Here is a 55,621-nt window from a genome sequence, read left to right on the forward strand (position 1 = left end):
AACAGCCGGAACAGGAACAGGCGGAGCAGGCGGAGCAGGAACAGGAGGAGCGGCCGGAGCTTCCCAGGGATACTCGGGAGCAGGAGGCGCCCCAGAACTCGAAACCGCACCGCCAGCCGGAGGCAGTGGGTTCGCATTCGGTGGGATTGCTCCCGAAATTCACCTGCCATATGCTGCAGGAATAGGTGGAGAGATCGTGGGTTTCGTCGATTGGAACAACGAGGGCGAGTTCACAGGATGGGGAGCACTGGGGGCAATTACCGTGCAAGCGGGCCCCGTCCACTGGGGCTGGGGTGCTGAGTGGACACCCGCACACGGCTTCAAGAAGATCGGGGTATCTGAGGTTATGACACCTGGAGAGGGGCTGACATTCAGTCGAGGGACAATTTCTGACGAGGAAGGACACTCTGCCGATTATTGGTCGGTAAACCCCGGCCTATTCACCTTCGGCCTCGGCCAGTGAACGGGTGATACCGAGCTGGTGCACGAAAGATCGAGGTCTCTAACTCGATCTTGCATAAGGGTCCGTCAGCTTACTGACGGACCCTTTCTGCTCGTTCAGGGGCGAGATTTCTGCTTTTGGGCAGGTTGGTGGCCCGGCTGTCGCGGCGGGTGGGCGCCGGATTCCACGGCTCCGGTTGTGATGGGTGCTGGTCGGGACAGGGCGTTGTCGCTGGTCAGCCGGAGTTCGGTAGGGCTGCAGCCGTTCGAACGCGCTGGTGATCACGTCGGTCCATGGCCAGTGGCGGGCCAGGCGGAGGATGCGGCGGCGGCCGGTCGTCACGAGCTGGGCGGCGGTGGAGAACAGCCGTAGCCGCAGGCGTTTGGGCTCCCACCGGCGGGCCTGGCCGGTCAGGGCGAGCATGGGCATCCAAGCAGCGGCACCACCAGCGACCCCAGCGGGACGGTCCGGCCAGGGCGACACCCCAGCCTGCCGCCACGCGAAGCGGCTGTTCGAGGCGGTGCACGCGGTGACCGACACCGGTCTCTCGCTCAGCGCCGCAGCCCGCGAGCTGGGCCTGAACCGGCGCACCGTGGGCAAGTAGGGTACCTTCGGCAGCGATGGGAGGAAGGCGAGCACACCGCGACGGTGCTGCACCAGGAGATCGCCGCCAAGGGCTACCGCGGCCCCTACCAACGGGTCAAGATGGCCATCGCACCGCTACGCCGCGGCCTGCCGATCGACACGCCGTGCGAGCGGCCACCCTCGCCCCGCGAAGTCGCCCGGTGGATCACCACCGCGCCATCCCGCCGCAGCCTGCACGCATCCGAGGCACTCCGGCGGTTGTTCGAGCACTGCCCGGAGCTGAACCGAACCCACGACCTTGTGCGTCAGATCGCCGCCATGCTAGAAACCCGCGACGCCACGCCGCTACCGGACTGGCTCGACCAACTCGCCACCTCCCGTCTTCCCGCACTGGCCAGCCTGGCCAAGGCCATCTCGAAGAGGATGGTCTTCCATCTCACGTCTGGCTCCGGGCAGTTGAGTGAATAGTTGGGGAAATGCCGCAGGAGGGAGCTGAAGGCGATCTCAGATTCGTCGGGCGAGGGGGCGCCCAGGCAGTTGCGTGCGCCCCGGCCGAAGGCCGCATGCTGCTGGTTGTCTGAGCGCGCGATGTCGAAGTTGTCTGGGGCCTCAAGGTGGCCCGCATCGCGCTGGGCGGATCCGATGGCCACAATGATGGCCTCTCCATGCCTGATGTGTGCGCCGTTGATCTCAATGTCCTCGCTCGCAATCGCCAGAAGGAGATCCGGACGGGCGAGTCATAGCTGAGCATCTCCTCCCCTGCCTGTCCGATGAGTGATGGATCGGCGTTGAGGATGGCTCGCTGCTCGCGTGGCGGATGAGGGCCAGTGCTCCGTTGCCAATGAGCTTCATGGGCTCCGTGCGGGCCTCGCACAGCGAGCGCCCAATGAGCCATCAGGTCCAAGCAGTTCGGACCGTGAGTGTGCTCGCCAAGCCCTTCGCTGGAGTGAGCGATCACAGCTGACATTGTGCTCGTACAGCAGCCCACCTCAGGATATGCGGCGCCGCCTCGGGCGGACGAAACAAGGCCAACGGTTGCCGCCGCCATGAGCCGATGCTGACGCGTCGTGCTTGACCTGTCGTGCCGAGAGTCGTGGTGGCGTTCCTCGCCTGGCGGGGCAGCTGCAGGCGCCGCGGTTTCCGGACGGGCTAGCCTCCGCCTTCCACTTGCGGCGGCGTAAGGAAACGGCCTAGTGCTGGGTTCCTCAAACTGTGTACACATATCGGCGCCGCAGTAGGCGAGTTGGTGGTGCAGGTCTGCCCCAGATCCAGGGGTTGGCATGGGCGTTGAGCTGGTCGGTCGCCAGGGTGGTGGCGTATGCGATGTCGTCGCGGTTGGCGAATGACCGGCCGGCGAGGGCGGCCTTGCGGAAGATGCGCCACCAGCCTTCCTGCAGGTTGAGCCAACATGCGCCCACCGGGATGAAGGCATGGTGGATGCGGGGATGGTCCTCGAGCCAAGTACGGGTGGACACGCTGTTGTGACTGGACAGGTTGTCGGTGACGATCCAGATCTCCCCGTCCGGGTTGGCGTCCTCGAGCAGTTGCAGGAACTGCTGATAGAACTCGCTGTTGCGGGAGGACGCGGTCATCGTGACTGCCTGGCCGTCGGCTGGTCGCAGGCCGCCGTAGACCCAGGTCTTCTCCGGCCCGCGGCTGTAGTCGAGTTCCGCTTTGATCCGGTGCCCGTCGGGTGACCAGGCAGGTGCGGGCGGGAAGGTCCGCGGGATCACTGGCCCCAGCTCGTCGGCGCAGATCACCGTCGCGTCGTCGGGCGGGTGGGTGTAGAGGCCGATGATCCTCGTCCTTTTGGGACGAAGTCCGGGTCCTTCGAGCGCGTCCAGGACCGGGTACGGCGCCAGCGCACGCCTTCGGCGAGCAGGATGCGGCGGACCTGTGAGCGAGCCACCTCAATCCCCTCGGCCCGCGCCGCCGCGGCCAGAGAATCCAGGGTCCACTCGGCTGGTCCGGACTCGTCGAAGGCCCACAGCTCCCCAACGGGCTCCCACCTCAGCCGCCCCGGTGGCACGGTCTTGACCATGGCGATGATCCGAGATCGTTCCTCCTCGGTGATCCGTCGCTTGCGGCCCTGTCCGCCCAGATCCTCCAGCCCCTGCAGGCCGAAGCGGTTGAAGCGGTGCAGCCAGCACCGGACCGTCTTCTGGCTGCAGTCCAGCTCCACGGCGATCGCCGGCACCCGCAGCCCCGACCAGCTCAGCTCGATCATCCGAGCCCGCATCACCGCATCCCGCGGTGCCTTCCGTGCCCGCGACGAGCGGCGAACGACGGTCCGCTCATCCTCGTCACACCCCGGCCGTGCCCGTAAAACCATCGTCCAGCACCCGCCCCCCGAGCACCATCAACTACCCCGCCACCAGGACATATACCCAGCGAAAGAGGAATCCAGCACTAGGACGGAGTCACCGCAGCATCCATGAATCCAGTGCAGCCCCATGGCGGGCCATCGTCAAACGCAGAACGTTCATGAGTCCTCGTTGCTGTACTGACGGGGACTCTGTGATTGCGAGTGCGGTCTTTCGGGGCTGGGGCAGGTTGACGGCCCGGTGGTCGCGTCGGGTCGGCGCCGGATTCCACTTTCCCGGTGTGGTGGTGCGGATCGTGGGGGCGGTCGGTGGGGCTGGTCAGCCGGGGCTCGGCAAGGCGTTGATCCGGTCGGTTGCCCGGGTGATCTCGTCGGTCCAGGGCCGTCGTGTGGTGGAGCGGAGCCGGTGGCGGCGGCCGGTGGTGACGAGCTGGGCGGCGGCGGAGAAGCCGCAGGCGGAGCTTCCTGGGTTCCCAGCGGCGGTCTGCCGGTCAGGGCCGCCATGGGCATCCAGGCGAGGAGCTCGAGTGCGAGTGAGACGATCTCCAGCCGGATCCGGTTCTGTGCGGTGTCGTGCAGGGGCAGGTTGCGCAGGCCGGTGTCGCTGGAGCCTCGGATGCGGTCCTCGCAGCGGGGCCCGCCTGCGGTAACGCAGTTCGAGATCGGCGAGCTGGCCACCCTTGGTGTTGGTGGCGAAGCAAGTCAGCCGCAGCCCGTCAGCGTCGGTGAAGCGCAACTGGGCGCCAGGATGCGGCCGTTCCTTGCGGACGATCAGCCTCATGCCCTTCGGCCACGTGCTCAGGTCGGGGCTCTCGGTGATCTACGCGACCCAGGCTCCGGGCCGCTCCGTGCCGTCGGCGTCGTAGGCCGGTGTCCACGCCTTCTTCGAGATCTGCAGGACGGCCTGGTGGATAATGTCGGTGATGGTCATTGCGACGGAATACGACAGCCACCGGCCCCGGCGGGAGAGCCAGTCGAGGCAGGCGCGGGTGCCGCGCCGGCGGAGTCAGTGCGGATCAGTGTCTGCCGTCCCCGCCGCAGGTGTCTGGGGAGTTGGCCCAGGGCAAGTTGGGTGGTGGCGATGTGATCGCTCGCGGTGGTGGAGCCTGCGTTGCCGGGCCGCAGCAGGGCGGCCACCGGTTCCCCGGACCCTGTCTGGCCGTGGTCGACGAACGCGACGAGCGGATGGTGGCCGATGGTCTTCTTCCAGGTCGCGGTGGCGTCCTGCTTCTCAGAGTGTGCGAGGACGAGCACACCGTCGATATCCACGATCACGCTGCCACCGGCGGCCGGGCTGTCTTCACCGGCCAACTCCCAGACCCGCATGCGTACTTCGGCTCGCGCCGTGCGGATCCCGGTGAGCGCCTTCGGCCCGGCTGCAGTGAGGACATCGATGAGACGGGAGACCGTGGGGTCTGATGCCACCGGGCCGAACACGTCGGCCTCGGCCCGCAGCATGGCGACATCGGCGAGACAGTCCCCGCCCAGAGCCGTCGCGAGAGCGACACCCAGCAGGAACTTGCCCGGGTCGCTCACCGCCCGTGGATTGCGCCACGGCACCATTGCCGCCGATACCGCGGTGTCCGGCCGGACTTGCGGACCGACTCGACCCACAGCACTGCCCCGGCCTGCGAAACCGCCCCTCTGCCACCGCCCTCGACGCGGAAACGCGGGTACAACCCCACACTCTTGCTCACCTGGAGAGTGCTTCTTCCCGTGCAGCTAATGGGACCCTAGACAAGTCCCATCGTTGCAGGTCAGAAGCACTCTCCGCTTTTTGATCAAGGTATGGGCGAGAGCGATGAATGCGCGGGGCTAGTAGGACCGGGCAGTTGCTTCAGGCCCTCGCCCGCGCAAGGCTGTCCTCGCCCTGCGGCTCGTCCCGTCAGTCCTGAGGCTGGAAGCCTCGCGCGCCGGTCGCCATTCAGCGAAGGCGAGTTACGTTTGAATTTTCGACACAATCGCCTTGGCGAATCGACTGACTGTTCCTTGGGGTGCATGCTCGAAGTAGAAATACGGTTCGATTAGTTCAAGTTCCATGAGATTGAATTCCCCATTTCGAACAAATCCGTCCACCCGGCCATAGGTTGGCATCATGGGAGCAGCTTCAATCGCACCCTTCGCCACCTCCGCAATCCATCTCGGAATCTCGTGCCTCTCTGTGCGCGCCCCCCATACTTCCTGACATCTAAAGTCTCCACTCTTCGGCACCTTGAGGACCGAATGTGTAATTTCTCCATCAATAAAGAAGATCGACCATTCCCCCACATCCGGAATCTCGTCAAAGAACGGCTGCAGGATAAGTCCACAATCCTTCAGGATCTCACTTGAAAGTGCTTCGATCTCTCTTGGCTGATCGAGAGTGGCCGTCGAGGTTTTCTGTGCAGCTCCAGAAATAGAAGGCTTGATCACGATATTTTTGCATCCAACGCCCGAGAGGGTCTCAAGGATTTCTCCGGGGTCGGTTCCGGCAACGAACAGATGGAATGGCGCGACGCGAACACCTGCATCTCGCAGGTCTGCGAGATAGGCTTTGTCGTGGTTCCATCTGATGAGCTCGACTGGATTTATTGACTGAATTTTATTCTCGGCGAGATGGTCAAGCCATTCCGTGAATCGCAGAGGTTCATTGAAATAGTTCCAGGCCGTTTTGGGGAGAACGGCATCGAATGACGACCACTTAACTGCGGGATCATTAAAACAATGGATTGAAAGTTCCGCTCCAAGCTGACCAAACGCTCTTTTCAGTACTCTCGCTTCGTCGACAGCGGCCGCACCCCGAATCAACTCCTCGTAGTTCGGCGGAGCGATGAGAGCGACCTGTTTTTGTGAAATCATTTCCTCACCGAAATCTATTGATTAAACGCAGACGTGTGGCCCCGCATGCTCGACGTGCGAACGCTCAAGGCAGTCCATCCGGGCTTGCGCCCCGTCCACCGGCGCTGCCGCGGGGTACGGTCTTTCCTGCAATGCGGTACCGTTCCCGGCTGCCCGCAGTGGGGGGTCATGGGAAGGCTTTCACACGCCGGCCAGGTAGCCCCAGGCACTTCCAGTCATGGCACTGAGGTCGACACGGCACCGTATGCCGCGAGTTTGCCAATCAGGGCAGTCGTGCGCCTGTCTCCGAGAAGGGCCTGCACCTGCGAGAGCGGAAACGAATCCTGTTCAGCGATGACGGCAAGGGCAGGCTGATACTTGGCAGGCATTCTCAGCACCGCGTCCGGAATCCTGAGCACGCACGTGCCGTCCGGCTGCTCCGAGAGTTCGACAGGTTGACACCGATAGACAGTGACCTCGCCACCCTGGTGACGCGCAAGGTTCTCCATCGTGGCCAGCGCAGAGGAAAGCCCCCACGCTGACGTATGACGGCCCTTTCGCATTCCGCCTGAACCCTCATCAAGCCTTCTGCTCAGGTTAGCTGCAACCTTCTTGATCTCGGCAGCGAAATCGGAATCGTTGAGAGTGAAGAGATTCGGGGTCTCCTGAAACTCCTGGGACTCCAGGGCCTGCTCCACAAGATGGCGGAGATGGTCTGCCCACGTCTCGCTCACGCAGGCGAGGGAAACGTGTACGGACATGACCTCCGGGGCCGCAGCCACATGGGGTGCCCCCTTGGGCAGGTACAGCACATCGCCGGGCTGCAACCGCGTCTCTATGACAGGGGTGCCCAAGTCGCCGTCGGTATACAGCCACGAGGCCCCCGACGTGCCCTGTATCCGGTCGTAGACCTTCCAGTTCTTCGAACCGTGCACCTGGACCACGAAAACATCCACAGGATCGTGGTGGGGGCGAAGACCGATTTCTCCGGGCGGCGTCACAAATCCGTGGGCATGTACCGGAACGCCCATGGAATGACGTAGAGCGTCACAGGCTTGGCGGACCGAAAGCACGTAGTCTTCAAGGCCATCGAGCACAATCGTGGCGCCTGCGCCGAATTCCCGGAGGATGCGGTCGGGATCCGCTGCGTCGGAGATGTACTCTGTTGCCACTTTGATCCGCCGGGTGAAGTGCCGCTGGGCAACCGGTTCACCGGCCTTGATCAGTCTTAGATGCGGCGGTCGGAGAGCAGCACTTGTTAGTGTATTCACCAACTCCGGCAGTGATAGCAGTTCTCCTGCGGCCTCCGGAAGTGCCCCGCGTCTGAGGTACGGCTGTTGCAACCAGTACTCCGATGTGAAACGACGGGCATCTCCGACCAGACGCTCCAAAAAGGTGCGCTCCGTCGCCAAGCTTCCCCCACGTTGTGCGGTCACCGGCCACCCCCGAGGGTCCGAACGACGCTTCCGCGAGCTCTGAGGCGGCCAGAGTCCTTGGCCACCCCAGAGCCGGTCGGCACCGGCCAGATCACCAGTTACCGATGACGCGGATGATCGACTCGTATTCGTCTGGGGCCCGCAGATCCTCCACCTGGATGTCGAAGACGTCGTCGCCGTCATCCATGAGAACGAAGTCGTCGTTCATAGATCACCTCCGTCACGCGATGATGCACCCGGCCGGGAGGGCTTCGCTTGAGGGAAACCCCTCAACTCTGGAGGGGAGCGCCGGCCAAGGAGGCGGACTGTCGATCGCACCCCCTGGCACGCCTCTGGCAGGGGATGCCCCGGGGGCCCTGCGGGAGCATGGAGCGGTCTTTGCGCCGGGGGCCCTCCACCGGGATTTCCATGCCGCTGCCGGTGAGCGGGACGGAACCCACACTTTCCACCTCGCGCCGTCCGCCATCACAACCCGTCAAGTCGCTAGCGGGCGACCCCACATGCCAACATGCCAGTGGATGAGTCACTGACCCACCTCTTTACTGACTGGTAGACGTGCCTCACTCTGTTCTCCATGGGTGGCCCGTGGCCCGACACGGGGCACCGCCCCGCCTGGTCACGTGCGGCCCTGTCCTGCGCGTCTGCACTCCGTTTCGAAGCCCTCATCCGCCCTAGAGCGAACGCGACTTGCAGTTGAGCCGGTAGCTCGCCCAGAAGAGCAGGAGTCACCTTTGCCTCGTGTGCACCGCATCTACGGCAATGTCATGCCCCTGGCAATCGCGCTTGGTGTGTGCGCAGCAGTCCTCGCCCCCGGAGAAGCTTCGGCGGCCGCGATCACCGCCGCCAGGTCCACCGCGCTTCCGATCAGCGCCCCCACCACGACGTCCAGCGTGGGCCCGTTCACCGAGCCCGCCTTCGCCAGTACCTGCGCCTGGCACGTTTTCGGCGAGGGCGAGATCCCGCCCTGGTGGCTGATGTTCGACGATCCGCTGTGCGTTGAGTACAGCAAGCGCGACATCACAGTCGACAACGGCGGCGCCTTGCGCTTCCTCATCGCCGAGCCCTCACGCTTCGCGCTGGCGATGGTCACCTGCCGCTACTACCAGAAGGACCGATGGAGTGTGCAGGCCACTACCGGCTCAACGCCCTGGGTGACCTGGGACGGTCAGTACTGGTGGGACAAGACCAGGCAGCAGTTTGGTGCACGGCTATCCAACTTCCGCATCCACGGCACGAGCGTCGGCATCGGCGACGCCGTCGCGGCACTCCGCCCCACCTTTCCCGATCTCGCCGACGTGCTGGATGACTACGGCCACACCGCCGGAGAAACGGGCCTCACCACCACCTCTGTCCCCTTCGACCTACGCTGTTTTCTGGACGGGTGAACGCAATGTCTTCGCTCGACCGGAGGACGGCCCTGAAGGCTCTTGCCGGAGCCGTCGCCGCCCTGTCCGTCAGCCGGTTCCCGTCCGTTACCTCGCCCGCAGGAATGACCGAAGGGCTCGGGAGCTGGACGGTGCTGACACTGGAGGCCTTCGCGGACACCCAGATCCCCGGCGAACGCCGATTTGCCGGGGACGCCGCCGTCGCCGGTGCAGTCAGCGGCCCGGGCGCCGTACAGGCCGGCGTGATCAAGACGCTCGCTTCTGACGAACTTCGCCTGGCTCCGCTCCTGCCGGAAATCGCGGCCCTGCTGAACGCCCGGGCCCTCGCCTACGCCACCGCACACCTGATCCTGCTGCCGATCACGTTCCCCCCGTTCGTCGGCCTGCCGTTCCAGCACCGCACCGCCCTCGTAGGGGACCTACTTGGCCACGAGAACCCCGACCGCTCCATCTGGCAGATGATCAGCCTGCTGACCAGCCTCGCCTTCGACACAGCCGCCCATATCGACACCCGCCAAGCCGTGACAACCCATCACCCCGGCCTGACCTGGTTGGGCTTCCCCCCGCCCGGCCCCGACGGACTGTGGCGGTTTACCGACTACTCCTACGGCAAGGCCCTTGCTGCCCTCCACCCCGCCACCACCGCCTCGGGAAGCCCCGCTTGACATCCTTCCCCCTCCCAACGGGGCCAGAGACGAGTTAACAGTCACGGCCGGTGCGAGCGCCTTCCCTTCCAGCAGTCCCAGGAACCTGACCCACGCCGCGTCGCCGACGGGCTTACCCCTCTGAGGGAAAGGAGACCGGCCACTGGCACGCTTTCACGGCAGATCGCCTGGCTCTCACGGAAACCGCCTGCTTGGCGGCTGCACCGGTCCGCGCATCGACGACCTCCGCATGCGCCCTTGCCCAGGCAGCAGGCCCTTGACCCGGTTCATCGATGCCTTGCTCCTGCTGTCCTCCCTCATCCGGCGCACAGCGCGGCACGCGGAAGCGGCATGGCCGATCAACGCGCCGTCAGAGGGCGCCGCAGCAGGTTCAGCAAAGGGGCAGGGAGTACCCACGAAAGGACTCAGATGAGCGTGGAGACCACCGACATCCTCGTCGTTGGCAGCGGCTTCGGCGGAGCGATCCCTGCCTACTACCTCGCCGCCGGGGGCGCCCGCGTCACCATTCTCGAGCGCGGCCCACGCCTGGCCGCAAACGACTTCACCCACTCACTGCGGCTCGGTACGTACAACCGGATCGTCGACGTCATCCGCGGTGACGGCGTCACCGTGGTCGCGGGCAACTGCGTCGGCGGCGGCAGCGTCGTCTACTTCGCCGCGTCCCTCCGGGCCCCGGCCTTCGTCTTCGAACGCCGCGGCAGCCTCGGCCGACGCATCTGGCCCGCCTCCCTCACCCGCGCCGCCCTCGACCCCTGGTACGACCGCGTCGAGGGGACACTCCCCGTCACCCGCACCGACTGGCCTGATGTGTCATACGCAGGCGGCGTCCTGGCTGCCGCCTGCGCACGGACCGGCCACACCTGCAACCCCGTCCCCGTCGCCGTAGACATCAATCGGTGCACCAACTGCAACTGGATGCTGTCCGGCTGCCGCTTCGACGCCAAACGCTCGCTGCTGCTCAACTACCTGCCCGCCGCCGAGGCACACGGCGCAACGATCCGGCCCCTGCACGAGGCACAGACCGTAGGCCCCTCCCCCATCCCGGACTACCGCTACACCGTCACGTACACGATCCTCGACCCTGATGACTACACGTGCACCCTGCAGACCGGCACCATCCACGCAAAGTTGGTCGTTCTCGCAGCCGGCGCCATCGGCACCCCAGTCATCCTTCAGCGCTCGGCCATCCTGCTCGGCGGCGTCCACGCTGCGGTAGGACGGTACTTCTCCGGAAACGGCGACCGGGTCAGCGTCGCTGAAATCGACGAAAGCAAGCTGCACTTGCTCCTAGGTCTTTCCCGCTCGGACGGTATCCCCTACGAGGGCCTGCCGATCGGCCGCCCCATCACCGCGGCAACCTACGACTACCTGGACGCGGCCGCCCCCGAGTACAGCCGGTTCATGCTCCAGCAGATCTACTTCCCACCCGCCACCAACATCCTCTCCCAGAGCGTCGATCCGCCTCACTGGTTCGGCATCCCCGGCCGCCGACTCCGGGCCCGCTGGAAGTCCTGGCTCACCATGCTCGCAATGACCGAAGACGACAACGAAGGCTTCTTCCACGCCGTCCCGCCCATCACCGGCAGTTTCACCCGCCTGGCCCCCGGTCTCGGGCTAGGCACCATGACCTATCGCCCGACCGCCCGCACCCGCGACGGCTGGCAACAAGCGGACACAGCACTGCGCGCCATTCTCGAAAGGGACGGGCTGGCCCGGGTGAACCCCTGGCACGAAGACGTCGCCGCGACGGTGACCGCCCACCCCATCAGCTCCGCCCGTATGGGCGACAGCCCCGAGACAAGCGCCCTCACCGACACCAACGAACTGCGCGGCCACCCCGGCCTGTTCGTCACCGACGGCTCCGCCATCCCCACCTCCCTGACTGTGAACCCCTCCCTCACCATCGCCGCCCTCGCCGAACGCGCCGCCCCCGCCATCACCAACCGCGCGGCACAAGCAGACATCCCCATCCGGCACGGGGCACCGCCGCCCACGCCCTGAGCGGCTGGTGTCTCTTGAGTCTTATCGAAAAGGCCCACGCCTGTGCGCAGCCACCGCGACCGGATGGTCTCTTCGGTTGTCAGATCGTCACCCCGGTAGCCGGCGCACACATTGGGAGCCACTGAGCGTTTTCAGCTCGGCCACTGTTCGGGTGACGCTGATGGTGTGCGCAACGCACGAGGCTCCCGTGCCGTTGGGGGAGGTGTTCGACGTCTCAACCCACAGGCACAGGAGCCGCGTTGGTTCCGCATTCTGCCGCACTCGACCTGCCTCACGCCCTGGTCGAGTGGGTCACCATGCTCATCGTCACCCGCGAGGGTGACCGGCGCTGCAAACTTCCGCCGCACCAGCGTGCCCTGGCCGGTCTGGTGTACCTGCGCCCGCACGACACCCTGGCGCAGATTGCGGCCAGGTTCGGCATATCCGTCGGCACCGCTCACGCCTACACGGCCGCTGTCATCGATCTGCTCGCCGACCGCGCGCCCGGCCTCCTCCGTGCCCTGCGTGAAGCGGACCCGGAGTACGTCCTGCGGGACGGCACCCTCGCGGAGTGCGACCGGGTCGGCGACAGCCGTGCCGACTACTCCCACAAGCACCGCCGACACGGGGTGAACGTGCAGCTCATCACCGATCCAGACGGCCGGCTGCTGTGGATCTCACCCGCACTCCCCGGCCGCGCCCACGACCTGACGGCGGCGCGCAACCACCGGATCATCCGGATCTGCGAACGCCAAGGCGTCGCAGTCCTCGCCGACCGGGCTTACATGGGAGCGGGCTCATGGGTGACGACACCCCTCAGGCGCCCGCCGGGCCGCTAGCTCACACCGACCCAGCAATCCGTCAACCGCGCGTTGCCCGCAGCCAGGGCTCCGGTCGAGCGCGGCGTCGCACGGCTGAAATCCTGGCGCATCTTCCGCCGGTCCCGGTGCAGCCCGAATCGAATGACGTCAATCGCCGCTGCCATCCTCACGCTGGAGCGGCAACGCTGAAAGAGCTCACTCACTTCGATTTCGTTGTCATCAAAGAGCCGGGCACCGCTACGCCTGTCACTGCTCGTGCCTGGGTGCCCGGGCGTGCGGCTTCCGACCGGGATGGCGGCGAGGGCCCGCAGCGGGCAAGACTCCCGGACGGCTGAGCGAGAGATCTCACGTCTCAACTCGTGTGTCAGGGAACCTGTTGGTCACCTACCCTGTCAATGATCAAGGCCGTTCTCCCCCTGGAGAAGATCGGGGAAGCAGCTCAGTCATTCGCAGTGCTGGAACTTGTCGTTCTTCACACACTTCAGGTCAGGCACCGTGATCACGTCAGCATCCGACGGTTGCGCACCTCCGACATGACCAGATGCCGGCTGGGCGGCTCCTCCCACGCCGGTGCCCAGAGCCAGCACGGCAACGGCTACGAGGCCGATGGTCGTAACCCTCATGTGATCTCCCCAAAATTCAAGACCTCCGGCCAGTCTGGCTGGCGTCAGCAGATGATGGCGGGAGCAAAGCCTGAAGCGCATGGGGGAATCCCCCTAACTTGCCCTGCTACTACCGTCCGTAAACCGGGCACCGCACCCCGGAGCTTGTCGGCTTCTGGCCGGGGCCTTCTCGGCGGTGTCAGCGCTCGCACCCTGCTGGCTTGCGTCAAAGACACTGCGGTGCCGCCCAGGTCCACCAGCGAACCGGCTCTCGCCGGGGCCGAACCATGGCCATGATCTCCTCCACATCGGAGGAGTCGCGCCCTGATCCGAGCGGGTCTGTGTTCGCGTAGTGATTGTCGCCCACTCTCCGCTTGCGTCCCGCGACATCGGAGGCGACCGCCGTACCCCTGCCCACCCAGAGATACCCAACCTGTTCGGCAGGTGGAGAGCAGGCCTCGCTGCGAGAAATCAACGTTCGCGCATGCGTGTTCCGTCTCAACCCAGCACACCCGAGGAGTACCGGATGCCACTCAAGCTCGGTATGGCGCTTCCTCAGATGAAGCAATTCAATCTCGGGCCCGACACCGTAACTGTGGCCAGGGAAGCCGAGGAGATGGGATACGAGAGCCTCTGGGTCTTCGAACGCACTCTCTTTCCGACACCGATGACGCAGGGTCTTTATAACGTGCCTGGTCTCGAGTGGCCCGATGCCTACCGCAGCGTCGCCGACCCATTGGTGACCCTGGCGATGGCCGCAGCAGTCACGCGACGGGCGCGACTGGGCACGAGTGTGCTGGTCGCCTCCTACCACATGCCGTTTCACCTGGCGCGCTGGTTCGCGTCGCTGGACAACGCCGCAGGCGGGCGGGTGATTGCGGGTCTCGGCACCGGCTGGTCGCTCGACGAGTACGCGGCGGGCTCCGTCGCACCGTTCGAGCAACGTGGTGCGGTGCTCGACGAGACGCTGGACGTGTTCGCGGCAGTATGGGGGGGCTGACCCGGTCTCCTACGACGGCACCATAACCAAGATCGCGCCGTCCGAGATCGGTCCGAAGCCGACCCGCCCCCTGCCGATCTACCTGCCCGCGAGCAGTGACAAGGCTATGCGTCGTCTCGTTGATCGTGCCGACGGTTGGATGCCGGTAGGTATGCATGCACATCAACTGGCACGTACCTGGCAATCCGTGCAGGGCCTGGCAGCCGAGCGCCACCGCAGCAACCCGCTAGGTCGTGTCCGCAAAGTGGTTGGTGCGTTGGTCTGTTCGTGGTGCGTCGTCATGAGCTGACTGATGAGTCGTGGGCGGTGATCGAGCCGTTGCTGGCTCCGCCGCGGATGGGCCGTCCGGTGCGGGATCGCCGTCAGGTGGTCAACGGGATCTTGTGGAAGCTGTCGACGGGCGCGGCCTGGCGGGACCTGCCCGAACGCTACGGCCCGTGGAAGACGGTCTATGAACGCTTCCGCCGCTGGTCGGCCGACGGCACCTGGGACCGGCTGCTGGCCCATGTCCAGCAGCATTGCGACGCCGTGGGCAGTGTCGACTGGACGGTGGTGTGTGTGGACTCCACGACTGTGCGGGCTCACCAGCACGCGGCCGGGGCCCGAAAAGGGGGCTCTGGCCGGGTGAGGCGATCGGCCGGTCCCGCGGCGGGCTGACCACGAAGATCCACCTCGCCTGCGACGGGCAGGGCCGCCCGCTTGCCTTCACGATTACCGCCGGGAACGTCAACGACTGCACCCAGTTCGAGCAGGTCATGGCCCGCATCCGTGTCGGCCGGTCCGGGCCCGGGCGGCCCAGGACCCGGCCCGAGCAGGTTGCTGCCGACAAGGGCTACTCGTCCACGAAGATCCGCTCCTACCTGCGCAGACGAGGCATCAAAGCCGCGATCCCCGAGCGGATCGACCAGATCAACGGCCGCATCCGGCGCGGCGAGGGCCGCTGCCGGCTCGACCGGGCCGCCTACCGGCGCCGCAACCTCGTCGAGCGCTGCTTCAACAAGCTCAAGCACAACAAGGCCCTGGCCACCCGGTACGACAAACTCGCCCGCCACTACCAGGCCCTGGTCACCATCGCCTGCCTACGACTCTGGCTGCCCTGACATTGCGGACACGACCTAGGGGTCATAGTGCGGGCCAACGTGCTCCTCAGCGACAAGCCGTTCACCGGAGAGGGACGGCTCCCGTTCCAGGGCAATATGGAGCAAGTCGTTAGTGACCTGGTGGAGCACTCACAGATTGCAGGGATCGATGAGGTCCTGCTCGATCTCTGCATCACGACGCGGGACGTGCATCACCTCCTCGACGTGTCCCGCGAGCTCTACACAACTGCCCGCGAGGCAGGTGTATGAAAACGCCGTACGAAGGCAAGTGATAGCCGCCCAGGCGCCTGACGCCAGCGCCCCCCGACATGCCCAGCGCCCTGCCCAGATCCCTGACGTGTTGCCGAGGTGGCCACGGAATTCGGTTGAGGGGCCACTGGTGTGGTCATCGACCAAGACGCGGCAATAACCGCTCCTCAACCCAGTACCCGTGTTCTGACAGGCGGCCCAGACCAAGGGCTGGGCCCCGAACTTATGTTCCAACTTGGCGAGCAGTGCGCTGACCGAGGCCGACGCCGACGAGCGGGCCGACCTGACCAGAGCCGAGCGCGAGGCGCGGGCCCATCTGTGGCAGGAGAACCACAGCCTGCGGGGGCGTGGGGCCCTCCGGCGGGCCACAGCCTTCTTCGCGAACGAGACCGGTAGCGGCGTACCCGTTCATCGATACGGACAAGCAGCAAGGCCAAACATAATGATGCCGTGGCATCGAGCGGACGCACCGGGCGCGTCATCGTCCATCGCAAGGAGGCAGTGTGGCCCTCGGCAACGTCGCCCCGTCATACGCCCTCAAGGAGCGGCGTACGAGGCACCGGAACCAGGCGCCAAGTAGTACGGGCGAGCACGCCCACCGGATCGCCTTGTGGGACGGACAAGATCTGCCGGCCTGCCAGCCCGATCGCAAGCTCCGATACGACCGCTGACCAAGAAGGCCTGTAGCCGGCCTTCGGCGAGCGATACGTGCGCCTGCAGACACGCGGCTTGGGAGTCTGTCGAGATTGGCTGCGCCCTCATGTAACCGGGGGCACGACCGGCACAGGTCACCGAGCGGAGATCACCAACCAGGGCACACGCCACGGTAACGACATTGAGCTCAATTACGCGATGCCCACTCGGCCACGCCGCTGTCTCCCGCCTACCCGCCGCTGGGTCTGGTTTCTCAGCGGGCCGGGAGATGTGGGGCTGGCAGCAAGGCGAACCGACAGGCAGATTCACCCGTACTGCCTGGCATCCCAAAAGGGGATGCCACCGCCCACCGCCCAGTGAGCCGAAGGACGAATCATGCACAAGTCGACAGTCCAGCCTCGCCCGCTCGCATACGTCTTCGCCCCTTTGAGCATCGCTGTAGCAACGACACTCATGATCATTGCCCCGAGTCATCACAAGGAGACCTCGTCTCCCGCGGAGCACCAGCTGCTGGTTCTCCGCGCTGATCCAGCTGGTACCACCAGCACCAACCACAACGAAGTTCTCCTGTGAGTGCTGAAGCCCTTCGGCAGCCCGCGCGGCCTGGACACACGCCCTTACCGGCCGGCGCCGCGGCCCGACGAAGAGCAGCGGTGTGTCCAAGCCAGCCACGAAGCGCTGCAGGCCGGCACCACAGCACGACCTGCGCGAGATGCACTCGACCGCGGAGACGCCGCCTCCCCCACTACCGCTTCGAAGCCCTATGGACACGGCTATGGCCACACGGCATTGAACCCGACGGCCCCCCACCCTCCCCGATCACCAGGACCACTCCTGGTCAGGACCGTGCGAAGCGGGCAGGCAGCCCACGTATCAACCGCCATGGGGCGCTGTGTAGACGCGCTCACGACCTGAGGCGATCTCATCAACAGGACCTCCGTCAGTGCCGATCACGAGGTCAGGAAGCCCGATCCACTGACACTCAGGGTGACGATGTCCAACTGACACTCCCCTGCAGCCCCGCACATGCCGAGAGCCTAGGAGCCGGAGCCGGGAGGGCCGCAGCCCGCTTCCCGGGAAGCGGCGATCGACGGAAACAGCTCATGTGTCTTCGGGCTTCTCTGCGCGCCGGATCTCGCACTGATCGAGCAGACGGGCGAAGTAGCTGTAGGCGGCGAGCCGTTCCATGCCTTCCTGTTCGGTCAGTTCATCGCGGGTGTGCGTCGAGACGTTCCTGACCGTGAGATTCAGTCCGGTCGCGAGGTTGTTGAGCGCGCCGGCCAACGGTGCCAGACCTCCGCGCATGCTCTTGACTGTCTGGTCTTCCGCCGGGCCCGGCCAGGCGAGTTTGGGCTTGCCGGGCTCCGGCTCCCCCTCGGAGAGGGTCTGCTGCCAGAACGAGGTGTCGGACACGTCGTTGCGGCCCAGGCAGGCCTTCCAGTGCACGGTCAGCGCCTCCGACGCCTCCCGCACCGCGACCCGGTATTGGTGGGTCGTCCAGTGCGCGGCCGCTGCTGTCCATATGACCTCGTGGAGTTCTGAGGGGGCAAACCCCGGCGTCGCCGACTCCGAGGCCGCTTCGGCTTCGTCGATCATCGTGCTCAGACGGCCCCGGACTCTGGCCGCCGTGGTGCGGACCTCCTGGGGTGTGAAGAGCGCCTTCGGGGACGACATCAGCGACCAGTTCTCGATCGGATCGAGGACGCCGATCCCAGCGACGGCGATCTGCGCCCCGGTGACGGTGACCGCCCGCGCAGCGGCACCCGCGGCCTCCGCTACGTCCAGCTCAAGCCCGCGTATCGTCGCCCGATCCTGCCCGTCCCTGGCCCGGACAGTAGGGAACACCCCGCGAGACTGGATGTGGTCCGACTCGACCTGGGTCTCCGTCCAACGCCCGAAGAGCCCCTCGAACCGCTCCACAGCGGCCAGCAGCCGCTTCAAGTAGCCAGCGCTGTACGTCGCCACGCCCTACCTCCTCCTCTGGCTCGTGTCTGCCTGACACCGAGAGCCTAGAAGGGCGCAGCGCGGCAGCTGCTTACGGTAGGTGCCTTGACGCCCCGATCCGACGACGCAACCGACCCCGTGCTGGGACACCCTGAACAGGAGGTCGGGGCACGGTTGTGAAGGCGGCGGCAGACCGAGACGGGCTGGGTGTGCCTCGTAGGGCTGCCGCCGTACCAGGGCCGCGAGGACGACGGCGTGGAAGCAGCGGAGTACCGGGGGGTGGTTGCGCGCGCCCGACCATGTGCGGCCGGTCGAAGGCGTCGACTACGACCAGGTTGCCACCGAGCGGCTGGAGGCGTCGTCCACATCGGCGGTCCGCGAGGTCCCCTCGGGGAGCGCCGGTCTCCGGGCTGGGTGCTGGGGAAGGTGCGTGAGGGCAGGGGCCCGGCCCGGCGTGTACTCACGCGCCGGACTGCGAAGAGGCACCGCAGGGCGCGCCGCTGCTCGATGTGGAGCACGCGCTGAGCGTCGCGGAGAATTGAGGGCGCGGCTGTGCACGCTGTGCGGGTGCGCTCAGGAGCTGACACCGATGCTGAGCCTGGTCGACCACATCACCGACTCCTGGCCTGCCGTGGTCGGGCCTGTGGTCGGGCGCCGGACCAGGACGCGGCTGCTACAGCGGGGGGGGCAGGCAGCCAGAAGGTGCCCTCGATGGAGACGGGGCATTCCAGCGGTCGGTGCCTCTCCACCAGACGGGTGACCGGGAGGAACGGCGTACGCGCGCCGCAGGCCAGCCGGCCCGTCCAGTGCCATGGTGCATGGGCCCTCCCCGGCGCACCGAGGGCCTGGATCCACGCCGACGTGCCAGGCCCTCGTAGTGCGCTCCGCGGTGCACGGACATGCGGCGAATGCGTGATGTGTCGATCCCCCAGCCGGGCTTCCGGCCCGGGCGCCGGTGCAGAACGAATCCCACCCTCGGTTACAAGCCACACCACCCGTCCCTCACCTGTCGGACGGGAACCTGGCGGTTACTGAGATTGAACTCGTAGTGTCGTAGGGGCTGACGTCTTGTCTCCGCTGCGGTATCACCGGGGCATGCGGTATCCACAAGGGGGCGGGCTGACTGCCGAACGGCAGCATTTCCGCGAGGAGTTACGGCTCCAGGCGGCCGAGAGGTTCGCTCGGGGTGAGGCGAGCTCGGTGATCGCCAAGGACCTGCGGGTCAGTGTCCGGTCGGTGCAGCGATGGCGGCAGGCGTGGGAGGAGGCCGGTCCGCGGGCTCTGAGGTCCCAGGGGCCGGCGTCGCTGCCGAGGCTGAGCCAGAAGCAGTTCACGCAGCTGGAGGCGGAACTGGCCAAGGGGCCGGCCGCGCACGGCTGGGAGGATCAACGCTGGACCCTGAGCCGTGTGAAAACGGTGATCGGGCGGCGCTTCCACCTGACCTACACCATCCAGGGCGTGCGCAAGCTGCTGGTACGCAATGGCTGGTCCTGCCAGGTTCCGGCCCGCCGGGCAATCGAGCGGGACGATGACGCGGTCGCCGGGTGGGTCAAGGAGGTGTGGCCCTGCGCGGAAGACTCGCGGCGGCCCGTGGAGCCCCCAGCCCCGACGGGCACCGGCCTCCTCGACTCCCGCCTGGCCGCCGCCCGAACCCTGTTCGACACGGGCGCCCACCGGAAGCTGCTCGCCGACCTGCCCGGTCTCCTCGCGGATGCCCACGCCCTGGAAGTCGGGATGCCCCGACACGTCCTCGTGACATCGCTCCGGTGGACTGGAAGGCCAAGCCGTGGACGATGACTTTTGGGCTGGCTGGCCGGAACGATGGACCGGCACGGACTGCGACGTGCGGACGGTCGTAGGCGCGATCCCGCGGGAGGTCAAGGACGGGTTCAGGTATGACGAGGTCCCTTGGCAGCGGTTCCGGCACTTCTACGGCCCGGGCGAGGAGATCCCCGGCCTGCTCGCCACGCTCGTGTCCGGGGACGCCGAAGCTGCAGACAGGGCCTTGCAGCAGCTTTGGACGAACCTTCATCATCAGGGCGGCACGATCGCGGTGGGAGCACTGGCGGTGCCGTTTCTGCTCCGGATCGCGGCGGCCGGGCGCCCCGAACTCCGTGCCCAGACCCTTCGCTTGATCGCCGAGATCGGCCGGTGTCAGCACATGGGGGACGGATCACGGGAAGGCATGCTCCAAGTCGCCGAGGAGCCGTTGATGATCGAGGGCAGCACGATGTGCCCGGTGGACTGGACGATCCAGGCCGCCCGTCAAGCCGTCACGGACGACCTGCACCTTCTGCTCCCGCTTCTCTCCGACCCCGAACCCGAGGTCCGCCCCGTGACCGCCTACGTCCTGGCGGCGGCGACCGGCGAGCTTTCACACGCCTCCTCTGCTCTGCAATCCAGGCTGGCGAAGGAAGACGATGCGGTAGTCCGGGTGAGCCTGATCCTGGCGATCGCCCAACTCGCCCGCGAACACCAAGATGGACACGCTCCCAAATGGGCCCAGGATCTGTGGTCGGATCCCGGACGACCGCCCGAGGTCCGCATCGGCGCCGGCCTGGCCCGGCTGTGCCTGGCCACCGACCCCGCCCCCGACGAGCTCCGCGCCCTCCTCACCGACCCCGGCACCCGTCAATACGACGACCTGCTCCAGCCGGTGCCATGGCTCACCTGGGTCGTCGACCACCATGGCTCCGGGCTGCGCAGCTGCATCGACGAAATGCTCACGGCGAACATCCCCGAACCAGTGCTTGACGATCCTTGGGGCGGAGAACTATCAAGCTGAACCATGCAACGGTCAGCCGGCCTTGGCGGGGGCTTCGGCCCGCGCCCGGGTGCTGGCCAGGCGGTAGGAGTCGGTACCGGTCTCGATGATGGTGCCCTTGAAAGTCAGGCGGTCGACGATGGCCGCGCAGAGGCGGGGGTCGGTGAAGGTTTTGGTCCAGCCACCGAACGACTCGTTTGAGGCGATGGCGACGCTGTTCTTCTCCTCGCGCTCGGTCAACACCTGGAGGAGCAGTTCGGCGCCGTGGCGGTCGAGCTCCATGTAGCCGAGCTCATGGATGCAGAGGAGGTCGACACGGCCGTAGCGGGCGATCGTCTCAGCTGCTTCTCGTCGGCGGCCTCCACCAGATCGTTCACGAGCTTGGTGGCGAGGGTGTAGCGGACCCGGTAACCCTGCATTGCGGCCTTGGTGCCCAGGGCGATGAGCATGTGGGACTTGCCTGTGCCGGAGTCGCCGATCAGGCAGAGCGGCTGGCTCTTCTTGATCCACTCGCAGCTGGCGAGAGTGTTGACCACAGCCGGGTCGATGTTGGGGTTGGCGTCGAAGTCGAAGATCCTCAGCGACTTGTCCCGGGGGAACCCGGCGGCCTTGATCCGCCGTTCCGAGCGGCGTCGGGCCCGGTCGTCGCACTCGGTCATCAGCAGCTCGGCGAGGAAGCCCCGGTAGGTCATCTGGTCCTTCGCCGCCCGGTCGGCGATCTCGGCGAACTCGTTGCGGATCGACGGCAGCCGCAGCAGTCGGCATGCGGTGTCGATGGCCGTGGTCGCGGCCTGCTCTGTCAGGTTCCGCTGGCGGAGCAGAGCGGTCATGGCGCTTCTCCCTCTCGCAGGTCACCGCCGCCGGTGCGGCGGTGTCGGAGCAACTGGTCGTAGCGGATCACGGAGGGCAGCGGCCTGGTGTCCGGCGGAAGATGGTTCAGCTTCCACTCATGCAGGGAACCGCCACGGATCCCGTAGATCCCGCCGACGCAGACGGCTCCGCCGCGTCCGGCCGGGCAGCAGCTGAGGGCGCCCGTGCGGGTGTCGCAGCTCGCGCAGGACGGGGTCTCGCGGCGCGGAGCTGTGGTTGCGCCCATGGCAGACCCTGGCCCGGGCGTTGACGGACCCGGTCCTCGCGGTCGTGATGCCAGATCCAGGGTGGTGCCGTTCGCATCGAAGCCGTGCAATTCCCGCGTACACGTCACCACCTCTGCAGGGCTGGGCCGCTGCGGCGCCTACGCCTTGGGGCGCCGCCCCTGCTCCCCGAGCCCGGCGATGCAATGGAGCCAGCCGGGCTCTGAAGCTGAAGGGGCTCAGCCGGTGGTGGTGTTCAGGACGTACTCGCGCGAGGCGTGCACCGCGCCGCGCAGGGCGGCCAGGTCGATGTCGAGGACCTGGCCGTTCCACTTGCGGGGCTCGCCGTTGATGAGGACGGCGCTGATGTTGCGGGCGTCGGAGCCCAGCACGATCGTGCCGATCGGGTCGTTGAGCGGCATGTTGTTGAGGTCCTCGGCCTGGATGACCAGCAGGTCGGCCTTCTTGCCCGGGGTGAGTGAGCCGGTGAGCCGGCGAGACCGTTGGTGTGGGCGCCCTGGAGGGTGGCGAAGTCCAGGACGTCGTGGGTGGTGATACGGGAGGCCTGCTGGTCGGTGCCGTAGCGGCGTTGACGGCGCACATCCGCTGGATGGCGTGCAGGGCTCGCATCTGCGTGAACATGTCGCTGGCCAGGGCGACTTCGACGTCGATGCTCAGTCCGGGCCGGATGCCGACGGCGAGGGCCTCGTCGACGGCGGGGATCGCGGTCTCCAGTCCGATCTGCGCGTCGGACGTGGGGGCGAGCGCCACGGTGGTGCCGGTCTCCCCCATCGCCTTCCAGGCTTCGGAGGTCAGTCCCGTGGAATGGATGAGGGTGACGTCGGGGCTGAGGATGCCGTCCGTCCTTGGCCCAGCGCAGGACCGCCTCGGAGGAGGACGTGCCGAGCCCGCAACAGATACCCAGGATCAGAACCACCAGCTGGGGCAGGCTAAGGCGCTGATGATCCCGGCCCACGGCAACACTGTGTGGGCCTGGTTCGCCGTTACCGGCGAACTCGCCGAAGACCGCATCGAGCGCCTGCGAAGCTCTCTGCCCGACCCGGCAGGGGTGCGTGCGGCGCTCGGCCCGCCCGCGACCGGCCCGCACGGCATGCGCCGCAGCCATCGCGGAGCGCTGCAGGCACAGCGGATGGCCTCGCACGGTACGCGTTCCTGGCTCTGCGAGTACCGGGATGTCCGCCTGGCAGCCCTCGTCACGGCTGACTCCGAACACGCCCGCTGGTTCGTACAGGAGGTGCTCGGCCCGCTCGCCTCCGAGGGCGCCCGGCTGCGGGAGCTTCGCGAAACCCTGCGCGTCTACCTCGCCGAGAAAACGCAGCCTGCGCACCGCGTCCGACCGTCAGCACATCGCCCGCAACACCGTCACCTACCGCGTCAAACGCGCGGAGGAACTGCTGCCCGCAGCCACCACAGCGGGCAGCTCACTTGAACTGCGGGTGGCGCTGGAAATCGCGGCTGCCTCGGAGCACGGCTCTGGCCACGATCCAGTTGGCGGTGCCGCTCACCTTGATGCCGAACTTCAGTTCCACCTGTTCCGGCCGCGCCTCCGCGATCCGTTCGAGTACCGCCTTGGCCGCGGCCACCGCTGGTTCGGCGGCCTCTTGAACCCGGCCCACGATCGCCGCCGTGGACACCGGACGGAAGTCCTCGGTCTGTTCGATCTCAAAGCGTACGATGTTGTCCACGAGCCCGCACGCGACGACTTGATTACCCATTCCCGCCCCCCAAATCACGCTGGGTAGAAGGGTACTTACGGGTCGTCGTCGTGGCTGCGCTTCCCTCGAACTTGCAACTCGGCAGCCCTGACCACTACTAGTGCCGCATCAGGCAATGTTCGCCCTGTCTACCACCTCACGGAGGTGGTCGTCGGCGGCATGCTTGTTCCGCCAGATGATGTAGCGGCGGATCATGCTGCCCTGCTCCTTGTGGCTGGCGTGGTCCGTCCCGTCCAGTGCGAAGCAGCGCAGTGCGGTGAGCTGGGCCTCGATGCGGTTGAGCCAGGAGCTGTTGGTCGGTGTGTAGGCGAACTCAACGTTGCTGGCCGCGGCCCAGTCGCCGACTCGGGTGTCCTTCCTCGTGGTCAGGTGCGGGGAGAAGTTGTCGAGCACGATCGCGATGCGGATTTCCGGCGGGTAGAGGCTGCGCAGGTACCGGCAGAACTCCAGGAACTTCGTCCGATTCTTCTTCGGCTTGATGTGCCCGTAGAGCTTGTCCTTGCCCAGGTCGTAGGCGGCGAGCAGGTGCCTGACCCCGTGCGGGCGGGTGTAGGTCGCCCGCCTGCGGCGTCTCGGCTCCCGATCGGGGTCCCTGTGCCTTCCGCCGCGCTCGGCCCATTGACGTCCGGGGTGGGGCTGGAGATTGAGCGGGCCGAACTCATCCAGGCATAAGACGACTTCGGGTTCGCTGTCCTCGGGAATGACCTCGCCGGCGGCGATCGCGTAAAGGTGCTCGACGCGGGCCTTCTTGGCAGCGTAGTCGGGATCGCGGGAGGTTTTCCAGGTCTTTATGCGTTGAAAGGACACGCCCTCCTCACTGAGCAGGACCCGCAGGCCCTCGTGGCTGATGTCGTCGACCACCCCCGCGGCGACCAGGAAGTCGGCCAGCTTGGCCAGGCTCCAGGTCGAAAACGGCAGACCGTGCTCGGCCGGCTGCGACTTGGCGATCTTCTTGATCTCACGTCGTTCGGGCAGCGTGAACTTCTTGGGCCGGCCTCCCTTGTACTTCGGGTAAAGGGAGTCGAAGCCGTCCGCGTTGAAGTTGTGGATGACATCCCGGACCCGGTCTTCACTGGTAAACGTCACCTCGGCGATCTTCGCCACAGTAATGCGCTGCGCGGACAGCAGCACCATCTGAGCCCGCCGCCAGGTCACCACCGACCCGGTGCCCCTGCGGACGATACGCAGCAGGCGCCGCCCCTCGCCGTCATCGAATCCGCGAGCCCGTACCTGCTCTGCCATCCACACATGATCTCGTCCAGTGCACGGTCATGCGGGTATCCCGGGCGGCGCGTAGGGCTCAGGTAGTCACGCAAGTGAGGCTCGAAATCGAGCCCGGACAGGTCATTTCCGTTGAGGGCATGCCAGAGACGGTTCTCGATCCAGAACCGATGGGCGAACTCCTCGAATGAAGGTGCGCACCAAAGGATTGCGGCCCTTTGCTCCTCCGGATCGTCGAGATCGGTCTCCGTCTCTTCCCCATCGCGCCGGGCCTCGTACTCGTATTCGTAGTCGAGATAGGAGTGCACCACGAACGCTTCACCCGAAGCACGGAGGTAGAGGTACCAGATGACGCAGTCCTGTTGATCCCGCAGGAATCGCACGAGGAAGGCCCCAGGCTCGACCGGACTGGGCAAGGGCTCTGAGATATCGGTCCAGCAGCAGGTCACCGAGACCTCGTCCAGCGAGTGGTGCAGCTTCGAGTCGGCCTGGAAGGTGGCGAAGTCCCGCGGCAGCGTCAAGCCTCTGGCCGACAGGTCCTCTGCCAAGCGATTGAGCGCCGTGACCTGTTCGGGAACAGGTTCGCTGGTACCACCGAGCCATTGAAACGCGCCCGTGAACTGGGTGGAGTCGAGAGGTGGCAGACTCTCGTACGGGTAGTACTCGTAGGTGTAGCGGCAGGTCCGGTATTCACCCAGGTCCGTGGCACACCACGCAGAGTCGAAGCCGACCCAGGACAAGTCAGGCCCTGATCGTTCACCAGGCATCGGCCCCCCCCTTTGATCACCGTGAGCGGAGTTGTCGGCGTCAGCATGGCACCGCCCACTGACATCCCCTGCAACGAGTGGGCGAAGCTAGCACTGTTAAGGGCGAACGTTGCCTGATGCGGCACTAAAGGGTGTTGCACAAGGCCGTGATCAGGGCATCTCCGTTGTATGGCTGGGGTGTTGAGGGCTGAACGGGTGTGGGTGGAGACGTTCACGGGGCTGCGCTTGACGCAGTTTTCGCGGTTGCTCAAGGCAGTGCGGGAGCGCGGTGGCAACGGCACGATGCAGGGCCGGCCGTGGAGCCTGCCGCTGGCGGAGCGGGTGCTGCTGGTCGCGGTGTACTACCGGACGAACCTGACCATGCGGCAACTAGGACCGCTGTTCGGAGTGTCCTCGTCCACCGTGTGCCGGGTGATCCAACGTCTCGGTCCGCTGCTCGCACTGGAACCCGTCTCCCGCCCTGCCGACGCCGCGGACCGGTTGTGGATCGTGGACGGCACCCTGATCCCGGTCCGCGACCGCAAGGTCGGCGCGTCCAGCCGCAACTACCGCTTCTCCGCGAACGTGCAGGTCATCGTCGACGCCGACACCCGCCTCGTGATCGCAGCGGCCCGACCGGCACCGGGCACCACGGCAGACGCCCACGCCTGGCGCGCTTCCGGCCTGGCCCAGCACTGCCAGGGCGTGACCGTCCTGGGCGACGGCGCCTACCTCAACTGTGGGATGGTCGTGCCGCACCGCAAACGCCCGCGCCGGCCCCTGCTGGCAGGCGAGGAAGCGGACAACGCCGCCCACCGCAAGGTGCGTGCCCGGGTGGAGCATGTGATCGGACGCATGAAGAACCACAAGATCCTCCGCGACTGCCGACAGCACGGCGACGGCCTCCACCACGCCGTCCAAGCCGTCGCCCACATGCACAACCTCGCCCTCGCATCATGACCAGAAGACCGCAGTCACACGCCCTGACCTGCCCAAACACGGCCTTGTGCAACACCCTTTAGGGCGTGTTGCGAAAGTCCCGCCTGCCGCGCGACGCCCGGCACGCCCTAGGCTTGCCCCATGATCCACGGCACCCGCCTTCGCGCCCTCCTCGCCACCGGACTCATGGACCAGCTCGACGCTCGCGACAAGAGAGTCCTTGAGCGGCGCGCTGACCTCGCCGGTGCGGACGAGGAGGCCTCACCGGTAGATCCCCGCGGCTGGTGGTACGCGGTGCCCGCGGACGCATACGAGGGCGTCTTCGAGGTGTTGGGGCTGTATGACCGCTTCCCCTGCACCCTGGCAGAAGGCGCCGATGTGGAGGACATGCCGCACCGGCGGGGCGCGATGCCCGTGTTCATCACCCCCGAACTGGACGGGTGGCGACTCGTGTTCGGGAATCTCGACAGCGTCGTGGGAGTGGACTGGGACGACTGGATGGGGACCGTGGAACGCCTCAGTGCACGCTGCGGCCGGGCCCAGATGTTCTTCGTGGACGGCGCTGGCGGGTCGGACGTCTGGGTGGTAGCCGAGCAGGGAAAAATCCGTCGGCGGTATGCGACCGAGAGCGACCCGGAGTGGATCGGCGCGCCCTTGCCCTGGGAGGAACTAGGCACCGACGGGGAGGATTTCGACGGGGACGGGACCAATGTCGAGGGGACCGCAGGAGCCGAGGAGGCTTGCGGTGCGCTCTCCGTCGACCCCGCAGAGATCGGCGGCGGGACCCGTGTGCGCGGGCATGGGTGGCTCGCGCTCAGTGCGCCGGGGATCGGGCACGAGGAGCTCGGTCTGCTGCTCTAAAGGGTGTTGCACAAGGCCGTGATCAGGGCATCTCCGTTGTATGGCTGGGGTGTTGAGGGCTGAACGGGTGTGGGTGGAGACGTTCACGGGGCTGCGCTTGACGCAGTTTTCGCGGTTGCTCAAGGCAGTGCGGGAGCGCGGTGGCAACGGCACGATGCAGGGCCGGCCGTGGAGCCTGCCGCTGGCGGAGCGGGTGCTGCTGGTCGCGGTGTACTACCGGACGAACCTGACCATGCGGCAACTAGGACCGCTGTTCGGAGTGTCCTCGTCCACCGTGTGCCGGGTGATCCAACGTCTCGGTCCGCTGCTCGCACTGGAACCCGTCTCCCGCCCTGCCGACGCCGCGGACCGGTTGTGGATCGTGGACGGCACCCTGATCCCGGTCCGCGACCGCAAGGTCGGCGCGTCCAGCCGCAACTACCGCTTCTCCGCGAACGTGCAGGTCATCGTCGACGCCGACACCCGCCTCGTGATCGCAGCGGCCCGACCGGCACCGGGCACCACGGCAGACGCCCACGCCTGGCGCGCTTCCGGCCTGGCCCAGCACTGCCAGGGCGTGACCGTCCTGGGCGACGGCGCCTACCTCAACTGTGGGATGGTCGTGCCGCACCGCAAACGCCCGCGCCGGCCCCTGCTGGCAGGCGAGGAAGCGGACAACGCCGCCCACCGCAAGGTGCGTGCCCGGGTGGAGCATGTGATCGGACGCATGAAGAACCACAAGATCCTCCGCGACTGCCGACAGCACGGCGACGGCCTCCACCACGCCGTCCAAGCCGTCGCCCACATGCACAACCTCGCCCTCGCATCATGACCAGAAGACCGCAGTCACACGCCCTGACCTGCCCAAACACGGCCTTGTGCAACACCCTTTAGGGCCTGTTGTGAAAGTTGATCTTAATCGTTGATGATCATGTCCTGTGGGACGTGGGGATCTGACGAACGGCCAGTGGGCCCGACTTGAACCGCTGTTGCCTCAAGGCACCAAGTCGGGCCGTCCGCCGGTATGGACGCGGCGGCAGCTGATAGACGGCATACGGTGGCGGACCCGGACCGGTGCTCCCTGGCGAGATGTGCCGGAACGCTACGGTCCGTGGGACCGGGTCTATGACCTGTTCCGGCGCTGGCAGCGCGATGGCACTTGGGCCCGGATCGTCACTCAGCTGCAGGCCGAGGCGGATGCCAAGGGCCTGATCGCCTGGGATGTGAATGTCGACTCCACCGTCTGCCGGGCCCACCAGCACGCGGCCGGGGCGGCGAAAAAGGGGATCTCCAAAAGGAACCGCCCGGCGGGATCACCGTCGAGCCGGCCGACCACGGGCTCGGACGCTCCCGGGGTGGCCTGACCAGCAAGATCCACCTCGCCGTCGAGCAGGGTCAGAAGCCGTTGTCGGTGGTGATCACCGCCGGACAGCGCGGTGATTCGCCTCAGTTTGAGCCGGTCCTGGAAGCGATCCGGGTGCCCCGGCTCGGACTCGGCAGACCGCGCAAACGGCCGGACCGGGTCCGGGCCGACAAGGCGTACGACTCCCGCAGCAATCGCGCCTACCTGCGCAGACGTGGGATCAAGGCCACGATCCCGGTCCCGACGGACCGCGTCCGCAACCGGCTCAAGCGCGGATCGCGAGGCGGACGGCCGCCCAAGTTCGACAAGGACGACTACAAGCAGCGGCACGCGGTCGAGTGCGGGATCAACCGCCTCAAGCGCCACCGGGCTGTAGCCACGAGGTACGACAAACTCGCCGTCCGCTACGAAGCAACCGTGCTGATCGCAGTCCTCAACAAGTGGCTGTGACCAGCACTTTCGCAACAGACCCTAGGCCACCCCGACCAGGCCTACGGCGTTCAGCATCAACGTCGCGCTGGGGGGACTCGCCGCCCAGCCGCCGACTGCCGGGCACATGACACTGCGCCTCTCCCCCACCGCCTTCCGGGCAGACCAGCGACACGGCCGCGAGCCAGCTCGAAGCCGGGCAGCTGCATGAGAGGGGATTGACGTCGAGCCTGCCAACGATGCCCTTGGCACGGGTCAGCAGACGTTGCGGGGGCGGCCATCTGCTCGTCATAGGCACGGACCACGCTCGATCCCGTCCGACTTCAACCACCACTACCGGCCGCTCCACAAACCTGAGCAGCGTCCGCCCAACCCTGAGCAACTCACTTCGCCGCAGGCCAGGACCCCTTCAGACACCCCGCGACGGGATCACCCCGCGGGACACTTCGCTCACTTAGGTGAGCAGCCCCCAGTTCAGCTCTCAAGGAGCTGCTCAAGATCAAGAGGGCCGCAACACCGGCGAGCACGTAGACCATTTCCCACTGCGCAGGCAGATCCGGCTCGACGCCCTCGCCCACACAGCCAGCGGCCCGACCGTCGACGGGTGAGGGCCGGCCGGTCGGCGGGGGCAGTCCGGCCACCCGCCGGATGGTTCTGCCGGCACGGGTGCTGAAGTCTTGTGACCGATGCCGCCGCCGGCTTGATCTCCCTGAGGGCACAGGTGGGCCACATCGTGGCCATCGCGCGGCCCCCACTCGATCACATCACGAGGTCGGCAATGGTCCCGTCCCGATCGGAGAAGGAGGCCGAATGGTGACTGTGCGAGTGACGATGCTGTGTGCTGCTGCCGCGGAAGGCAGCGATGGCCTGCTCTTCGGGGACGGGGCCCGCAATGACCACGGACGGCATGAGGACACACCGACGGAAGAAGCCATTGCACCGTACTCGCTGGCGCTCCGAGCTCCCTCCGCCCGCTGCGCGCGGGCCGCTGAGTCCCTCGCGATCGAAGCCACGCCCGAGACTGCTCTGCGTGACCTGGACTACGGCAGCTGGTACGGCCGCCCGCGCAAAGACATCGCGGCCGAAGACCCCTACGGCTTCTCGGCCTGGCTGACCGACCCCGACGCCGCACCCCACGGGGGCGAGTCCGTCGCTCGACTCTGCCGCCGGACAGCGGCATGGCTGAGTTCTCTGCCCGCCGGCACCGAGCGGATACTCACAGTCACCGAGGCTTCCGTCATTCGAGCCTCACTGGTACATGTCCTGTCCGCACCTGCCCGCGCCTTCTGGCATCTCGCTCTTCCGCCCCTGCCCGCGATCACGCTGACGATGCGCAACGGCTGCTGGAATGCCCGGCTCGGCCGCATGGCCATCGCGCAGCAACCGCACTCGGCCGACGGTTCTGCATCCGTCGCAGTGCTGCGCACGCACGCAACCGGACGGTATCCGCCCCTCACCGTCCCGCCATGACCTCCATGCCCTTGCCGTCAGCGGACTCACACGCCCTTCGACGGGGCGCTCGGCAGCGGCGCCACCGCAGCAGCAGGAACGAACTCGGCGCAATGGACAGCGCCGGCGCCGAAGGTGCCAGGATGCCGAGCAAGCCACGGCGACGATCTGAACCCACGCGGCCCAGCCCCCGCAAGGGCTGTCATGACGGGCCGAGGGCCTCTCAGCGGACGGCCCCAGCGGCGCAGCCGCCCCCGCCGTGGTACGAATCGGACAGTGGTCCGATAGCGGCTGGAGCACACGTGATCCGGGTACTGGTGGTCGACGACGAAGCCCTGATCCGCACCGGCTTCCAGCGCATCCTTGATGCCGCCGACGGTATCGAGGTCGTTGGGGCGGTGCCCGGCGGGCAGGCTCTGCGGACTGTGCGCGAGACGCGCCCCGACATCGTTCTGCTGGACATCCGGATGCCGGACGTGGACGGGCTCACCGTCCTGGGTCACATTCGCGAACTGCCGGAGCCCCCAGTGGTGGCCATGCTGACCACATTCGACATGGACGAGTACGTGGAGACGGCACTGCGCTCGGGTGCTGCCGGTTTCCTTCTCAAGGACACCGATCCCGAGGCATTGCCCCTCGCGGTACGGAGCCTGGCCCGCGGCGGCACAGTGCTGTCGTCCCAGGTGACGCGCGTGGTGGTGGAGGGCTACCTGAGCGCAGGAACGCAAGAGCACCCACCGCAGGCACTCAAGCGCCTGACCGGCCGTGAGCGTGAGGTGCTCGTCCTCATCGCCGAGGGCCTGTCCAACGCCGACATCGCGACCCGGATGCATCTGAGCACCGGCACGGTCAAGGATCACGTCAGCGCGATCCTCGCCAAGCTGGAGGTCAGCGGCCGGGTGCAAGCCGCGCTCTTCGCCCAACGGGCCGGACTCCTCACCAGGAGGACAGGATGACCCGCCGCCCGGCTCAGCTGCTCCTGGACGGCGTGGCGGTGGGTCTGGCCCTCCTCGATGTCTGGGTTCACTGGGATGCCGAAGAGCCGTGGCGGACGGCCTGCGGCCTGGCAGCTGCCGTGGCCCTGCTGCTGCGCCGGCGGCGACCGCTGCTCACCTTCGTCCTCACCCTCCCAGCCGTCCTGCTGTCCGATGCCGTCTTCGCATGCCTGGTCGCGCTGTACACACTCGCCTCCCTCAGGCGCCCTCGGACTCTGCTGGTCCTGTGCGCCCTGGCCTACGCGTTCAGCGACGCGACTCTCCTGCCTTCTGTGGACCTCGATCTGACCGACCCCTCAACGCTCATCACACTCGGCTACACCTCCGCTACAGCGGCAGCTGCCGTGTTCCTGGGGCAGCTCGTACAGACGCGCCGCGACCTCTCGCTGAGACTGACCGAAATCTCGCAGGCGCGTGACCATCAACAGCTGCTGACCACCCAGGCCGTCCTGGCCAAGGAACGCGCCCAGCTCGCGCGGGAAATGCACGATGTCGTCTCCCACCAGGTCAGTCTGATCGCCGTGCGTGCCGGAGCACTCCAGGTCAGCACAAAGGATCCCGACGTCAAGGAGGCCGCCGTGACAATCAGGCGACTCAGTACGCAGACACTCGACGAGCTGCGCCACATGGTCGCCGTCCTGCGCGCCTCAGGTGGCCGCCCCACGGAACTGACCCCGCAACCGGCACTCACCGACCTCCAAAGACTGGCCGACGGCTGCGGGATCGAAACCGAGCTCAAGACCGACCTGCCCGAAGATCTTTCGCCCACCGTCCAGCGCGCGATCTACCGCACGGTCCAAGAAGCCCTGACCAACACACGCAAACACGCCCCTGGTGCTACCGCACGCATCGACCTGCGCCCCGCCGACGGCCGCGTCCGCGTCCGGATCACCAACACCGCGCCGACCCGGCCGGCCCTTGCTCTCCCCAGCGCACACCACGGCTTGATCGGCCTTCGCCAGCGCACCGAGCTCCTCGGCGGCACCATGACCTCAGGTCCCACGAGCGACGGCGGCTATGAAATCTGCGTGGTCCTCCCGACAGAAACCACAACGTGAACAAACCCAGAAACATTGCCGCGGAACTGGCCTACGCACCTTCTCCCCGCCCCCATCCCTACGTTGAGACACTCGTGCACCACGGGCCGATCACCCTCAGCGGCTGACTCTGACCACGACTCCAACTGCAGATCAGCACAGCCGGCACACAAGCCCTGCGGACTGGCCAGCATCAAGGCACTGCCACTGCCCGGCCCGTCCGGTCACATACGGTGAACACGGCACAGCCCCGCCTCACTGACCCCACCTCCCGATCGCCCCCTCGCCGGCCGAAGACCGAGCCCCTCTGCCCAGCCACCACCTGGGTTCGTCAGTCGTGGCGGCGATCTTCCCAGAATGGAGATGAGACAGCCTTACGCATGGTGGAGGAGTGGAAGAGCGGGGACAGCAGGATGTCGCCTGGCCAGAGGTCCTGTTCGGCGACGAAGCCAGCGAGGTAGGCGCCAATATCCGCCAGGACGGCAGCGCGCTCCTTCGGGCCGTAGGTGAGGCTCTGGCGGCCGGCTGCGGTGCCGAGAATGCGTACGTGGTTGTTCGGGTCGGCGCAGATGCGCGGGCGATCTCGGGCAGGCCGAGGCTGAGACGGAGCGAGCTAGCTGTCGTCAACCCGGCACCCTGACCAGAGGGTTTCTGGACCGCTGAGCACGACAACTGTCGTCAGATTCGCATCGTTCTTGGCGTCTACCGCGCTTATTGCAAGCAAAAAGCGGCAAGGTCAGGACTGCGCGGTCCGGAACGCGAGATACCGGGTGAAGGCTTCGTGGCTGTCGGGGGTGAAGTGCCACTCCAGCAGGGCCGACCGCAGCTCCGGCTCCGTCAGCCAGCCATGCCAGGCGACCTCATCGGGATCGGGGACCACGGCATCTGGCACCACGGCTTCGTGCACGCCGAGCCAGTGAGGACTCAATCCGCTGCGGTTGATGAACGTGAACAGCAAGCGCGGCAGCACACGAATGCCCAGCTCCTCAGCCAGCTCCCGCGCAGCGGCCTGTTCATAGGACTCACCGACACCCACGGCGCCACCGACCACGACCTCATACAGCCCAGGGAAGCGCGACAACTGCTCCGACCGCCGGTGAACGAGGATCCGCCCACGCTCATCATGACACACCGTCACAGCGACCCGGTGCAGCCAACCCTCCCGGATGGCCTGCCGGCGACTGACCACCACCCCCAGCACACGATCTTGATCGTCGACACGCTCCACCAGTTCATCCACGACGCACACCCTGGCAGAGCCCACCGACAACGCCGCTTCACTTCCCGGCGACTCGTGGAGAGCGTTCCGAGAGCACCTGCACCAGGAGGTCGGACTATTGGGTCTTGCTCCGCGCCCGCCGGCGCCGGCCTGGTCGCCCCGCCCAGACCGGCGGACGGGGCGACGTCACGCAGGGACGAAGAGCGGCGGGTGCTCGAGCACGCGGGGCTTGTACTCGACCAGCTGAATGCGGCCGTCGAAGGTGCGGTGCTCGATCATCTCGAGGGCAACGTCCGGATAGCCGTCGTAGATGCGTTCCTCGCCCGTGGCCCCGGTGATCACCGGGAACATCACGACCCGGAAGCGGTCGACGAGTCCGGCTCGTAGCAGGGACCGGCACAAGCTGAGGCTGCCGATCGTGCTGAGGAGCCCCGAGCCATCCGACTTCATGGCGCGGACCGCCTCGACGGCGTCGTCGCGGACGAGCGTGGAGTTGGCCCACGTCAGTGGCTCCTTGAGTGAGGAGGAGAACACCACCTTGGACGCTTGCGTGAGCTCGTCGACGGACGCCTCTTCTTCAGGCCTGAACTCGTCTTGGCCATCCGGGACCTCGCCTGCGGCGAAGCCCGACATCAGGCGGTAGGTGTTCGCTCCCATCAGGTAGGTGGCCTCGGGCTGCTCGCCGAGCCATGCGAGGTACTCCGGGCCCTCGAGGCCCCAGAACCCGGGCCATCCCTCTCCCGATGCGTGGCCGTCGAGGGAGGTGATGAAGTCGACGAGAAGCTCCGACATGGCGGTGTCCTTTCCTAAGTGTCATGAGCTTGGACCGGCCGGGAGCCACAAACTCATCGCCGCGCTGTGGAGTATCGAGAAGACCATGACGCTGCAGCCGATCAGGTCGGCGGAGTGGCACTGCTTCGGAGGGGCCCGGAGGGCCGGTTCAAAGATGGGTTCTCACTGCGGCGTCGGGGCGACGACGCGGCGCCTGACCTAGTGACCTGAGTCAGAGGTTCGTCGTTGGTTTGGTGTGAATCGTCGTGGACCGAAGATCCCGCCGTTGTCAGTAACGGATGCCCAGCGGGCTGTGCTTGAGGGGTGGGTGCGTCGCCGGTCGACTGCTCAAGCCCTGGCCTTGCGGTCCCGGATCGTGCTGGAGTGCGCCCAGGGCCACTCGATCATGGAGGTGTCACGGCGGCTGAAGGTCGCTCCGGACACGGTCCGCACCTGGCGAAGACGCTTCCTTGACCGCGGTCTGGACGGCCTGTCCGACGAGCCCAGGCCAGGTGTACCCAGGAAGATCACTGACGCCGATGTGGAACGGGTCATCGTCAGGACGCTGGAGGAGAAGCCGGCGAATGCCACGCACTGGTCAACCCGGTCGATGGCGGCGGCGACCGGCATGTCCCAGTCCGCGATCTCGCGGATCTGGCGTGCGTTCGCCCTGGCTCCCCACCGTTCCGAGACGTTCAAGCTGTCCACGGACCCACTGTTCATCGACAAGGTCCGCGATGTGGTCGGTCTCTACCTCGACCCGCCGGAGAAGGCTCTGGTGCTGTGCGTGGACGAGAAATCGCAGATTCAGGCCCTGGACCGTTCGCAACCAGTGCTGCCGATAATGCCCGGCGTCCCCGAACGCCGCAGCCACGACTACGTCCGGGCCGGCACCACCACCCTGTTCGCGGCCCTGGAAGTGGCCACGGGCAAGGTGATCGGTTCACTGCACCGCCGACACCGGGCCGCCGAGTTCAAGAAGTTCCTGACCAAACTCGACAAGGAAGTACCCGCAGACCTCGACGTCCATCTGATCCTGGACAACTACGCCACCCACAAGACACCCGCCATCAAGAAGTGGCTGCTGGCACATCCCCGCTTCCACCTGCACTTCACACCCACCGGATCATCGTGGCTGAACCTGGTGGAGCGATGGTTCGGCGAACTGACCAGTAAGAAACTCCGCCGCGGCGTCCACCGCTCCGTCCAAGCCCTCGAGCGTGACATCCGAGCCTGGCTCACCGACTGGAACGAACACCCCAGACCCTTCGTCTGGACGAAAACCGCCGACGAGATCCTCGACAAAGTCGCCACCTACTGCCAGAGAATCTCCGACTCACGTCACTAGACGTGGATCGACATGCCGGAAGGCACTCGTGGACGGAGCACGTTGCTGCGTTGGCTGGCGGCGGCGGTCCGGACCTCCTGCGCCCAGAGGGTGCGCACCGCGGCGGGCCGACTCGTTCTCCGGTATGACCTTTCCACTCACACGGGCGGCGCACTGGTGAAACCGCTGATCACGCCCTCCAGCGCCCTCCTGTACCGCGCGCTGATCATAACGGCCGTGCTGGGCATGGTCGGCGGAGCAGCGCTGCTGGGCTCCGCCAGGGCCAGGGCCAGGACGCCCCGCGGCATACGCGCCGGGTGGCTGGCGCTGCTCGCGCTCGGCGAGGTTGCCATCGCCGTCGCGTTCGCGGGATCGGTCATTGCCGGTTCTCCCGGTCCCGACACGGTCATCGGCGCGCTCGGCATCCTGGCGAGCGGATGCGTTGCGTCGTCGTGTCTCTCGGTAGCCGGATCGGCGATGAGGGGGCCACGGTTTCGGTCTCAGCTGGCCAATACCGCTCTTCCCCGGGCCGCATGAGCCAGCTGATGGCACCGAGAACGAGGCACGATTCCTGGACTGCTCGCGGACGCGGGCGTGGACGGTCGAAGTACGCGTCAGCTGACCCGAAGACCGACCGCCAGCGTCAGTTCAAGGACCCGCTGTGGCGATGCGAGATCCGGAAACAGCTCCCGCAGCTGCGACATCCGGTACCGGACTGTCTGGGGATGGACGAACAACGCCGCCGCCACCTCGTCCCGCCTGCCCTGGTGCAGCAGCCACGCCCGCAACGTCTCCTCCAGCCGGCGTGCGGTCGCGGCAGGCAAGGTCCGCAACGGTGCGAGGGCTCCGGCACGCAGGTCTTCGAGCGCGTCCGCGTCGGCGCTCAGCACCAGCTCGGGCAGGTGGTCCTCGGTGTCGCGAATCTCGGAGGAGAGGGAGCGCGCGCGTACGGCTCGTGCGTACGAGGCGGAGGCACGAGTCCATGGTCGGGCCGGGCCGACCACGGCGGTACGGTCGGTCAGCTGCCGCAGGAGATGTGTTCGGTCGGCATCGGGGACGAGCAGCACGCCGGTGGCGTCCGGCAGATCGTCGAGGACGAGGGTGCTCGGGTCGAGCGTGCGGTAGGCGGGCCGGGCCTGGGCGGCGGGCAGCAGGACCGCGGTCAGCGAAACCGGAGGCTGCCACCCGGCCCGTTGAGCAGAGGCCAGCAGCACGTCCGGGCTCGCGCCGGCGAGGAGGTCGCGGGCCAGGTGTTCCAGGTGGCGCTCGTGGTCCCGGCCCCGGGCGGCCAGTTCGTCGGCGTGGCCCGCGGCGCTCGCGGCGGAGAGCTCGTCGATGTAGGCGAAGGTCAGCTCGGCGAACTTGGCGACCTCGGCGGCGGGCAGACCCGCGGGTACGGCACCCGCTGCCAGGCATCGCCAGGCCACGCGGGCGCCGACGCGGTAGGCGCTGAGCAGAGCGTCCATCGAACGGCCGTCGCGCACCTCGCCGCGGCCCAGCTCGTAGGCCGCGTCACCGGCGTCGCCGCCTGTGGCGTTCCCGCTCGCGAGGTCCAGGTAATGCCCCAGGGCGGTGCGGACGGCTCGGCGGATGGTGCCGCCCATGCGGCCCGAAAGGGCGTTGGCGTAGGAAGGGACCTCATCGATGATCGCCTGGACGACTTCGTCGGCGGTGCTCTTCAGCTCGGCCCGAAGTGCGATGGCCGTCGTCTCGTCCAGGGCCAGTTCGCTGACCCTCCGGATTGCTTGGCTCACGTTTTTGTTCCCTGCGAACAATTAAGTCGGCCAGATTCACGTCCTGCGGTCATGACTCTACGCCTTGAGGCGCAGCAAGCTGAAGGTATGACGAGTACAGCCCTCCGCAGCAGGGCGTGGAAACTGCTGGAGATGGTCACGACGCCGCTGCTGCCGTCGGACTACCTCGACCTGGTCAGCCCGCTGCGTGCGGGCGCCGACCTGCGTGGGCGCATCGAGGCCGTGCACCCCGAGACGGGTGACGCCGCGACCATCGTGATCAGGCCGGGACGGGGCTGGCGCGGCCACACGGCCGGTCAGTACGTGCGGATCGGGGTCGACGTCGACGGGGTGCGCCTGTGGCGTGCCTACTCCATCACCTCGCCGACATACCGCCAGGACGGCCGCGTCACGATCACCGTGAAGGCGATCCCGGACGGCAAGGTCAGCAACCACCTGGTCCGCAGGGCGAAACCGGGCACGCTGATCCAGCTCGACCAGCCGACCGGTGACTTCGTGCTGCCGCAGGCCAAGCCCGCCAAGGTGCTCTACCTGACTGCCGGCAGCGGCATCACGCCCGTGATGGGCATGCTGCGCGACACCCAGTTCGACGACGTCGTCATGGTCCACTGCGCGCCACGGCCGCAAGACGTGATCTTCCGCAACGAACTGCACGACCTGGTCGCGGACAAGAAGCTGCGGCTCACCGAGGTGCACACCGACACAGACGGCCTGCTCGACATCGCCCGTCTCGACGAACTCGTACCCGACTGGGCCGAGCGCGAGACCTGGGCCTGCGGGCCCGCGGGCCTGCTCGACGCCGCCGAAGAGTACTGGAGCGAGCACGGCGTACAAGAGCGCCTGCACACCGAACGCTTCCGCCCCAGCATCGTCGTCGCCGGCGACGGCGGTGAGGTCACGTTCAGCGCCACCGGCAAGACCGTCGACGCGGACGGCGCCACGCCGTTGCTGGACATCGGCGAGGAAGCCGGCGTGCTCATGCCCTCCGGGTGCCGCATGGGCATCTGCTTCGGCTGCATCACGCCGCTCAAGGCGGGCGCCGTCCGCGACCTGCGCACCGGCGAGATCACCGAGGCCGAGCCGGGCGTCCTCATCCAGACCTGCGTGTCCGCCGCGGCGGGCCCCTGCGACATCGAACGGTAGGAGCACCTTGACCGCCATCGACCCCACCGCCCACCTGACCGCGGAGCAGATCGAGGAGCTCGGCCGCGAGCTGGACGCGATCCGCGACGAGGTGATCGCCAGCCGCGGCGAGAAAGACGCCGCCTACATCCGCAAGGTCATCTCGGCGCAGCGCAAGCTCGAGCTGGCCAGCAGGGGCGTACTGCTGTTCTCGATCTTCCCGCCCGCGTGGCTGCTCGGCACCGCCGGTCTGTCCGTGGCGAAGATCATGGACAACATGGAGATCGGCCACAACGTCCTGCACGGCCAGTGGGACTGGATGCGAGACCCGAAGATCCACTCCACCACCTGGGAGTGGGATCACGTCTCACCGTCCGACCAGTGGAAGCACTCGCACAACGAACTGCACCACACGTACACCAACGTGATCGGCAAGGACAACGACCTCGGCTACGGCATCATGCGCGTCGACGAGGACCAGAAATGGCACCCGTTCCACCTCGGCCAGCCGCTGTGGAACTTCATCAACGCCTGCTTCTTCGAGTACGGCATCGCAGCGTACGACCTGGAGCTCGGCAAGAACCTGCACAAGCGCCGCCGCAAGAACCCGGAGTTCCGCGCGCAGGCCAAGGCCGTGGGACGCAAGATCCGCAAGCAGGTGCTCAAGGACTACGTGATCCACCCGCTGCTGTCGGGCCCGTCGTTCTTCCCCACGCTCGCCGCCACGTTCACCGCGAACCTGGTCCGCAACATCTGGACCCACTCGGTGATCATGTGCGGGCACTTCCCCGAGGGGGTGCAGGTCTTCGAGCGCCGGTCGATCAAGGGCGAGACGCGCGGCCAGTGGTACCTGCGCCAGATGATGGGCTCGGCGAACATCAGCGGCAGCAAGGCCATGCACTTCATGACCGGCAACCTGTCCCACCAGATCGAGCACCACCTGTTCCCGGACCTGCCGAGCAACCGGTACGCCGAGGTCGCGGTGAAGGTGCGCGCGCTGTTCGAAAAGTACGAGCTGGAGTACGTCACCGGGCCGCTGCCCAAGCAGGTGTTCTCCGCGTGGCACAAGGTCTTCCGGCTCTCGCTGCCGAACAAGAAGCCCAAGGTCAAGACGCCGGACCGCGAGCAGGAGCTCGTCGCGGCCTGATTCCGGGTACTGGTTCAGATCTTTCAGCCGTACCGGCGGCACCGCCGGGTTCGGTGAGATCCCTTGCGGACGGTGGGCGGCCGCGACATCAGACCGCACGACACGGGATCCGGGCAGCCCGGTGTCCGGCTGCTCTGCCTGGACGTATGCCAGGAGCTCAGCACACAGCCCCCGGCGAGGTGTTTTAGTGCGCTGACCTGCCGTGGTCGGGCGTGTACTCGGGTGCGTACGCGCACCCTGTTTGTCGACGGGCGGGCTGGGTGGAAGGCATGGGCTGTGACGTGGAGACTGCCGGAACCATGCTCGCCGCCCCGGTGTCCAACCCTGCGCTGCTGCCGGGTTGGGCGGGTGAACCGAAGTAACACAGGTGGCAGGCCCTGGTTGCGACAGTCCTCCGGCAGCATTCAACGCGTCACAGGGAGGAGGGCCACGGTGCCGCCCTGGCCTAGAGCTTCGCGCAGGGTGGCGTTCTCCGCTTCGAGTTCGGCGTTCCGCGGGCTCAGCGGCTGGATGTGGTCGGCGTAGGCGGCGATGGTGGCACCTGCCTCCCGCTGCTCGGCCGCGTGTGGGGAGCGCAGCGTGCGGTCCGCCTTCTTCAGGCGGGCGATGTCCGCCGCCAGGGTGTCGGTCTGCGGTCGGGGCGCGTCCGGTGTCCGGAGCATCCGGTGATGATCTTCGCCAGGGCGAACGGTAGTAGGTGGCGCGCGAGACAGCCGCTTCCGTGCACGGCGTGGAGACGGACAGGGCGCCGCTGGTGTGTTCGGGTTGCCGGTCACGATCCGCTCGAAGGCGTGCACGACAGCTTGGTCGGAGCCCGGCCGTATGGGAATGCCGGCGTGTTCGAGGGCGTGCCTCAGCCGCAGTGCGACGGGGTCATTCATGCGTCGGGGCTGTCGGTGCAGGTGAGTTCTGCGATGGCGTGGTCGAGTTCGGCGATGTGGGTGGTCAGCTCGGCGGTTGGGGGCGGGACAGTCCCTCCGGGGCGTCGAGCGGGCGCTGGGCCAGGGCACGGGCGGTGGTCAAGCGGGGCAGGTGGACGCTGGAGCGGCGGGCCTTGGAAGGGTGCGTCATCCGCCCGCTGCGTCCTCGGCCTCCCAGCGCAACAGGTCGCCCGGCTGGCACTTGAGCACCTCACAGAGCGCGGCGAGCGTCGCGAAGCGCACCGCCTTGGCGCGACCGTTCTTGAGTACCGCCAGGTTGGCGGGCGTGATCCCTACGCGGTCCGCGAGCTCGCCTACGGACATCTTCCGCCTGGCCAGCATCACGTCGATATCGACGGCGATCGGCATCAGATCACCTCGTCCAACTCGGCCTGCATCTGCGCCGCTTCGACGTCGCGCGCGACGGCCTGGGCGAGCAGCATCCGCAGCACGAGCACGATGAGCGCGACCCCCAGGATGGCCAGGCCGATCCCGCCCATGATGACGGTGACGCCCGGGTCGTCCCGCTGGCCCGGCGCATTGATGGCCGTGACCGTGAACCACACGAGGGCAGCCGCCACGATCGCCCCGATCACGCCGTCCACGTACCGGAAGGCGGCGTGGGAGAACACGGTTCCGCGTCGCACCATCGTCACCAGCCGCCATACGCAGACCAGGGCGACCTGGACCGACACCATGCCCAGGATCGTGATCACGCGCAGCGGGGTCAGCGGGAGCGACCCGTCCTCCGGGTCGCTCCCGCTGACCAACGCCCACACCATCCCTGCCTGTACGAACACGGCGCCGGCGAGCACCACCACGAGCACGGCGCGCAGCGCACGCACTGTCAGCTTTCCCACGATCCATCCTTCCATCGAATTGCGATGGAAATCTATCGCAACTCGATAGGTTGTGCAAGGACTGGGACGGAGAGTGATGGCGGGTTCGCATGGTGGCGGGACGCTGCCGTCTCTCATGGCGTGGCGGTTGCGTGAACCGTCTTGATCCAGATTCAAGTGCGGGAGATGCTCAGTTACTTGGCTGCGGCCTGCCGGACCACACCGGAGCTGTGCGGCCCGACTGCTCGCGGTGGCCAGGAGCGCCAGGGTCACCGCTACTGATGAGCTGTGGGAGCTGTTCCAGCGAGTGGTGCCATGGGCGCCGTCGCGGCCTGAAGGTGGTGGTCGGCGTCGGCATGGCGACCAGGAGGTTCTGGCGGCGATCGTGTTCGGGGCCACGTCGGGCTGTACGTGGCAGCAGCTGCCGACAGCGTCATTGAGCGGACCGGTCTGCCCCTGTCCGTCGGAATCTCGGGCGCCAACGTCCACGACAGCCAAGCCCTGATCCCGCTGGTGACGGGCATACCGCCGATCCGCTCCCGCCGCGGACGCAGGCGGCGCAAGCCCGGTAAGCCCTACGCCGACAAGGGCTACGACTACCGCCACCTGCGGCAATGGCTGCCCCAGCGCGGCATCCAGCACCGCATCGCGCGCAACGGTGTCGAGAACTCACAGCGACTCGGTCGACACCGCGACTGCCGCCTCAAGGGCGACGGCGTTCACCACGCGATGCTCGGCATCCCGCACCTGCACAACATCGCCCTGGCTGGAATACCCGAGGAGCCAGACGCAGGTCTGGCTGACTCAGCTTGTGATCATTGCGGGACCAGCCTCAGGGCCCGTTCATGCGGCGGGGTTGAGTTCGGCGCGGCCGAACAGCAGGGCGTAGCCGGTCGGGAGTTGGTGGAGGATGCGGGTGATCAGGTCGGGGCCGGCGTGGGCGGCGACGGCCGCGAAGACGGAGCCGGTGTCCCATCGGGTGGTGGCTAGGGAAGCGCCGGTACGGCCGGCGAGGTCCTTGACGAAGGCCCATCCGGTGAGTGGCTGGATGTCGGGGATCTGTGCGGTCAGGACGCGTGCGGCCTCCAGGGGGAGCCGGGCGGCCAGTTCGACGCGTTCGTCGCCGGTGAGTTGGCGTCCCAGCCCCGAAAGGACCAGACGGACGGCTTCGTCGGCTCTCTCGCGCGTGGGGTAGGCGCCGTCGTAGCGGACCTTGTCCAGCATCTGCGCATACGCCGTCCCGTACGGCTGCTGGTGCTCAAGCAGTGCGCGCTCGTCGGTGATCACTGCGGTGCATGCCTTTCGTGGAGCAGGGTGGTGGGGCCGGTGTAGGGCCCAGGGGTAGAGGTCACGTGGACGGGGGGCGGCCGAAGAGAACGTCGTAGCCAGCGGGGAGCTGGAGCAGGATCTGCCTCAGCAGGTGGTCGCCGGATGTGTCGGCGGCCGTGGACAGGACAGCGCTGACGTCCCAGGTCGCGGCCTGCTAGGTGGCGCCCTCAATCCATGTTGCGGTCGCCTGGACCAACCGCTGCGGCGGCAGCGGTTCGGCGCCGTGCAGCGGGTTGAGCAGGATCAGGGCGAACCCTCCGGAAGGCGCGCCGCGAGCTGGGCTCGTACCTGGCAGACCAAGCGCGCACCGAGCAGGGCGATCACCACACGGGCCGCGCGCTCGACTTCCTCCACGGTGCCGTACTCGGCGCGTTCCTTCATATGGTCGAGGAACGCTTCGCGTCGCAGGGTCATCTTGGCCGCCACGCCTTCTTGTCCTTCGGACTGCCACGGGGGTGCGGAGGACGGGGCGAGGAGGGGAGGAGATCAGGTGCCCGTCCTCCGCACCTGTCCGGCCGGTGTCAGCCGGAGATCTCCTTGTGGCCGGATCCGACGCCGATGGAGATCTTGCGGGGCTTGGCACGCTCGGCGATCGGGATGCGCAGGGTGAGCACGCCTGCGTCGTAGTCGGCCTTGATGTGCTCGGTGTCGAGGGTGTCGGCGAGCACGATCTGGCGGGAGAAGACGCCCAGCGGCCGCTCGGACAGCTCAATTTGCACGTTGTCGGCCTTCGCCACCGGCCTGCGCTCGGCCTTGACCGTCAGCATGTTCCGCTCGACGTCGATGTCGATCGCGTCCGCGGTGACACCGGGAAGGTCGAACGCCACCACGTACTCGTCGCCCTCGCGGTAGGCGTCCATCGGCATCGCCGACGGCTTCGACCAGGTGCCCGGGCCCATCAACTGCTGGGCCAGCCGGTCCAGCTCACGGAAAGGGTCAGTGCGCATCAACATCGTGAAACACCTCCAGCAGGTTCGGGCAGTTGCTGCCAATGCGCTCACTGAAACTGTTGTAACATGTCATCCAATGGATGACAAACATGATGTCGTCTACGCGATGACACCCCGAGGGAGGTATCCGTGACCCCGACCGACCAGCCGTCCCCGTCCAGCAGCGACGCCCACAGCCCGGCATCGTTCCTCGCCGCCGCGGCGGCCCTTAACGCCATAGACGACGCACTGCGCATCGCCCGCGACGAGGCCCCCGACGCGCCCGACGCCGGGCCGGCCCCGGAGCAGGCCCTTGCCTCCCTGATGCTGCTGCGGCACGTCCGCGAGCAACTCGCCGGATGGGAGACCGGCCTGATCGAAACCGCCCGCGACGCGGGCGCCAGTTGGGCCGACCTCGCCCACCCCCTCGGTGTCGCCAGCCGCCAGGCCGCCGAACGCCGCTACCTGCGCGGCCGCCCCGGCCCGGCCGGGACCACAGGCGAGCAACGCGTCCAGGCCACCCGTCAGGCCCGGGCCGCCGACCGCACCACCGCCACGTGGGCCCGCCGCAACGCAGCCGACCTGCGTCGCCTCGCCGGCCAGATCACCTCACTCACCGACCTGCCCGCCGCAGCCCGCCGCCCGCTCAACGAACTCCACGCAGCCCTCGCCCACGACGACCCCGCCGCCCTCATCGCGCCCCTGAGCGCTGCCCGCCCGCACCTGGCTTCCACTCACCCGGACCTCGCTGCCCGGCTCGACACCCTCACACCGCCCCAATAGACCCACCCACACGCGTCGCGCGGCGCGGACGAGACACAGTCGGCGCTGCGGCACCGGGCTAGCGCTACTAGCGGCGGCGCAGACGTCGACCAGGGAACATCTCGTTCAACAGAGAGGCGCCCGGCAGCACCTCGGCAAGCGCTCCCCCGCGAGGAGAAGCGGGCCGAACGGGATCTTCGTATCCCCACCGGCCCGACCCACAAGGAGCAAGCCGATGCCGTACAGCGCGCCGAGCAGGTAGCCCGCAACGGCCCCGATCAAGACGATGCCAGCCGTACCAGCCAGGACAGCGCCCAAAGTCAGGGCGAGCTTCACATCGCCGAACCCGAAGCCCTTGCCGCGGTCACCTGCACAGACCGACGTCACCACGTCGCGGGTCCGCCCACGAGCCGTCCGTCACGCTTGCGGGTCAGGGCGGATTGCGAGGGGGCGCGACTGCGTCACGCGGTCACTGCGTCGCCGTGGCGATGGGCCACCCTCCACGCGCCCTCCTCTCGTCGGTACACCTGGGTGGCCCGCAACGTGTACGTGCGCGGTTCTCCGTCTACGGAGGCGGAGGTGTGTTCAATACCAGCCGTATAGGCCATGTCTCCCGAGACGTCGAATGCCTGCAGCTCGAACACGTAGGACGTGCAGTCGGAGAAGCTTTTCTCCAGGGCGGTGAAGAGCCTGTCGAGTTCCTCCTGGCCGTAGGCATTGCGCCACGCCCCCAGGACGCTCACGGGTTCGTTGCGCGACCAGAGCGCCCGGCGTGGGGCCGCATTGCCGTTGTGCAGTGCACGCTCCGCCTCGACCAGGGCGCTATTGAGCCACGCCAGGAAGTCTTCGCGATCGGTCATGCCTTCATCATGCGCGTGACGATCGGGCAGCGCCGTCCCTGTTGGAAATGCGCCGCGCTGCCTGGACCACGAAGTGCTCTGGAAGGGCGGGGATGTTGCCGGGGTCGTCCAGGCGGCGTTGGTTGAGTTCGGCCCGTGCGGACGCTCACAGTCGGTCAGCCGGGCCAGGTGCCGGTCAGGCGGCGGGTGGCGGTGGCGCCGCCGCGGTCAACGGCGGCTTTGACGCCGGCGAAGATCGCGCCCTGCACGACGGCTGCCGGCACCACCTCGCGCCAGGTGCGTTGCTCGTCGGTGGCATCGGGGGCGTCTTCCTCGTGTCCGAGCCGCTTCCAGACCTGCTTGAACACCGCGCCAGCCAGGACACCACTGACGGCGCCCATGGCCATGCCGACCGGCTTGTAAGCGATCTTCGAGGCTTTCATCGGTGCCTCCTGGCACGTCGGATGAGCAGTAGCACGATGAGCCCGCCGGCGGCGGCGAGCAGCGGGGTGCGCTTGGCCCGCGCCGCCTCCATGCCCTGGCCGGCCTTCTCGCGAACCGGTTCCGGTGCCTTGTCCCGAGCCAGCTCGGCGACGTGCACGGCCTTGTCGCGGACCTGCTCGGTCGCCGCAGCGGCCTTGGCACGCACCGGTTCCGGAGCCGTGTCCTGCACCGCGTGAGCGGCGTGGGTCGCCTTGTCCTTGAGTTGGGTTTTGGCCTGGGTGGCCTTCTCGGCGACCTGCTGCTTGACGGCCGTCGTCTTCTCGTGGGCGCGGGTCTTGACGTCGGTCTTCGCCGCGAGTGCCTCGACTGTCTCGCCGAGTTCCTCGCGGGTCGCCTCGACCTGTTCCCGCAGTTCCTCGGGGGAAGGGGCTGCTTCATCGCCCTTATGCTGCCTGTCCGGGGTCATCGCTGTGCCTTCTCCTTGATCTCGGCCACATCGGACTTGACGCTGTCCAGGGTCCGTTCGGGAGTGGGCGGGGATGCCCTGCTGATCTGCTTCTTGCCCAGAGCAGCCATCAGGGCGGTGATGGCGGCCAGGACACCGGTGACGATCAGAGCCGCCACCCATATGTCCATGGCGAGCGACAGCGCGGCGATCACGGTGGCCACGAGTGCCTGGAGAGTGAGGACACCGATCAGGCCGGCGCCGCCGAACAGGCCACCGCCCTTGCCGAACCGCTTGCCCTTCTCGGTCATCTCCGCCTGTGCCAAGCGCATCTCGTCGCGGACCAGCTGCGACAACTGCTGAGACGCACGCTGGACCAGGTCGCCCACCGGTTCCGTCGCTCCACTGTCCGTTCGGTGGGAGTCCTGTGCTGTCATGGGTGTTCACCTTTCTTTGCTCGGCGTTTGCCGCAGGTCCGGCGAGCCGTCGTCGGCCCCCGTCGAGGAGTCAAGGCGCCGGTGGTCCTCCTCGTCCCACTTGCGGGTGTCGCGCGGCTGCACGTACGGCTCGTCGTCGGCAGGGTGACCGCCCGCGACGGCACGCTGGCGGGCCAGCTCGGCGTCGAACTCCAGGCCCAGCAGGATGGCCAGATTCGTGATCCACAGCCACACCAGGAAGATGATCACGCCGGCGAAGGTGCCGTAGGTCTTGTTGTACGAGGCGAAGTTCGCCACGTACAACGCGAACCCGGCCGAGGCGATCATCCAGATCACCAGCGCCAGGAAGCTGCCCGGCGTGATCCAGCGGAAGCCGCGCACCCTCGCGTTGGGCGTCGCCCAGTACAGGATCGCGATCATGATCGTGACCAGGACCACCAGCACCGGCCACTTCGCGATCGACCACACCGTGAGCGCCGTGTCGCCGACCCCCAACGTGTCGCCGACCTGGCGTGCCAGACCGCCGGTGAACACGACGATCACCGCGCTGATCACCGCCATGACCATCAGCACCACGGTCACACCGACGCGGACCGGCAGCACCTTCCACACCGGGCGGCCCTCCGGGACGTCGTACACCGCGTTGGCGGACCTGATGAACGCGGCGACATAGCCGGAGGCCGACCACACCGCGAGCAGCAGCCCCACGATCGCCACGAGCGAGCCGAGGCCGGCGTTGCCCTGCATCTGCTGCACCGCGCTGGTCAGGACGTCTCGCGCCGCGCCCGGGGCGAGTTTCTGGATGTTGTCCAGGACCTGCTGGGTCGCCGACTCTCCGACGACCCCGAGCAGTGAGATCAGTGCCAGCAGCGCCGGGAACAGCGCCAGGATGCTGTAGTAGGTGAGCGCTGCGGCCCGGTCGGTCAGCTCGTCCTTCTTGAACTCCTTCAAGGTGCCTTTCAGCACCGCCCCCCAGGAGCGCTTGGGCAGGTCCGTCGGAGTGTCCGGAGCCCGCTGCTCCACCTGCTCGTCCGGCCCGGCCTCGGGTGCCCGCGCGGTCTCGGCCCTCGTGTCGCTCGCGCCGTGCTCGTCGTGCCGCATATGCCGTTTCATTGTCCGTGCCATTGCGCACGAGTATCCGACTAAGCGCCACACATACACGCATTCAAGACATACCGTCAAAGGATCAAGAAATCGAGCTCTACCGCCGGCTCGCCCAGCTCCATCCGAACGCAGAGATCGCCGTCTAGCGGCCGTGATCAATCTCAGTGCACATGGCGGACACGCCTACGCCAACGATCAGCCCGCTGCATCAGCCCTGGGGGGCTGACACGGCGGCACAGTGACATCAATTCACACCGGCATTGATCACGCAGAGGAGCCGCAGGTGACTCCCGAACTCAGTCGAAATGACGCCCACGACATCGTTCCAAACGCCCGAACCAGCACCCGCCCACCTTGGCCAAAGAGATAGGGGCACCCTCGTGGCCATGAGCGCGCACTCAGACCCGAGCACGGCCCGGAAGGCCGCGCCTTCGATGATCGACGTGTGACGGCTCGGCCCCTCACACCGCGACCAGCGTCGTAGCCCCTGCCCCGCCGGCGCGCCTGACCGTACCGATTCGCCTCCGCACCTCGTTTCAAACGCAGAGAAACGGCCATTCGTCACAAAGAGGCGAAAAGGGCGATATTGGGAGGCTTGCGCGATGTCAACAGGGACACTTCTGGCGATCATCATTCCCATTGCGGTCGTGATCGCCGTGGCAATCGTGGCGGCCTCGATGGTCATGCGCCGCCGAAAGCTCCGCAAGCGATTCGGCCCGGAGTATGAACGTACGATGGAGGATGCGGACAGCCGCACGGCCGGCGAGCGTGAGCTCAGAGCCCGTGAGAAGCGGCATGACTCACTGGACATCAAGCCGCTGACCAGCAGCTCCCGGGATCGGTACACCAGGGAGTGGACCGGCGTGCAGGATGAGTTCGTGGACCGTCCCGAAGACGCCGTGCACGACGCGGACCGCCTGGTGACCTCCTTGATGCACGAGCGCGGCTACCCGACCCAGGATTTTGAGCAACAGCTCAAGGACCTCTCGGTCCAGCACAGCCGCACACTCGAGCACTACCGGGCCGCCCACGATGTCGACGTGCTCAGCACCCGGCACGAGGCGACCACCGAACAATTGCGGGGGGCCATGGTCCACTACAGGGCCCTGTTCGACGAGCTGCTCTCCGACGGTGGCGAACCCCGCCGCCACGCCCACGCGTGAACGCTCAGGAACAGCCCCACCGCCCGTCCGGGAGGCCCCGGGCCTCCAGGAACGGAGGAGACATGCAACGCAAGGACATACCGGACACCGCCGCCGCGAGCGGCCTGTCTACCGACGATCTCGCCCGACCTCGCGAAACGTCCACGCGGGAGAGCGACACGTCCACGCGGGAGAGCGCCGCGAGCGCACCGACCGCCGTGCCGACCTTCCCCGGCGAGAGCACGGCCACGCCGAGCCGGCCCGCCGACGACGAGGCCGCGTTCACCGACACGGGCAGGGAGGACGAGGCGGTACAAGCCGACTCCCGCACACAGCAGCAAACCACTAACCAGGACGGCCACACCGAGGACGAGGCGCCCCAGCTCCTTACCCCAAAGGACGAGGAAGGCTTTCGCGCACGCTGGCACGACGTGCAGAACAAGTTCGTGGACGACCCTCGCGAGGCCGTGCACACCGCCGACGCACTCGTCGCCGAAGTGATGCAACAGCTGGCCACCACATTCGCCGACCACAAGCAAGAACTCGAAGGCCAGTGGAACCGCGGCGAACAGGCGAACACAGAGGACCTACGCCAAGCCCTGCGCCACTACCGGGCGTTCTTCAACCGCCTGCTGACCACCTGACGCCACGCGATGGCAAAGGCGCGCCGCGCGGAGACGGACGGGCAGCTGCCCGTGGAGCGCCTGCAGGTCCTGCCGGCCCCGCGCCACTTCGAGCAAGCGTCTCTCTGGTCACCGCGGAACAGGTGGCGGCCTCCGTACAGTGCGTTGACGATCCGGTCGCGCATCTGGAGGCCCTCACGCGTTCGTGAACGCGGGGTTCGGCATTGTGTACGTCATCCAGATCGGCAAGGACCAGCAGGGCTTCTTCGACGTCTACCGCACGAAGATCACCGCGGACCTGCGCAGCTGACGGCACCTCGAAGGCGGGAAAGACCGTGAACGGCTCCGCGGAATCGACGAGGCTCGCCCTCATCGTGATCGACATGATCAACACCTACGACCACGAGGACGCCGAGCTGCTCGTGCCGTCCGCCCGACGCGTCGTGCCCATTCTGGTGGACCTGATCAGCCGGGCGCGGGAGGCGGACGTACCGGTGATCTACGCGAACGACAACTTCGGGGTCTGGCGCTCCCACCACGGAGAACTCGTCGACACCGCCCTGGCGGGGCGGCACGCGGACCTGATCGAACCGATCAAGCCCGATGACGATTCGCTCTTCGTGGTTAAGGCCCGTCACTCGATCTTCTACGAGACACCCTTGCCCTATCTCCTGTCGCAGCTGCGGGTGCGGCACGTGGTGCTGTGCGGACAGGTGACCGAGCAGTGCATCCTGTATTCGGCCCTGGACGCGCACATCCGCCACCTGACCGTCACCGTGCCGCAGGACGCCGTCGCATCCATCCATCCGCATCTGGAGGCGGCGGCCCTGGAGATGATGAACCGCAACATGGGTGCCCATATCGTGGCAGCGAAGGAAGTCGACTTCACCCCGCCCTCCCGATAACGCCGCCGCCCGCCGCCGTTGCCCGTGCCGCGCGCGGGTAACGGGTGGTCGTGCGGGGCAGGTGCCCTGCGAGTCCGGAGGCCCGGCTATGAGCAGGCGCGCCTTCGGAGCGCCTCCCGGTGCGGCGCCCGGGGTGGTGCGCCCCGAGCAGGTCCGGTGCGGCCTGCGAGCCGTGGTCGCGGAGGGCTTCGGCCACTTCGTCCAGGTCCCAGACCATCGCCGACGACCATACGGCGCGGGCTGCGGGCTCCGGGGCGGCGAGGATCTTGACTCGGTGTCTGGCTGACCAACCCAACGCCGAGACCCGCCGCGCCAACCTCACCCCCGACGGGCTCCAGCAACTGGCCGTCCTCGGACTCGACTGGGCGGCTGGGTGACACCCCGTCCCGATGAGCGGGGGCCATGACTGCGGTGTCCAAGGTCGTGGCCCCCGCTAACGTGCGAACCCATCGCTCCTGGCCATCGGGAAAACGAAGGCGCGCCTCACCTCACCACCATCAGGCGCTGCGAAACATCCCGCAGGACGACACTCCGCCCTGACGAGCCGACAGGAGACAGCACCCCCACGAGACATCGACCACCGCGTGCCCTCCCGCTACCAGGAGCAGGGCAGTCGGGTCAGACGAGGTGGTCACCGTCTACCCCTGCCCCTGATCACGCAGCAGAGAGTCCGACCGCCGATGCTGGATTGAAGATGGCTTGGTTCGATCACCAGTAGTGCCGACGGCCGGCGACCGCGTGCCCCAGAGAACCCATGATCCACAGGATGGCGCCGATCACGGCCAGGATGATGCCGATGGTCCACAGGATTGCGATGCCGGTGACGAAGCCGACCACCAGCAGGATGATTCCCAGGATGAGCATGACCGCCTCCCACTGCAGGTAGTGCCTCTTTCCCGTGTACCCACAACGGCACCTTGTCACCTGATGACCTGGCTGTTGCCTGCCCTTCTGCGTCATGAGCGAATTGAGCATGGGAGGTGAGCCGTCCGTCCGTATGCGTCGTGAACGTGGCTCCGGCAGCCCCGGGCGGCTGCCGGACCTCGTCGGCGAGTTGCCAGCCCGAGTCGCGTGCCTGCTGCGTCAACTGACTCGTCTGTCCCCGCGCCGCCTCCCGAGTCGCACGGGCCCCCTGCGCGGCAGTGCCCTTGACCTGGGTTGTCCGGGTCCTCGTCAGTGGCCTGGTCCTCAACGCCACCCTCGGCTGGTCCTGGGCCGACCCGATTGCCGCCCTCGTCATCGCCGCCGTCGCCGTCAAGGAAGGCCGCGACGCCTGGCAGGGCAACGGCTGCTGCGCCCCCTCCATCGCGACGGTTCCGGCCGCGGCCAGTGAGCGACGCGTGCGACTGCCGTCCCGGGTGCGCCTGCTGCACATGATCGGCAGCTCCAGTGCTGCCGCAACTCGCTTGCGGCGGGTGTGAATGAGCTTCGCCTAGCGGGCGGGTTCGAACAGTTCGATGGCGGTCGCCGCGGTGGTGGCGCTGACCGCCGTGAACTATGCCGGGATCCAGAAGTCCGCGTGGCTGACCCGGGGTGTCGCCGCCGTCGTACTGGCGGTGCTGGCGGCGGTCGTGGTCGCCAGCCTCACCTCGTCGGCGGCGGACACCGTCCGGCTGGATGTCGGCTCCGACGCCACCGTCACCGTCATGCTGCAGGCGGCGGGACTGCTGTTCTTCGCCTTCGCCGGGTACGCCCGCATCGCCACCCTCGGCGAGGAAGTCCGCGATCCCGCGCGCAGCATCCCGCTCGCCCGCGGCCCGACCCTGATCGTGTACACGGCCGTGGCCCTCGCCGTCCTGATGGTGCTCGGCCCCCAGGGGCTGGGCGAGGCGGCCGCGCCGCTGTCGGATGCGGTGCGGGCCGCCGGGGCGGACTGGCTGGCGCCCGTCGTGCGGGCCGGGGCGGCCGTCGCCGCGCTCGGCTCCCTGCTCGCCCTGATCCTCGGCGTCTCCCGCACCACCCTGGCGATGGCCCGCGACCGGCACCTGCCCCACGTCCTGGCCGCCGTCCATCCGCGCTTCCAGGTGCCGCACCGCGCCGAACTGCTGGTGGGCGCCGTCGTCGTGGTGCTCGCCGCCACCACCGACGTACGCGGAGCGATCGGCTTCTCCTCCTTCGGCGTCCTCGTCTACTACGCCATCGCCAACGCCTCCGCCTGGACACTCACACCGGACGAGAACCGCCCGCCCCGCATCGTCCCCGCAGTAGGCCTGGCCGGCTGCCTGCTGCTTGCCTTCACCCTGCCCGCCGCCTCCGTCCCATGAGGGACCATGGTCCTGGCCACCGGCCTCGCCGCCTACGGAATACGCCGGGTCATCAGCGCCCGCCGGGCGTCCTGAACGCTCACCTGCGCGAGCGCGTTGTCACCCCGAACTCACATGTCCGGGCGGACCGTCGACGTAGGTCCGGCGGTGCCTATGAGGTGGCCCCGAACTCCCGCTCGTGTCCGACGCGGTCGGCGCTCCGCTCGGTGCGCCGGGAGCGGGCGAGAGCGCGTCGGCCGAGGGCCATGGCGATCAACCCCAATGGGATGGCCGCGATGGCTCCCACTATCCCGTTGCCCGTGCCGGGGCCACCACTGGAGGTGGCCAGATGCAGTGCCGCGAGGGCCGTGCCGACCAGGCCCGCCGCCATGGCCGCCATGGCGCCGGTGCGTGCGTTGCCGATGCTGATACGGCCGGCGATGCGGGCCAGGGCCAGCCAGCCGATGGCCACGCCGATCAGCCCCACCCCGAGGGCCAAGTTGGCCCCTGTCCGCCCGTCGCCGATGACTCCGCCCTCGACGGCCACCGTCAGGACATCTGTTGCGCTCATGCCGCTCTCCTCCTTCGCGCGTGGCGAATTCCGCGGTTTCCGTTGTGCCTTGAGCGTGCCTGCCGACCGCCCTGCTGGTCGTCCGGCGGGTGCAGTCTCTTCGCACTGCCATCGACATGGCAGTCGACTGCCGCGCATGTGGCAGTCGGCGGGCAAGTACCGCGGGTGCGGTAGCCGGCCGCTCGTCCGCGGGCGGGACTCGCCCGCAGCGGCGTCCGGCTAGGGTGCACGCATGGACACAGGGCGTTTTCGTGTCCCGGCCGGTGCCCTGGACTGGGTGATTGCCGTCAGCGTGGCGGCACTGCTGCTGGGAACCGGGCTGTCGGGGCAGCACCCGGCTGGGGAGCGCGAGCTCTTCGGCTTTGTGCTGCTGACTGCGGGCGGTCTGGCGTTGGTCGCGCGTCGTAGGGCTCCGATTGCCGTGCTGGCTGTCACCGGCCTGTGCGTGGTGGGGTACGAGGCGGCGGGTTTCGAGGTGCTCGCCGTCTCGTACCTGGTTGCGGTGTACGGCGCCGTGCGGGCTGGGCATCGTGTCATGACGGTGGCTGTATCCGTGGGTTTGCTCGTCGTTCTCCCTCTCACGGCGCTGGTCTTCCGCGACGGGCCGGCGAGCGAGGCATTCGCGCAGGCCCGGAACGTGCTGGAAATCGCCTGGCTGATCGCCGCCTTTGCCGCCGGGGAGGCTCTGCGGCAGGCCGAGCGGCGGGCGGACGAAGCCGAGCGCACCCGGGAGGAGACCGCCCGGCGCCGCGCCGACGAAGAACGGCTGCACATCGCGCGGGAGCTGCACGATTCCCTCACTCACCAGATTTCGATCATCAAGGTGCAGTCCGAGGTCGCCGTCCACGTCGCCCGTCGGCGCGGCGAGCATGTGCCCGAGACGCTGCTGGCGATCCAGACGGCCGGACGGGAAGCAGCACGGGAACTGCGCGCGACCCTGGAGGCCCTGCGCGACGACGACACGACCCCGCCGCAGAGCCTTGAGCACGTACCGGAACTGGTGGAGCGCGCCCGTTCAATGGGCCTGGACGCGACGCTGACGATTGAAGGGCAACGGCACGACGTGCCGGCCGCGGTCGGCCGGACCGCCTACCGCATTGTCCAGGAGGCGCTGACCAACACCGCCAGGCACGCCTGTGCCACCACCGCGACGGTCCGGATCGAATACCGGCCCGGCGCCCTTGCCGTCCAGGTGGACGACGACGGCAAGGCCACCCCCGACGACGCCCCGGCCCCCGGCCTCGGGCTGCTCGGCATGCGCGAACGCATCACGGCCCTGGGGGGCCGGCTGCGCGCGCAGCCGCGCAGCGAGCACGGTTTCACCGTCCAGGCCGAACTCCCAGTGGAACGAGCATCATGATCCGTGTCCTGCTGGTCGACGATCAGCCGCTCATCCGCAGCGGCTTCCGCGCACTGCTCGACCTCGAAGACGACATCGAGGTGGTGGCCGAAGCCGCCGACGGTGAAGAAGGTCTGGTGCTCGTCGAAGAGCATCTGCCCGACGTCGCGCTCATCGACATCCAGATGCCGGTCATGGACGGCATCGAGGCGACCCGGCGCATCGCCGCGGACCCGGCCTTGGCCGGCGTGCACGTCGTCATGCTGACCAACTACGGCATGGACGAGTACGTCTTCGAAGCGCTGCGCGCCGGCGCCGCCGGATTCCTGGTCAAGGACATCGTGCCGGAGGACCTCCTGCACGCCGTACGGGTAGCCGCCCGCGGCGACGCTCTGCTCGCCCCGTCCATCACCCGCAAGCTGATCCACCGGTACGTCGCCCAGCCGCCCCCCGCCTCCAGTGCCGCGCTGCAGGAGCTGACCAGCCGCGAACGCGAAGCGGTCGCCCTGGCCGCACAGGGCCTGTCCAACGACCAGATCGCCGACCACATGGTGATCAGCCCGATGACCGCGAAGACCCACATCAACCGGGCCATGACCAAACTCCATGCCCGCGACCGGGCCCAACTCGTGGTTCTCGCCTACGAATCCGGCCTGGCCGTCCCGCGCATCGGCTGACAGTTGGCCGTGGTTACAGACTTCGCGGTGGGCCTCCGACCATGCCCCGACCACATCACCGCCACGGTGCTCGCCACCTTCACGCCCCCGGAAAACCGTTACCCGAGACCTCCTGCGGGGCGCCCGTAACCCGCACCG

At 67.4% G+C, this 55,621-nt stretch carries 52 protein-coding genes and 15 pseudogenes; 36 read left to right on the forward strand and 31 right to left on the reverse strand.

Annotated features, from left to right (window positions below; translation table 11 throughout):
- Positions 1-185: hypothetical protein (locus AB5J55_RS00005; RefSeq protein ID WP_369268639.1), on the forward strand; the 185-nt coding region annotated here is incomplete at its 5' end.
- A 515-nt stretch (positions 186-700) separates the two neighbouring features.
- On the opposite strand, the pseudogene AB5J55_RS00010 reads toward AB5J55_RS00005, so the two are convergent.
- Positions 701-877, reverse strand: a pseudogene (locus tag AB5J55_RS00010) (transposase); the annotation flags it as partial.
- Here AB5J55_RS00010 and AB5J55_RS00015 point away from each other — a divergent pair.
- Both AB5J55_RS00015 and AB5J55_RS00020 read left to right on the forward strand, forming a co-directional pair.
- Positions 864-1,046: a hypothetical protein gene (locus AB5J55_RS00015; RefSeq protein WP_369276486.1), complete on the forward strand. Its 183-nt coding sequence runs from the start codon at positions 864-866 to the stop codon at positions 1,044-1,046. The pseudogene AB5J55_RS00010 and the gene AB5J55_RS00015 overlap by 14 nt on opposite strands.
- 44 nt (positions 1,047-1,090) lie before the next feature.
- Positions 1,091-1,495: a hypothetical protein gene (locus AB5J55_RS00020; RefSeq protein WP_369268640.1), complete on the forward strand. Its 405-nt coding sequence runs from the start codon at positions 1,091-1,093 to the stop codon at positions 1,493-1,495.
- Positions 1,496-1,512: 17 nt separating this feature from the next.
- Here AB5J55_RS00020 and AB5J55_RS00025 read toward each other — a convergent pair.
- The 6 genes and pseudogenes from AB5J55_RS00025 to AB5J55_RS00050 form a co-directional block, all read right to left on the reverse strand.
- Positions 1,513-1,743, reverse strand: a pseudogene (locus AB5J55_RS00025) (cytochrome P450); the annotation flags it as partial.
- A 489-nt stretch (positions 1,744-2,232) separates the two neighbouring features.
- Positions 2,233-2,787, reverse strand: coding sequence for a transposase (locus AB5J55_RS00030; RefSeq protein WP_369268641.1), 555 nt, complete (start codon positions 2,785-2,787; stop codon positions 2,233-2,235).
- Complete coding sequence (locus AB5J55_RS00035; RefSeq protein ID WP_369268642.1) at positions 2,784-3,266, reverse strand: helix-turn-helix domain-containing protein; 483 nt, start codon at positions 3,264-3,266, stop codon at positions 2,784-2,786. Before AB5J55_RS00035 ends, AB5J55_RS00030 begins: the two co-directional genes overlap by 4 nt.
- A 403-nt stretch (positions 3,267-3,669) precedes the next feature.
- A pseudogene (locus AB5J55_RS00040) lies at positions 3,670-5,047 on the reverse strand (IS1380 family transposase).
- A 241-nt stretch (positions 5,048-5,288) separates the two neighbouring features.
- A complete protein-coding gene (locus tag AB5J55_RS00045; RefSeq protein WP_369268643.1) occupies positions 5,289-6,188 on the reverse strand; it encodes a RimK family alpha-L-glutamate ligase in 900 nt (299 codons plus the stop codon).
- A gap of 215 nt (positions 6,189-6,403) precedes the next feature.
- Entirely contained in the window at positions 6,404-7,579 is a 1,176-nt protein-coding gene (locus AB5J55_RS00050) for a cupin domain-containing protein (protein ID WP_369268644.1), read from the reverse strand.
- Positions 7,580-8,343: 764 nt separating this feature from the next.
- Here AB5J55_RS00050 and AB5J55_RS00055 point away from each other — a divergent pair.
- The 7 genes and pseudogenes from AB5J55_RS00055 to AB5J55_RS00085 all read left to right on the forward strand — a co-directional run bounded on the left by AB5J55_RS00055 (position 8,344) and on the right by AB5J55_RS00085 (position 15,405).
- Complete coding sequence (locus AB5J55_RS00055; RefSeq protein WP_369268645.1) at positions 8,344-8,988, forward strand: hypothetical protein; 645 nt, start codon at positions 8,344-8,346, stop codon at positions 8,986-8,988.
- Positions 8,989-8,993: 5 nt separating this feature from the next.
- The gene (locus AB5J55_RS00060; RefSeq protein ID WP_369268646.1) at positions 8,994-9,653 is read left to right on the forward strand and encodes a DUF5987 family protein; all 660 of its coding nucleotides are present in this window, start codon (positions 8,994-8,996) and stop codon (positions 9,651-9,653) included.
- Between the two features lie 408 nt (positions 9,654-10,061).
- Positions 10,062-11,654 carry a GMC family oxidoreductase N-terminal domain-containing protein gene (locus tag AB5J55_RS00065; protein ID WP_369268647.1) on the forward strand — a complete coding sequence of 531 codons (1,593 nt, stop codon included), beginning with the start codon at positions 10,062-10,064 and terminating at the stop codon, positions 11,652-11,654.
- A gap of 239 nt (positions 11,655-11,893) precedes the next feature.
- A pseudogene (locus tag AB5J55_RS00070) lies at positions 11,894-12,643 on the forward strand (transposase family protein).
- 939 nt (positions 12,644-13,582) lie between these two features.
- Positions 13,583-14,303, forward strand: a pseudogene (locus AB5J55_RS00075) (TIGR03619 family F420-dependent LLM class oxidoreductase); the annotation flags it as partial.
- Positions 14,304-14,392: 89 nt separating this feature from the next.
- Positions 14,393-15,156, forward strand: a pseudogene (locus AB5J55_RS00080) (IS5 family transposase).
- A 39-nt stretch (positions 15,157-15,195) separates the two neighbouring features.
- Positions 15,196-15,405, forward strand: a complete 210-nt coding sequence (locus AB5J55_RS00085) for a hypothetical protein (RefSeq protein ID WP_369268648.1) — start codon at positions 15,196-15,198, stop codon at positions 15,403-15,405.
- A 1,755-nt stretch (positions 15,406-17,160) separates the two neighbouring features.
- On the opposite strand, the gene AB5J55_RS00090 is transcribed toward AB5J55_RS00085, so the two are convergent.
- Positions 17,161-18,024, reverse strand: coding sequence for a TIGR02391 family protein (locus tag AB5J55_RS00090; protein ID WP_369268649.1), 864 nt, complete (start codon positions 18,022-18,024; stop codon positions 17,161-17,163).
- A 1,074-nt stretch (positions 18,025-19,098) separates the two neighbouring features.
- On the opposite strand from AB5J55_RS00090, the gene AB5J55_RS00095 reads away from it, so the two are divergent.
- Both AB5J55_RS00095 and AB5J55_RS00100 read left to right on the forward strand, forming a co-directional pair.
- The gene (locus AB5J55_RS00095) at positions 19,099-19,800 is read left to right on the forward strand and encodes a winged helix-turn-helix domain-containing protein (RefSeq protein WP_369268650.1); all 702 of its coding nucleotides are present in this window, start codon (positions 19,099-19,101) and stop codon (positions 19,798-19,800) included.
- A 46-nt stretch (positions 19,801-19,846) separates the two neighbouring features.
- The gene (locus tag AB5J55_RS00100) at positions 19,847-20,788 is read left to right on the forward strand and encodes a hypothetical protein (protein WP_369268651.1); all 942 of its coding nucleotides are present in this window, start codon (positions 19,847-19,849) and stop codon (positions 20,786-20,788) included.
- A gap of 12 nt (positions 20,789-20,800) precedes the next feature.
- Here the strand turns inward: AB5J55_RS00100 and istB are convergent.
- The 3 genes and pseudogenes from istB to AB5J55_RS00115 all read right to left on the reverse strand — a co-directional run.
- Positions 20,801-21,597: pseudogene (istB, locus tag AB5J55_RS00105) on the reverse strand (IS21-like element helper ATPase IstB).
- A complete protein-coding gene (locus AB5J55_RS00110; protein ID WP_369268652.1) occupies positions 21,594-21,863 on the reverse strand; it encodes a hypothetical protein in 270 nt (89 codons plus the stop codon). Before AB5J55_RS00110 ends, istB begins: the two are co-directional and overlap by 4 nt.
- 216 nt (positions 21,864-22,079) lie before the next feature.
- Positions 22,080-22,744, reverse strand: a pseudogene (locus AB5J55_RS00115) (amidohydrolase family protein); the annotation flags it as partial.
- A gap of 57 nt (positions 22,745-22,801) precedes the next feature.
- Between AB5J55_RS00115 and AB5J55_RS00120 the strand changes: the two are divergent.
- Both AB5J55_RS00120 and AB5J55_RS00125 read left to right on the forward strand, forming a co-directional pair.
- Positions 22,802-22,981: pseudogene (locus AB5J55_RS00120) on the forward strand (hypothetical protein); the annotation flags it as partial.
- 52 nt (positions 22,982-23,033) lie between these two features.
- Positions 23,034-23,252 (forward strand): annotated as a pseudogene (locus AB5J55_RS00125) (hypothetical protein); the annotation flags it as partial.
- A gap of 30 nt (positions 23,253-23,282) precedes the next feature.
- Here AB5J55_RS00125 and AB5J55_RS00130 read toward each other — a convergent pair.
- From AB5J55_RS00130 to AB5J55_RS00140, 3 genes are all read right to left on the reverse strand, one after another.
- Entirely contained in the window at positions 23,283-23,576 is a 294-nt protein-coding gene (locus AB5J55_RS00130; protein WP_369268653.1) for a CU044_2847 family protein, read from the reverse strand.
- Positions 23,577-23,684: 108 nt separating this feature from the next.
- A complete protein-coding gene (locus AB5J55_RS00135; RefSeq protein WP_369268654.1) occupies positions 23,685-24,818 on the reverse strand; it encodes an IS630 family transposase in 1,134 nt (377 codons plus the stop codon).
- Positions 24,728-25,564, reverse strand: a complete 837-nt coding sequence (locus AB5J55_RS00140) for a hypothetical protein (protein WP_369268655.1) — start codon at positions 25,562-25,564, stop codon at positions 24,728-24,730. Before AB5J55_RS00140 ends, AB5J55_RS00135 begins: the two co-directional genes overlap by 91 nt.
- Positions 25,565-25,732: 168 nt before the next feature.
- Between AB5J55_RS00140 and AB5J55_RS00145 the strand changes: the two genes are divergently transcribed.
- From AB5J55_RS00145 to AB5J55_RS00175, 7 genes are all read left to right on the forward strand, one after another.
- On the forward strand, positions 25,733-26,503 hold the full coding sequence (locus AB5J55_RS00145) for a transposase family protein (protein ID WP_369268656.1): 771 nt from the start codon (positions 25,733-25,735) through the stop codon (positions 26,501-26,503).
- Positions 26,504-26,623: 120 nt separating this feature from the next.
- Positions 26,624-27,343 (forward strand): hypothetical protein, encoded by a 720-nt coding sequence (locus tag AB5J55_RS00150; RefSeq protein WP_369268657.1) that lies wholly within the window; start codon positions 26,624-26,626, stop codon positions 27,341-27,343.
- A gap of 40 nt (positions 27,344-27,383) precedes the next feature.
- Positions 27,384-28,154, forward strand: coding sequence for a transposase family protein (locus AB5J55_RS00155; protein WP_369268656.1), 771 nt, complete (start codon positions 27,384-27,386; stop codon positions 28,152-28,154).
- Between the two features lie 106 nt (positions 28,155-28,260).
- Positions 28,261-29,135, forward strand: a protein-coding gene (locus tag AB5J55_RS00160) for an IS5 family transposase (protein ID WP_369268658.1) whose coding sequence is annotated in 2 segments (ribosomal slippage) — positions 28,261-28,605 and positions 28,608-29,135 — 873 coding nt in all. Because the reading frame shifts where the segments join, the coding sequence is not laid out codon by codon here.
- A gap of 789 nt (positions 29,136-29,924) precedes the next feature.
- Entirely contained in the window at positions 29,925-30,584 is a 660-nt protein-coding gene (locus tag AB5J55_RS00165; RefSeq protein WP_369268659.1) for a histidine phosphatase family protein, read from the forward strand.
- A 281-nt stretch (positions 30,585-30,865) separates the two neighbouring features.
- On the forward strand, positions 30,866-31,519 hold the full coding sequence (locus AB5J55_RS00170; RefSeq protein WP_369268660.1) for a response regulator: 654 nt from the start codon (positions 30,866-30,868) through the stop codon (positions 31,517-31,519).
- Positions 31,516-32,616 (forward strand): sensor histidine kinase, encoded by a 1,101-nt coding sequence (locus AB5J55_RS00175; protein ID WP_369268661.1) that lies wholly within the window; start codon positions 31,516-31,518, stop codon positions 32,614-32,616. Before AB5J55_RS00170 ends, AB5J55_RS00175 begins: the two co-directional genes overlap by 4 nt.
- A 715-nt stretch (positions 32,617-33,331) precedes the next feature.
- Here the strand turns inward: AB5J55_RS00175 and AB5J55_RS00180 are convergent.
- Together AB5J55_RS00180 and AB5J55_RS00185 are read right to left on the reverse strand one after the other, a co-directional pair.
- Complete coding sequence (locus AB5J55_RS00180; protein WP_369268662.1) at positions 33,332-33,844, reverse strand: NUDIX domain-containing protein; 513 nt, start codon at positions 33,842-33,844, stop codon at positions 33,332-33,334.
- A gap of 156 nt (positions 33,845-34,000) precedes the next feature.
- Positions 34,001-34,606, reverse strand: coding sequence for a dihydrofolate reductase family protein (locus tag AB5J55_RS00185; RefSeq protein WP_369268663.1), 606 nt, complete (start codon positions 34,604-34,606; stop codon positions 34,001-34,003).
- 235 nt (positions 34,607-34,841) lie between these two features.
- On the opposite strand from AB5J55_RS00185, the gene AB5J55_RS00190 reads away from it, so the two are divergent.
- Together AB5J55_RS00190 and AB5J55_RS00195 are read left to right on the forward strand one after the other, a co-directional pair.
- Positions 34,842-35,933 carry an IS630 family transposase gene (locus tag AB5J55_RS00190; RefSeq protein WP_369268664.1) on the forward strand — a complete coding sequence of 364 codons (1,092 nt, stop codon included), beginning with the start codon at positions 34,842-34,844 and terminating at the stop codon, positions 35,931-35,933.
- Positions 35,934-36,089: 156 nt separating this feature from the next.
- Positions 36,090-36,449 (forward strand): hypothetical protein, encoded by a 360-nt coding sequence (locus AB5J55_RS00195; RefSeq protein WP_369268665.1) that lies wholly within the window; start codon positions 36,090-36,092, stop codon positions 36,447-36,449.
- A 77-nt stretch (positions 36,450-36,526) separates the two neighbouring features.
- Here the strand turns inward: AB5J55_RS00195 and AB5J55_RS00200 are convergent, their stop codons facing one another.
- The gene (locus AB5J55_RS00200) at positions 36,527-37,666 is read right to left on the reverse strand and encodes a PucR family transcriptional regulator (RefSeq protein ID WP_369268666.1); all 1,140 of its coding nucleotides are present in this window, start codon (positions 37,664-37,666) and stop codon (positions 36,527-36,529) included.
- Between the two features lie 87 nt (positions 37,667-37,753).
- On the opposite strand from AB5J55_RS00200, the gene AB5J55_RS00205 reads away from it, so the two are divergent.
- Positions 37,754-38,809: a ferredoxin reductase gene (locus AB5J55_RS00205; RefSeq protein ID WP_369268667.1), complete on the forward strand. Its 1,056-nt coding sequence runs from the start codon at positions 37,754-37,756 to the stop codon at positions 38,807-38,809.
- Between the two features lie 7 nt (positions 38,810-38,816).
- A complete protein-coding gene (locus AB5J55_RS00210; protein ID WP_369268668.1) occupies positions 38,817-39,935 on the forward strand; it encodes a fatty acid desaturase in 1,119 nt (372 codons plus the stop codon).
- A gap of 404 nt (positions 39,936-40,339) precedes the next feature.
- On the opposite strand, the gene AB5J55_RS00215 is transcribed toward AB5J55_RS00210, so the two are convergent.
- The 4 genes from AB5J55_RS00215 to AB5J55_RS00230 form a co-directional block, all read right to left on the reverse strand.
- Complete coding sequence (locus AB5J55_RS00215) at positions 40,340-40,597, reverse strand: hypothetical protein (RefSeq protein WP_369268669.1); 258 nt, start codon at positions 40,595-40,597, stop codon at positions 40,340-40,342.
- Between the two features lie 283 nt (positions 40,598-40,880).
- Positions 40,881-41,006 (reverse strand): hypothetical protein, encoded by a 126-nt coding sequence (locus AB5J55_RS00220; protein ID WP_369268670.1) that lies wholly within the window; start codon positions 41,004-41,006, stop codon positions 40,881-40,883.
- Positions 41,003-41,224 (reverse strand): helix-turn-helix transcriptional regulator, encoded by a 222-nt coding sequence (locus AB5J55_RS00225; protein WP_010981499.1) that lies wholly within the window; start codon positions 41,222-41,224, stop codon positions 41,003-41,005. The genes AB5J55_RS00220 and AB5J55_RS00225 overlap by 4 nt, the downstream gene beginning before the upstream one ends.
- The gene (locus AB5J55_RS00230) at positions 41,224-41,715 is read right to left on the reverse strand and encodes a DUF2975 domain-containing protein (protein WP_369268671.1); all 492 of its coding nucleotides are present in this window, start codon (positions 41,713-41,715) and stop codon (positions 41,224-41,226) included. The genes AB5J55_RS00225 and AB5J55_RS00230 overlap by 1 nt, the downstream gene beginning before the upstream one ends.
- 289 nt (positions 41,716-42,004) lie before the next feature.
- Here AB5J55_RS00230 and AB5J55_RS00235 point away from each other — a divergent pair, with 289 nt between their 5' ends.
- The 3 genes and pseudogenes from AB5J55_RS00235 to AB5J55_RS00245 all read left to right on the forward strand — a co-directional run.
- On the forward strand, positions 42,005-42,199 hold the full coding sequence (locus AB5J55_RS00235; RefSeq protein ID WP_369276036.1) for a transposase: 195 nt from the start codon (positions 42,005-42,007) through the stop codon (positions 42,197-42,199).
- Positions 42,163-42,285 (forward strand): annotated as a pseudogene (locus tag AB5J55_RS00240) (IS5/IS1182 family transposase); the annotation flags it as partial. The gene AB5J55_RS00235 and the pseudogene AB5J55_RS00240, both read left to right, overlap by 37 nt.
- A 99-nt stretch (positions 42,286-42,384) precedes the next feature.
- Positions 42,385-42,465 (forward strand): annotated as a pseudogene (locus tag AB5J55_RS00245) (IS5/IS1182 family transposase); the annotation flags it as partial.
- A 72-nt stretch (positions 42,466-42,537) separates the two neighbouring features.
- On the opposite strand, the gene AB5J55_RS00250 reads toward AB5J55_RS00245, so the two are convergent.
- The 3 genes and pseudogenes from AB5J55_RS00250 to AB5J55_RS00260 form a co-directional block, all read right to left on the reverse strand.
- A complete protein-coding gene (locus AB5J55_RS00250) occupies positions 42,538-42,981 on the reverse strand; it encodes a DUF2267 domain-containing protein (protein WP_369268672.1) in 444 nt (147 codons plus the stop codon).
- 61 nt (positions 42,982-43,042) lie between these two features.
- Positions 43,043-43,437: pseudogene (locus AB5J55_RS00255) on the reverse strand (DUF2267 domain-containing protein).
- A 107-nt stretch (positions 43,438-43,544) separates the two neighbouring features.
- Entirely contained in the window at positions 43,545-43,976 is a 432-nt protein-coding gene (locus AB5J55_RS00260; RefSeq protein ID WP_369268673.1) for an Hsp20/alpha crystallin family protein, read from the reverse strand.
- A gap of 126 nt (positions 43,977-44,102) precedes the next feature.
- Between AB5J55_RS00260 and AB5J55_RS00265 the strand changes: the two genes are divergently transcribed.
- Complete coding sequence (locus tag AB5J55_RS00265; RefSeq protein ID WP_369268674.1) at positions 44,103-44,735, forward strand: type III effector protein; 633 nt, start codon at positions 44,103-44,105, stop codon at positions 44,733-44,735.
- A gap of 440 nt (positions 44,736-45,175) precedes the next feature.
- On the opposite strand, the gene AB5J55_RS00270 is transcribed toward AB5J55_RS00265, so the two are convergent.
- From AB5J55_RS00270 to AB5J55_RS00290, 5 genes are all read right to left on the reverse strand, one after another.
- Complete coding sequence (locus AB5J55_RS00270) at positions 45,176-45,574, reverse strand: nuclear transport factor 2 family protein (RefSeq protein WP_369268675.1); 399 nt, start codon at positions 45,572-45,574, stop codon at positions 45,176-45,178.
- Positions 45,575-45,729: 155 nt separating this feature from the next.
- Positions 45,730-45,996, reverse strand: coding sequence for a DUF4235 domain-containing protein (locus AB5J55_RS00275; RefSeq protein WP_369268676.1), 267 nt, complete (start codon positions 45,994-45,996; stop codon positions 45,730-45,732).
- Positions 45,993-46,463 carry a DUF3618 domain-containing protein gene (locus tag AB5J55_RS00280; protein ID WP_369268677.1) on the reverse strand — a complete coding sequence of 157 codons (471 nt, stop codon included), beginning with the start codon at positions 46,461-46,463 and terminating at the stop codon, positions 45,993-45,995. Before AB5J55_RS00280 ends, AB5J55_RS00275 begins: the two co-directional genes overlap by 4 nt.
- A complete protein-coding gene (locus tag AB5J55_RS00285) occupies positions 46,460-46,879 on the reverse strand; it encodes a phage holin family protein (RefSeq protein ID WP_369268678.1) in 420 nt (139 codons plus the stop codon). The genes AB5J55_RS00280 and AB5J55_RS00285 overlap by 4 nt, the downstream gene beginning before the upstream one ends.
- A 6-nt stretch (positions 46,880-46,885) precedes the next feature.
- Positions 46,886-48,004, reverse strand: coding sequence for a YihY/virulence factor BrkB family protein (locus tag AB5J55_RS00290; RefSeq protein WP_369268679.1), 1,119 nt, complete (start codon positions 48,002-48,004; stop codon positions 46,886-46,888).
- Positions 48,005-48,585: 581 nt separating this feature from the next.
- On the opposite strand from AB5J55_RS00290, the gene AB5J55_RS00295 reads away from it, so the two are divergent.
- The 3 genes from AB5J55_RS00295 to AB5J55_RS00305 all read left to right on the forward strand — a co-directional run bounded on the left by AB5J55_RS00295 (position 48,586) and on the right by AB5J55_RS00305 (position 50,653).
- Positions 48,586-49,146, forward strand: coding sequence for a hypothetical protein (locus AB5J55_RS00295; RefSeq protein WP_369268680.1), 561 nt, complete (start codon positions 48,586-48,588; stop codon positions 49,144-49,146).
- A gap of 62 nt (positions 49,147-49,208) precedes the next feature.
- Positions 49,209-49,769: a hypothetical protein gene (locus AB5J55_RS00300; RefSeq protein WP_369268681.1), complete on the forward strand. Its 561-nt coding sequence runs from the start codon at positions 49,209-49,211 to the stop codon at positions 49,767-49,769.
- Positions 49,770-50,083: 314 nt separating this feature from the next.
- On the forward strand, positions 50,084-50,653 hold the full coding sequence (locus AB5J55_RS00305) for a cysteine hydrolase family protein (protein ID WP_369268682.1): 570 nt from the start codon (positions 50,084-50,086) through the stop codon (positions 50,651-50,653).
- A gap of 708 nt (positions 50,654-51,361) precedes the next feature.
- On the opposite strand, the gene AB5J55_RS00310 is transcribed toward AB5J55_RS00305, so the two are convergent.
- Positions 51,362-51,517, reverse strand: a complete 156-nt coding sequence (locus tag AB5J55_RS00310) for a DUF6131 family protein (RefSeq protein WP_369268683.1) — start codon at positions 51,515-51,517, stop codon at positions 51,362-51,364.
- Positions 51,518-51,804: 287 nt separating this feature from the next.
- Between AB5J55_RS00310 and AB5J55_RS00315 the strand changes: the two are divergent.
- A pseudogene (locus tag AB5J55_RS00315) lies at positions 51,805-52,030 on the forward strand (cation transporter); the annotation flags it as partial.
- A 77-nt stretch (positions 52,031-52,107) separates the two neighbouring features.
- Positions 52,108-52,992 (forward strand): annotated as a pseudogene (locus AB5J55_RS00320) (APC family permease); the annotation flags it as partial.
- A gap of 76 nt (positions 52,993-53,068) precedes the next feature.
- Here AB5J55_RS00320 and AB5J55_RS00325 read toward each other — a convergent pair.
- The gene (locus AB5J55_RS00325; protein WP_369268684.1) at positions 53,069-53,467 is read right to left on the reverse strand and encodes a DUF6223 family protein; all 399 of its coding nucleotides are present in this window, start codon (positions 53,465-53,467) and stop codon (positions 53,069-53,071) included.
- 232 nt (positions 53,468-53,699) lie between these two features.
- Between AB5J55_RS00325 and AB5J55_RS00330 the strand changes: the two genes are divergently transcribed.
- Complete coding sequence (locus AB5J55_RS00330; protein ID WP_369268685.1) at positions 53,700-54,827, forward strand: sensor histidine kinase; 1,128 nt, start codon at positions 53,700-53,702, stop codon at positions 54,825-54,827.
- Entirely contained in the window at positions 54,824-55,483 is a 660-nt protein-coding gene (locus AB5J55_RS00335) for a response regulator (RefSeq protein WP_369268686.1), read from the forward strand. The genes AB5J55_RS00330 and AB5J55_RS00335 overlap by 4 nt, the downstream gene beginning before the upstream one ends.
- Positions 55,484-55,621 lie beyond the last annotated feature (138 nt).

The organism is Streptomyces sp. R11 (assembly GCF_041051905.1).
Classification (GTDB): domain Bacteria; phylum Actinomycetota; class Actinomycetes; order Streptomycetales; family Streptomycetaceae; genus Streptomyces.

Coding starts and splice junctions, on each gene's coding strand:
- AB5J55_RS00015 (WP_369276486.1), top strand. CDS start 864: ATGGGCATCCAAGCAGCGGCACCACCAGCGACCCCAGCGGGACGGTCC.
- AB5J55_RS00035 (WP_369268642.1), bottom strand. CDS start 3,266: ATGCGGGCTCGGATGATCGAGCTGAGCTGGTCGGGGCTGCGGGTGCCG.
- AB5J55_RS00045 (WP_369268643.1), bottom strand. CDS start 6,188: ATGATTTCACAAAAACAGGTCGCTCTCATCGCTCCGCCGAACTACGAG.
- AB5J55_RS00060 (WP_369268646.1), top strand. CDS start 8,994: ATGTCTTCGCTCGACCGGAGGACGGCCCTGAAGGCTCTTGCCGGAGCC.
- AB5J55_RS00065 (WP_369268647.1), top strand. CDS start 10,062: ATGAGCGTGGAGACCACCGACATCCTCGTCGTTGGCAGCGGCTTCGGC.
- AB5J55_RS00095 (WP_369268650.1), top strand. CDS start 19,099: ATGCGGTATCCACAAGGGGGCGGGCTGACTGCCGAACGGCAGCATTTC.
- AB5J55_RS00110 (WP_369268652.1), bottom strand. CDS start 21,863: ATGGGCGCAACCACAGCTCCGCGCCGCGAGACCCCGTCCTGCGCGAGC.
- AB5J55_RS00130 (WP_369268653.1), bottom strand. CDS start 23,576: ATGGGTAATCAAGTCGTCGCGTGCGGGCTCGTGGACAACATCGTACGC.
- AB5J55_RS00135 (WP_369268654.1), bottom strand. CDS start 24,818: ATGGCAGAGCAGGTACGGGCTCGCGGATTCGATGACGGCGAGGGGCGG.
- AB5J55_RS00140 (WP_369268655.1), bottom strand. CDS start 25,564: ATGCCTGGTGAACGATCAGGGCCTGACTTGTCCTGGGTCGGCTTCGAC.
- AB5J55_RS00145 (WP_369268656.1), top strand. CDS start 25,733: ATGGCTGGGGTGTTGAGGGCTGAACGGGTGTGGGTGGAGACGTTCACG.
- AB5J55_RS00150 (WP_369268657.1), top strand. CDS start 26,624: ATGATCCACGGCACCCGCCTTCGCGCCCTCCTCGCCACCGGACTCATG.
- AB5J55_RS00155 (WP_369268656.1), top strand. CDS start 27,384: ATGGCTGGGGTGTTGAGGGCTGAACGGGTGTGGGTGGAGACGTTCACG.
- AB5J55_RS00165 (WP_369268659.1), top strand. CDS start 29,925: ATGGTGACTGTGCGAGTGACGATGCTGTGTGCTGCTGCCGCGGAAGGC.
- AB5J55_RS00175 (WP_369268661.1), top strand. CDS start 31,516: ATGACCCGCCGCCCGGCTCAGCTGCTCCTGGACGGCGTGGCGGTGGGT.
- AB5J55_RS00185 (WP_369268663.1), bottom strand. CDS start 34,606: ATGTCGGAGCTTCTCGTCGACTTCATCACCTCCCTCGACGGCCACGCA.
- AB5J55_RS00205 (WP_369268667.1), top strand. CDS start 37,754: ATGACGAGTACAGCCCTCCGCAGCAGGGCGTGGAAACTGCTGGAGATG.
- AB5J55_RS00215 (WP_369268669.1), bottom strand. CDS start 40,597: ATGCTCCGGACACCGGACGCGCCCCGACCGCAGACCGACACCCTGGCG.
- AB5J55_RS00220 (WP_369268670.1), bottom strand. CDS start 41,006: ATGACGCACCCTTCCAAGGCCCGCCGCTCCAGCGTCCACCTGCCCCGC.
- AB5J55_RS00225 (WP_010981499.1), bottom strand. CDS start 41,224: ATGCCGATCGCCGTCGATATCGACGTGATGCTGGCCAGGCGGAAGATG.
- AB5J55_RS00260 (WP_369268673.1), bottom strand. CDS start 43,976: ATGTTGATGCGCACTGACCCTTTCCGTGAGCTGGACCGGCTGGCCCAG.
- AB5J55_RS00270 (WP_369268675.1), bottom strand. CDS start 45,574: ATGACCGATCGCGAAGACTTCCTGGCGTGGCTCAATAGCGCCCTGGTC.
- AB5J55_RS00275 (WP_369268676.1), bottom strand. CDS start 45,996: ATGAAAGCCTCGAAGATCGCTTACAAGCCGGTCGGCATGGCCATGGGC.
- AB5J55_RS00280 (WP_369268677.1), bottom strand. CDS start 46,463: ATGACCCCGGACAGGCAGCATAAGGGCGATGAAGCAGCCCCTTCCCCC.
- AB5J55_RS00285 (WP_369268678.1), bottom strand. CDS start 46,879: ATGACAGCACAGGACTCCCACCGAACGGACAGTGGAGCGACGGAACCG.
- AB5J55_RS00290 (WP_369268679.1), bottom strand. CDS start 48,004: ATGGCACGGACAATGAAACGGCATATGCGGCACGACGAGCACGGCGCG.
- AB5J55_RS00295 (WP_369268680.1), top strand. CDS start 48,586: ATGTCAACAGGGACACTTCTGGCGATCATCATTCCCATTGCGGTCGTG.
- AB5J55_RS00300 (WP_369268681.1), top strand. CDS start 49,209: ATGCAACGCAAGGACATACCGGACACCGCCGCCGCGAGCGGCCTGTCT.
- AB5J55_RS00310 (WP_369268683.1), bottom strand. CDS start 51,517: ATGCTCATCCTGGGAATCATCCTGCTGGTGGTCGGCTTCGTCACCGGC.
- AB5J55_RS00325 (WP_369268684.1), bottom strand. CDS start 53,467: ATGAGCGCAACAGATGTCCTGACGGTGGCCGTCGAGGGCGGAGTCATC.
- AB5J55_RS00330 (WP_369268685.1), top strand. CDS start 53,700: ATGGACACAGGGCGTTTTCGTGTCCCGGCCGGTGCCCTGGACTGGGTG.
- AB5J55_RS00335 (WP_369268686.1), top strand. CDS start 54,824: ATGATCCGTGTCCTGCTGGTCGACGATCAGCCGCTCATCCGCAGCGGC.